At 49.4% G+C, this 41,053-nt stretch carries 40 protein-coding genes (1 of these 40 running past the window's edge); 33 read left to right on the top strand and 7 right to left on the bottom strand.

All coding sequences use genetic code 11. The annotated features are described in order from the left end of the window. The 22 genes from C3F13_02965 to C3F13_02860 form a co-directional block, all read left to right on the top strand. Positions 1-317 (top strand): hypothetical protein (locus C3F13_02965; GenBank protein ID PWB56040.1); only part of this gene is annotated, 317 nt, incomplete at its 5' end. 13 nt (positions 318-330) lie between these two features. Further along, on the top strand, positions 331-897 hold the full coding sequence (locus C3F13_02960; GenBank protein PWB56039.1) for a hypothetical protein: 567 nt from the start codon (positions 331-333) through the stop codon (positions 895-897). Between the two features lie 10 nt (positions 898-907). Then, positions 908-1,186, top strand: a complete 279-nt coding sequence (locus C3F13_02955; GenBank protein ID PWB56038.1) for a hypothetical protein — start codon at positions 908-910, stop codon at positions 1,184-1,186. Between the two features lie 20 nt (positions 1,187-1,206). Beyond that, a complete protein-coding gene (locus C3F13_02950) occupies positions 1,207-1,395 on the top strand; it encodes a hypothetical protein (GenBank protein ID PWB56037.1) in 189 nt (62 codons plus the stop codon). 54 nt (positions 1,396-1,449) lie between these two features. Further along, positions 1,450-1,854 (top strand): hypothetical protein, encoded by a 405-nt coding sequence (locus C3F13_02945; GenBank protein PWB56036.1) that lies wholly within the window; start codon positions 1,450-1,452, stop codon positions 1,852-1,854. Beyond that, positions 1,842-2,279: a hypothetical protein gene (locus tag C3F13_02940; GenBank protein PWB56035.1), complete on the top strand. Its 438-nt coding sequence runs from the start codon at positions 1,842-1,844 to the stop codon at positions 2,277-2,279. The genes C3F13_02945 and C3F13_02940 overlap by 13 nt, the downstream gene beginning before the upstream one ends. Before the next feature lie 163 nt (positions 2,280-2,442). Further along, positions 2,443-2,655: a DNA-binding protein gene (locus C3F13_02935; GenBank protein ID PWB56034.1), complete on the top strand. Its 213-nt coding sequence runs from the start codon at positions 2,443-2,445 to the stop codon at positions 2,653-2,655. Positions 2,656-2,690: 35 nt separating this feature from the next. Beyond that, on the top strand, positions 2,691-3,590 hold the full coding sequence (locus C3F13_02930; GenBank protein ID PWB56033.1) for a hypothetical protein: 900 nt from the start codon (positions 2,691-2,693) through the stop codon (positions 3,588-3,590). Continuing rightward, on the top strand, positions 3,587-3,832 hold the full coding sequence (locus tag C3F13_02925) for a hypothetical protein (GenBank protein PWB56032.1): 246 nt from the start codon (positions 3,587-3,589) through the stop codon (positions 3,830-3,832). Before C3F13_02930 ends, C3F13_02925 begins: the two co-directional genes overlap by 4 nt. Continuing rightward, positions 3,829-5,601, top strand: a complete 1,773-nt coding sequence (locus tag C3F13_02920; protein ID PWB56031.1) for a DUF2326 domain-containing protein — start codon at positions 3,829-3,831, stop codon at positions 5,599-5,601. Before C3F13_02925 ends, C3F13_02920 begins: the two co-directional genes overlap by 4 nt. A gap of 14 nt (positions 5,602-5,615) precedes the next feature. Continuing rightward, entirely contained in the window at positions 5,616-8,789 is a 3,174-nt protein-coding gene (locus tag C3F13_02915) for a helicase (GenBank protein PWB56030.1), read from the top strand. A gap of 17 nt (positions 8,790-8,806) precedes the next feature. Next, positions 8,807-12,829: a restriction endonuclease gene (locus C3F13_02910; GenBank protein PWB56029.1), complete on the top strand. Its 4,023-nt coding sequence runs from the start codon at positions 8,807-8,809 to the stop codon at positions 12,827-12,829. 13 nt (positions 12,830-12,842) lie between these two features. Further along, positions 12,843-13,472, top strand: coding sequence for a hypothetical protein (locus C3F13_02905; GenBank protein ID PWB56028.1), 630 nt, complete (start codon positions 12,843-12,845; stop codon positions 13,470-13,472). Between the two features lie 21 nt (positions 13,473-13,493). Next, a complete protein-coding gene (locus C3F13_02900; GenBank protein PWB56027.1) occupies positions 13,494-13,814 on the top strand; it encodes a hypothetical protein in 321 nt (106 codons plus the stop codon). A 65-nt stretch (positions 13,815-13,879) separates the two neighbouring features. After that, on the top strand, positions 13,880-17,662 hold the full coding sequence (locus C3F13_02895) for a hypothetical protein (GenBank protein ID PWB56026.1): 3,783 nt from the start codon (positions 13,880-13,882) through the stop codon (positions 17,660-17,662). Positions 17,663-17,780: 118 nt separating this feature from the next. Continuing rightward, positions 17,781-21,293 (top strand): helicase, encoded by a 3,513-nt coding sequence (locus C3F13_02890; GenBank protein PWB56025.1) that lies wholly within the window; start codon positions 17,781-17,783, stop codon positions 21,291-21,293. Beyond that, complete coding sequence (locus C3F13_02885) at positions 21,290-23,164, top strand: hypothetical protein (GenBank protein ID PWB56024.1); 1,875 nt, start codon at positions 21,290-21,292, stop codon at positions 23,162-23,164. The genes C3F13_02890 and C3F13_02885 overlap by 4 nt, the downstream gene beginning before the upstream one ends. After that, positions 23,157-23,954, top strand: coding sequence for a hypothetical protein (locus tag C3F13_02880; protein ID PWB56023.1), 798 nt, complete (start codon positions 23,157-23,159; stop codon positions 23,952-23,954). Before C3F13_02885 ends, C3F13_02880 begins: the two co-directional genes overlap by 8 nt. A 212-nt stretch (positions 23,955-24,166) precedes the next feature. Next, positions 24,167-24,634, top strand: a complete 468-nt coding sequence (locus tag C3F13_02875; protein ID PWB56022.1) for a hypothetical protein — start codon at positions 24,167-24,169, stop codon at positions 24,632-24,634. A 345-nt stretch (positions 24,635-24,979) separates the two neighbouring features. Further along, entirely contained in the window at positions 24,980-26,086 is a 1,107-nt protein-coding gene (locus tag C3F13_02870; GenBank protein PWB56021.1) for a hypothetical protein, read from the top strand. A 19-nt stretch (positions 26,087-26,105) separates the two neighbouring features. Further along, positions 26,106-26,390: a hypothetical protein gene (locus C3F13_02865; GenBank protein PWB56020.1), complete on the top strand. Its 285-nt coding sequence runs from the start codon at positions 26,106-26,108 to the stop codon at positions 26,388-26,390. 6 nt (positions 26,391-26,396) lie between these two features. Next, the gene (locus C3F13_02860; protein ID PWB56019.1) at positions 26,397-26,813 is read left to right on the top strand and encodes a single-stranded DNA-binding protein; all 417 of its coding nucleotides are present in this window, start codon (positions 26,397-26,399) and stop codon (positions 26,811-26,813) included. Positions 26,814-26,892: 79 nt separating this feature from the next. On the opposite strand, the gene C3F13_02855 is transcribed toward C3F13_02860, so the two are convergent. The 5 genes from C3F13_02855 to C3F13_02835 all read right to left on the bottom strand — a co-directional run bounded on the left by C3F13_02855 (position 26,893) and on the right by C3F13_02835 (position 32,313). Beyond that, on the bottom strand, positions 26,893-27,312 hold the full coding sequence (locus C3F13_02855; protein ID PWB56018.1) for a hypothetical protein: 420 nt from the start codon (positions 27,310-27,312) through the stop codon (positions 26,893-26,895). A 2-nt stretch (positions 27,313-27,314) separates the two neighbouring features. Further along, the gene (locus C3F13_02850) at positions 27,315-27,926 is read right to left on the bottom strand and encodes a hypothetical protein (protein PWB56017.1); all 612 of its coding nucleotides are present in this window, start codon (positions 27,924-27,926) and stop codon (positions 27,315-27,317) included. Beyond that, positions 27,923-28,711, bottom strand: a complete 789-nt coding sequence (locus C3F13_02845) for a hypothetical protein (protein ID PWB56016.1) — start codon at positions 28,709-28,711, stop codon at positions 27,923-27,925. The genes C3F13_02850 and C3F13_02845 overlap by 4 nt, the downstream gene beginning before the upstream one ends. A 152-nt stretch (positions 28,712-28,863) precedes the next feature. Then, entirely contained in the window at positions 28,864-30,081 is a 1,218-nt protein-coding gene (locus tag C3F13_02840; GenBank protein PWB56015.1) for a hypothetical protein, read from the bottom strand. A 168-nt stretch (positions 30,082-30,249) separates the two neighbouring features. Further along, complete coding sequence (locus C3F13_02835) at positions 30,250-32,313, bottom strand: hypothetical protein (protein PWB56014.1); 2,064 nt, start codon at positions 32,311-32,313, stop codon at positions 30,250-30,252. 413 nt (positions 32,314-32,726) lie between these two features. On the opposite strand from C3F13_02835, the gene C3F13_02830 reads away from it, so the two are divergent. The 5 genes from C3F13_02830 to C3F13_02810 all read left to right on the top strand — a co-directional run bounded on the left by C3F13_02830 (position 32,727) and on the right by C3F13_02810 (position 36,085). Continuing rightward, the gene (locus C3F13_02830; protein PWB56013.1) at positions 32,727-33,260 is read left to right on the top strand and encodes a hypothetical protein; all 534 of its coding nucleotides are present in this window, start codon (positions 32,727-32,729) and stop codon (positions 33,258-33,260) included. Positions 33,261-33,356: 96 nt separating this feature from the next. Next, positions 33,357-34,061: a hypothetical protein gene (locus C3F13_02825; protein ID PWB56012.1), complete on the top strand. Its 705-nt coding sequence runs from the start codon at positions 33,357-33,359 to the stop codon at positions 34,059-34,061. Between the two features lie 9 nt (positions 34,062-34,070). Continuing rightward, a complete protein-coding gene (locus tag C3F13_02820) occupies positions 34,071-34,382 on the top strand; it encodes a hypothetical protein (GenBank protein ID PWB56011.1) in 312 nt (103 codons plus the stop codon). Between the two features lie 208 nt (positions 34,383-34,590). After that, a complete protein-coding gene (locus C3F13_02815) occupies positions 34,591-35,034 on the top strand; it encodes a hypothetical protein (protein ID PWB56010.1) in 444 nt (147 codons plus the stop codon). Continuing rightward, entirely contained in the window at positions 34,946-36,085 is a 1,140-nt protein-coding gene (locus C3F13_02810; protein ID PWB56009.1) for a hypothetical protein, read from the top strand. Before C3F13_02815 ends, C3F13_02810 begins: the two co-directional genes overlap by 89 nt. A 52-nt stretch (positions 36,086-36,137) precedes the next feature. On the opposite strand, the gene C3F13_02805 is transcribed toward C3F13_02810, so the two are convergent. Together C3F13_02805 and C3F13_02800 are read right to left on the bottom strand one after the other, a co-directional pair. Beyond that, a complete protein-coding gene (locus C3F13_02805; protein ID PWB56008.1) occupies positions 36,138-36,650 on the bottom strand; it encodes a hypothetical protein in 513 nt (170 codons plus the stop codon). A gap of 152 nt (positions 36,651-36,802) precedes the next feature. Then, positions 36,803-37,555 carry a Crp/Fnr family transcriptional regulator gene (locus tag C3F13_02800; protein PWB56007.1) on the bottom strand — a complete coding sequence of 251 codons (753 nt, stop codon included), beginning with the start codon at positions 37,553-37,555 and terminating at the stop codon, positions 36,803-36,805. Positions 37,556-37,572: 17 nt separating this feature from the next. On the opposite strand from C3F13_02800, the gene C3F13_02795 reads away from it, so the two are divergent. The 6 genes from C3F13_02795 to C3F13_02770 form a co-directional block, all read left to right on the top strand. Continuing rightward, entirely contained in the window at positions 37,573-37,896 is a 324-nt protein-coding gene (locus C3F13_02795; GenBank protein ID PWB56006.1) for a hypothetical protein, read from the top strand. 59 nt (positions 37,897-37,955) lie between these two features. Beyond that, positions 37,956-38,438, top strand: a complete 483-nt coding sequence (locus tag C3F13_02790) for a hypothetical protein (protein PWB56005.1) — start codon at positions 37,956-37,958, stop codon at positions 38,436-38,438. Positions 38,439-38,559: 121 nt separating this feature from the next. After that, positions 38,560-38,976: a hypothetical protein gene (locus C3F13_02785; protein PWB56004.1), complete on the top strand. Its 417-nt coding sequence runs from the start codon at positions 38,560-38,562 to the stop codon at positions 38,974-38,976. Between the two features lie 108 nt (positions 38,977-39,084). Next, positions 39,085-39,609 carry a hypothetical protein gene (locus C3F13_02780; GenBank protein PWB56003.1) on the top strand — a complete coding sequence of 175 codons (525 nt, stop codon included), beginning with the start codon at positions 39,085-39,087 and terminating at the stop codon, positions 39,607-39,609. Beyond that, entirely contained in the window at positions 39,609-39,872 is a 264-nt protein-coding gene (locus tag C3F13_02775) for a hypothetical protein (protein PWB56002.1), read from the top strand. Before C3F13_02780 ends, C3F13_02775 begins: the two co-directional genes overlap by 1 nt. Further along, a protein-coding gene (locus tag C3F13_02770) for a hypothetical protein (GenBank protein PWB56001.1) crosses the window boundary here: on the top strand, positions 39,869-41,053 show its 5' portion. It continues 1,077 nt past the right edge of the window; only the first 1,185 of its 2,262 coding nucleotides appear in the window; the start codon lies at positions 39,869-39,871; its stop codon lies beyond the right edge, outside the window. The genes C3F13_02775 and C3F13_02770 overlap by 4 nt, the downstream gene beginning before the upstream one ends.

The raw sequence follows: 41,053 nt of genomic DNA, 5'->3' as shown, positions 1-41,053 counted from the left end.
CCCCCACTCCCACCCCATCTCCGACATCTACTCCTACGCCAACTTCCACCCCCACGGCGACATCCACACCCGTCCCTACACAGCCGCCTCCGTCTCCGACCCCCGCTGCTCCTGCTCACCAGGAGACCGGGCCAGCCCAGGCGCCCCCTCCGGCGGTCCAAAGCAAGTCGATCCTCCTCTGGCCGGTCTTTGGCTTTGTGGCGCTCCTGACAGCCCTCGCCTCCGCCAGCCTGTCCGATCCCCGCCCGCGCGCCCTCAAGCACCTTGGCGAGACCATCACATCCATCCAGGATGACCAGACCCAATCCAATTCATGAAAGGAATATCCCCATGTTAGACGTACTCTTTGCTCTCTCTGTCCTGGCCGCCGTGATCTTCTTCGGCGCGCTGATCTCCGTTGGCAACGAACGCCAGCGCAAGGCCATCGACGGCATCCGTGAACAGGCGGCACGCTGGGCCGAACAGGACCTGCGCCTGAAGCGCGCCCGCGCCATGCGTGAGGTGCGTGTGCCCGATGCCCGCACGTGGTTGACCGGCGTGGCCTCCCGCCTGCTCGGCACGTCGCCGCTCGTTCTGGCCCTGAACCCTTGGGAGGAAGCCGGCCTGAAAGCCCTGGTCTGCCCCTGCCAGGATGGCCGCAAACTGGTGGTGACCCCGGTCCCGCCCGGCCATTTCATCCAGTCCTTGAAGGCGCGCAGCCGCAGCCGGCTGGCGAAGGCCGAAGTCGGGCTGCTCGGCGACCGCCCGGGCCGCGTGCCCGTCCACGAGATGAACATCGTCACCTGCGGGCCGTTCTTCGACCTGGAAGCGAAGCTGGCCTGGCAGCAGACCTGCGGCAGCCCGCTCGATGCAGAACGCCTGTACCTGTTCGAGGTCGGGGCGGTCGAAAAACGCTGAGAGTGTACCCATGCCAGGCCCTACCTGCGATTTCTTCAAACGGCGCGGCATCCTGACCCATAACGCACCCACGGCGATCCTGTTGAAGGCACGCAGCATCATCTCCCGCCTGGAGGCCGGCACGCCGTACTGGCAGCTGCACGGCAAGCGCTTGCAGTTCAACCGCCAGGTGATCTCCATCCCGGTCGGCCCCGCGTGGCGCATCCTGGCGCACGATAAGAACGGCCGGGTGGAAGCCCGGCAGGTGCTTTCGCACTCCAGCTACAACCATCGTCTCAATATGTCCTAGTTTGCACCTTGGAGGAAACCATGTCCAAAAAACTGTTCAAAACCCCACCCGTCCCCTTCTTCCGCAAGTCTGAGAAGGGCCAGGGCTCGGCGGAGTTCGGTACCATCCTGGCCGGCCTGATCGTGGCCGTGCTGATCGTGATCGCCATCTTCCGCGACTCTCTGATCTCCCTGTTCCAGCGCATCGCCAGCCTGATGGGCGGTGGTTAGCACTTCGATGCCGGCGGTCTCAAAGGCCGCCGGCAGTTATCGAGGAGACAATCCATGTTCAAACAAAAAGAACGCGGGCAGAGTTCCGTAGAGTTCGCCTTGGTTGTCACAACGGCCATCATCATGTTCCTGGGGATGGTCCAGTTCGGGATGTACCTGTACGGCTTGTCCATCGTGGAGAACGCCTCGCGGCAGGCTGCCCGCATGGGATCGGTCGCCCAGGACTGTCCGCCCTGCGCAGCAGTCTCGGCCGCTCGTTCATCGCTGGCCGGCCAGCCGATCATCCGGGATGCAGCCGTATCCGTTCTTGCTCCTGGCGGTGTGGTGGGTACGACCGTGCGCATCCGCGTGACAGCCCATATTCCCATGATTGTCCCTGGAGGGAGCGGCTTCGGCCTTGGGCCTCTCACGACCGTGTCGGCGGAGTCGACGTTCCGCCAGGAAGGATGGCGGCCATGAAGCGAGAGCGCGGTCAGACAACCGTTTTCTTCGCTCTCATCCTGACCGGCTTGCTGCTTCTGACTGCGGTGGGGATTGAGATCGGGCGGATCGTTTATGCGCGCGGGGAGGTAGGAAAAGCCGCAGACGCAGCTGCGCTCGCGGCTGCTTCCCGGATAAATGTGGCGTTATATCGGGAGACGGGAGAGATCGAGTTCCTGCCGGATGTGTATGGCACGGCGCAGACCTACGCTTCGATGAACTCGGCATTTCTGCGGAGCCGGCATATTGGTGTGGCAGTGACAGGGATCAGCGTTGATGCAGCGACACAGGTGGTGTCGGTCTCCGTGGCTGCGGATTTATCTTCTTTGATCCCTGGAATATTGCCGTTTACGGCGGTCTATCAGATCACAGGAACGGCGGAGGCAAGGATGGATGGAAAATGAAGAAGGAAATCAGGTTAATATATCGATGTAAAAACTTTTGAGGTCAGAATCGAATTTATAGGTGTAAGAACGACGAATTCTCCAGAATCAATTGACAATTTCCAGCAATATCTGCTATATTGAATTAGCCGGGAGGAAAAATTTAAGATTAGCAGAGGTGATAATGCGAAATAGCTTGCCTGAAATAATGACAATCGGAGAAGCGGCGCAATATTTGCGAATATCATTGTCATCACTCTACAAGCTTGCGCAAGATGGAAAAATTCCTTGCCAAAAAGTTGGCAAACATTGGAGATTTAGAAAAGAGGCTGTTGATAGATGGTTAGAAGACATTCCGTTAAAAAACCAGATAAGAACCTCATCCAATAGCAAATAACACTGACCACTCTATGATGTAAAACGGGTAGGGCAATGGAACCAACAGAACAACACTGGTATGACCTCATGTTTGAAAATCGGTTTATGAAACTCAAGGGAACCGAATTCCAGAATTTCTTTGCGGACATTATGGAAGGCAGATACCCGGGCGATTTTCAGAGAGTTCGACCATGGGGAAGATCAGGCGACAGGAAAAATGATGGCTATTTGAGGTCGAGGCGGGAACTTTACCAGGTCTATGCCCCTAATGAAATGTCAGCAAAAGATGCTATTGATAAGATAGACGAGGATTTTAATGGTGCACTTCCCTACTGGCAAGAATATTATGATATTTGGTATTTTGTCCATAATGATCGATCTGGCCTAGGTCCAGAAATCACTCACAAGCTTCTTGATCTGGAGGCAAAACATAAACCACTCGGAGTAAGACCATATGGTTATTCTGAGTTACTTGTCGAGGTAAGGCAACTTTGCTCGGAAAATCTTTTGTTGCTGTTCGGAGCTGTTCCCACAGCAGATGGAATGAGACGCGTCGGCAACAAAGAATTAATAACTGTATTGAGCGTAATTAGTCAACAACCCGAAGTCGCACAGCCTGACTTACGGCAGCCGCCTCAAGATAAAATAGCACTAAATGCTCTCTCAGCCGATGTGGCATCATTTTTATTGTTAGGAATGCGAAAAACGGACCAGGTAAAAAAGTTTTTCAAGCAATATTATGATCCTCAATATGGTGACAAGATTGCTGTCGCCTTTCAATCAGAATATTTAGCTCTGAAATCCTCAGGGCTGGCACCAGATCAGATTTTTGCTGGGTTGATAAAGTTCGCTGGTGGAGCAAGTCGAGGGGACCCAGCCTACGAGTCAGCAGTATTAGCACTAGTAGCTTATCTTTTTGAGGAATGCGAAATTTTTGAGCGAGTAGGACGATGATACTTCCCACTAAGCATCTTCAAGGTGATCGAGCTCTACTTACGGTTGGTGCCGGTATATTGGCAATTATTGATGAGCCTAAAACGATATCACGAATTTGGGCTGAATTCTCACGCCAAAATAAAGCAAATGGTTCAACAGTACCTGTCACATTTGATTGGTTTGTACTTGCCCTTGATCTGTTGTTTTCAATTAATACAATCACTTACGGCCAGGGTTATATATCGAAAGCTAAGATATGATATATAGAATTATTAGCTCACTGCCTTCGTTCAAATTCCTTGAATTTCATGGTGGACTTAATATTTTGCTTGCAGATAAAAGTCCCAAGGCGACAGAGCGCCACACCCGAAATCGGGCGGGGAAAACCAGCCTAATTGAGATTATCCACTTCTTGTCTGGAGCTAACCTCTCGAAAGATTCGATATTTAGGACGGAGGAGCTTTCGCAAGCATCTTTCAGTATGGAGCTAGATCTGTCAAGATCGAAGTTAGTTATTGAAAGAAATGGACAGAACTCAAGTAAAGTTGTCTTGAGGAAAATAGACGGCAGAACAGACAATTGGCCTTTTCATGTTGTGCCAGATATCCTTGGTGAATACCCGTTAACTAATAGGGACTGGCGTCGGGTATTGGGACAACTTATGTTTGGGTTGGTAGACTTAGGGGAAGATACTACTGACACAAAAAAATATCGCCCAAGTTTTAGATCATTGTATAGTTACTTTGTACGAAAACAATCTGACAATGGTTTCACGACGCCATTTCAAAATGCATCTGAACAGGCAACTTATGATACTCAGGTGTCTTTGTCATACCTGCTAGGACTTGATTGGACAATCCCTCAGGAATGGGAATATGTTCGTACAAGAGAAAAAACCCTAAAAGAACTTAAGAAGGCCGCCAAAGAGGGAGCGTTAGGCGAAGCAATTGAAACAACAGCCAAACTTAGGACAGAGTTAATAGTGGCAGAAAGGAAATATTCTGCCTTGAAAGAGCAAATAGGCCAATTTAATGTGTTGCCTGAATACAAAGAACTTGAAACAGAAGCATCAGCCTTGACGCGCCAACTGAACCAGTTAGCCAATGAGAATGCAATAGATCGGGAATTGGAATCAGAATTGAACGCGTCATTGGTCAGTGAAACTCCTCCCTCGCAAGAAAATCTTGAAGCTCTCTACAAGGAAGTCGGGCTTGTTTTGCCTGATGCTGTTCGTAAACGTTATGATGAAGTCAGTACCTTTCATGAAGCTGTCATTAGAAACCGCAGGTTGTATTTGTCTGGGGAATTACAGGGCGTTCAAACGCGGATCCAGACCAGAGAACAGGAGATGAGACGAATTGAGGTAAGGTGGTCTCAAATCATGGGAATCTTGAGATCGCACGGGGCAATGGACCAACTCCTTGAGCTACAAGGAGAACACACTAGGCAAGAATCAATACTGCAAAGCCTGCGACAGAGATATTCTGCGGCAGAGCAACTAGAAGGTCTTAAGTCTGAGTTGGAAATAGAACGTCAGAAATTACATCTACGTCTTCGCCAAAATTACCAAGAACAAGAAGATGTATTGAAACAGGCTATTGTGGCTTTCGAAGATGTGTCAAAAGCCCTTTACGCGGATGCCGGTAGTCTTACTATTGATACATCAACAAATGGCCCAATCTTCGATGTTCAGATTCATGGTTCACGAAGTAAGGGCATTAGCAATATGCAGATTTTCTGCTTCGATATGATGCTCATGCGAATTTGGGCGGAAAAAGAGGAAGGTACTGGATATCTGGTACATGACAGTCATTTATTCGATGGAGTTGATGAACGACAAGTTAGCAAAGCTCTTTACGTTGGTGCCGAGATGGCTGATAGGTATGGTTTCCAATACATAGTTACTCTTAACTCTGATCAAGTCCGAGCCGAATTGTTTAAAGAGAATGGGCTCTCCAAATATTTGTTGCCGGTAAGACTTACTGATGCCACTGATGATGGTGGTCTCTTTGGCATCAGGTTTAGTTAATTGATTGAGGGGGTATGAATCCACAATTATCTCGACAAATCCCGGAAATTGGACAAATCGTTACCGTCCGCCAGCGACGATATGTTGTATCTGATGTACTCCAGAGCGCAATTCCTGTTGAGATTCTTCAAAATGCTGGGGGAACCAATCAACACCTGGTCACACTCAGTTCGATTGAAGATGATGCGCTGGGAGAGACACTCCAGGTCATCTGGGAAATTGAACCCGATGCGAGGATTAATGAGAAGGCCGGCTTACCTGATCCTTCCGGTTTTGACCATCCAAGAAGGTTCGACGCATTTTTGAATGCTGTTCGATGGGGAGCAATCAGTTCTGCCGATATTCGGTCACTTCAAGCTCCTTTTCGTAGCGGAATCACAATCGAAGATTATCAACTTGACCCTCTTGTGCGTGCTGTACAGATGCCTCGTGCAAATTTACTGGTCGCAGATGATGTAGGCCTGGGGAAAACGATAGAGGCCGGCCTCGTTGTTCAGGAATTGCTTCTTCGTAATCGCGCACGGACAGTATTGATTGTCTGCCCTTCCTCGCTTCAAATCCAATGGCGCGATCAGATGCGGGATAAATTCGGGCTGGAGTTCCGAATTGTTGATTCGGAATTGATGCGGACACTCCGGCGAACGCGCGGCCTACACACTAATCCATGGTCCCATTTTCCCCGGCTGATCACATCGATTGACTTTATCAAACGCGACCGACCCATGCGGCTATTCAAGGATCTCCTTCCATCCGAGGATGAGCCTAAATACCCACGAAAGTTCGACATCCTCATCATTGATGAGGCACATAATGTCGCCCCGGTGGGAAGGGGTAAATATGCCACCGATTCGTTGAGAACATTGGCGATTCGAACCATCGCCCCACATTTTGAGCATAAGTTATTCCTTACCGCCACACCTCACAATGGATACAAGGAATCCTTCTCCGCGCTGCTGGAACTGCTGGATAATCAGCGATTTGCCCGCGGGATCGAACCTGACCGACAGCAACTCCAATTGATAATGGTCCGGCGAATGAAAAGCGAGCTGCCTCCTCAGTTTGACGGCACTCCCCGCTTTCATAAACGTCATATCCAGGCAATCGAAGTCGCTTACACCGAAGAGGAAAAGCAAGCCCATGCCTGGCTGCAGGAATATACCGAACTTCGGCAACAAAATCCGAAAGACGCAGTCGAGCGGTACGCCACTGAGTTCATGATGAAAATGTTGAAGAAGCGGCTATTCTCATCGCCTGCTGCTTTTTTGCTCACTCTTGAGAAACACCTTCAGACTATTGAGAAAACCAAGGCTACGACCGAGCAACATAAACCAGTTTTAGGGATCCTCCGGCAACAGCTTGAGGCGGCAGAGGAAGATGACACTCAGGAAGCCACAGAAGAGACAGGAGATGATGCCATCCTGACCGCATCCCGCCTGTTCCGCCCCCTTACGTCAAGAGAAAAAGAACTTCTAGACAATCTACACACTTGGGCAAAGCGTCAGGCTTCACGACCGGATAGCAAAATCCAGGAGCTTTTGAAATGGCTACGAACCACGGTCAAACCAAATGGGGTTTGGTCCAACGAACGGGTGGTGATATTTACCGAGTATCGAGCGACGCTTAATTCTTTACAAGAAATCCTGGCCTCAGAGGGATTCACCGGGGACGACCGGTTGATGACCTTATATGGTGGTATGGCCGATGAAGATCGGGAAGCAATCAAAGCTGCATTTCAGGCACGACCAGAAATCAGCCCGGTGCGTATCCTTCTGGCAACCGATGCTGCTTCTGAAGGCATAGATCTGCAGAACTATTGTCACCGCATCATCCATATGGAAATTCCATGGAATCCGAATCGGCTGGAGCAGCGTAACGGCCGGCTGGATCGGCATGGTCAAACCAAAGATGTAATGGTCCATCATTTTGTAACCAAAGGCTTCCGTGATCACGAGCAGAGTACCTGGGATATGGGCGGGCGTGGATTAGAAGATGATCTGGAATTCCTTTTTCGGGCAGTAAAGAAGGTTGAACAGATCCGCGAAGATCTGGGGAAAGTTGGACCAGTCATCGCTTTGCAGGTCGAAGAAGCCATGCTGGGAAAACGCCGGCGTTTGGATACCACCCAGGCAGAGCGAGACAGCGAACCCGTTCGACGAATGTTGAAATTCGAGCGCGACCTTCGCACCCAGATCGCCAAGCACATGGAACAACTTCAAGAAACCCGCCAAACCATGGATTTTTCACCCGAGAATACAGAAGTGATCGTTGAGACAGCACTGGAACTGGCGGGGCAGCGCCCTTTGATCCCGGGGAAGATTAAGGATCCCCAGGTTCAGAGTACTCAATTGAGTGAGATCACTATCTATGATCTTCCTGCACTGACAGGCAGCTGGGCAGCTTGCGCGGAAGGATTGGCTCATCCCCATACAGGACAAATCCGCCCGATCGTTTTTGATCACAGGTCAGTAGATAGCCGGGACGATGTGGTCCTTGCACACCTCAATCACCGACTTGTGCAAATGTCCTTGCGATTATTACGTGCGGAAGTCTGGTCTCCAGCAAGCAAGAAGGGGTTACATCGCCTGACCGCCCGAATCGTCCCGGACAATGTACTCGTTGATCCAGCAGTCATTGCGTTCGCCCGGTTGGTTGTCATCGGTGGCGATCAAAACCGGCTTCATGAAGAGATCATCACAGCTGGTGGATATTTGAGGGAAGGCAGACTGGTGCGGATGAACGTTGGCCAGGTGACAAGCGCTATAGCTTCTGTGTCTGCCAACGAGCCATCAAAAGCAATGCAGCAACGTCTGCTTGCCCTATATCCAAAGATTGTTCCTCAAATTGTGACCGCACTTGAAGCCCGATCCAATGATAGGGTGGAAGGTATCCAAAAACTGCTGGCAGAAAGAGCCGCTTTTGAGGCAACGAGTATAGAGAGCATTCTCAACGAGTTGGCGGAGTCCATCCGTCAGGAACTGGATGAGCCCGAAGCCGTGCAACTGGAACTGTTCACGAGCGAAGAGAAGGAGCAGTTGAACCGTAACATTGATTCTTTGAAGCGCAGGCTGGCAGCGATACCCGGCGAAATAAAACAAGAAAAGAAAGTTGTTCAGGACAGGTATGCTGATCCGCAGACTCGCATGTTCCCGGTTGCGTTAATGTTCCTCGTACCCCAGAAATTGTCGTAATCAATAAGAGATAACCCATGTCCATCGCCCGACACCACAATGAATGGCTCTCATTAGTTGAAGTATCCGGACCATTTTTAAGCCTGCCAGTGCTGATGCGCGTCTTCCCGCAGGGGCTAGATGCGAGCGATCGTGATGGTCTGGCCGAACTGCGACTGGCTTATGAGGAGTGGCTGGATGATCAAAACAGCCTGCGTCCTTCAACTGCCATCCATACGGTATGGGTGCGATATGTGCTAGGACAGGTTCTAGGTATTGATAAAGCCAATCTGCTGGAAGGTCCGGCGGTACCTGCCAACCTGAAGGCATTCATCGCAGAGCAAGGAGAGACGCTGCATCCTGACCTGGTCGTCGCGGATAACGCCCCATCCTCAAAACCGCGCATGCTTGTCCAGATCCACCCCTTCAACCAGGGGCTGGAAAAAACTACGCACGACCACCGGTGGAAAGCATCCCCTGCCATGCGCATGCTTGAACTGCTGCGTGCCACAGGCGTTTCCCTTGGACTGGTGACGAATGGCGAGCAATGGATGCTGGTGCATGCACCCAAAGGCGAAACCAGCGCGTTCATTTCCTGGTATGCGGCGTTGTGGCTTGAAGAGCCGCTCACGCTGCGAGCATTCACCTCTTTACTAGGTGCTCCAAGGTTCTTTTCAGCAGCCGATGAAGATACCCTGGAAGGCATGCTCAAGGACAGCGTCAATGAGCAGCAGGAAGTCACCGACCAGTTGGGTTACCAGGTGCGGCGGGCGGTCGAGGTGCTGATCCGTGCTGTGGATAAGGCTGACCAAGACAGCGGGCGGAAATTGGTACAGAACATTTCGGACGCCAGGCTATATGAGGCGGCGCTGACCGTGATGATGCGTCTGGTATTCCTCTTTTCAGCTGAGGAACGGGATCTGCTTTTACTGGGCGATCCGATCTACGACCAGAACTATGCGGTATCCACCTTGCGCGCCCAGCTCAGGGAAACGGCCGATCAACTGGGCGAAGAGGTGCTGGAACGCCGCTTCGATGCCTGGTGCCGGTTGCTGGCAACCTTTCGAGCGGTGCATGACGGCATCCACCATGACCGATTAACGCTGCCTGCTTACGGGGGCAGCTTGTTCGATCCGGATCATTATCCATTCCTGGAAGGCCGTTCATCAGCTGCGGATGACAACCATGGCATTGTGCTTCCCATATCGAACCGCACCGTTCTACACCTGCTGGAAGCCTTGCAAGTCCTGCGGGTGAAGGTGCCTGGAGGAGGCCCAGCTGAAGCCCGCCGGCTCTCGTTCCGTTCTCTTGATGTGGAGCAGATCGGTCATGTGTATGAAGGTCTGCTGGATCATATCGCCGTCCGCGCAACGGAGCCTGTTCTGGGCTTGAGCGGGACCCGTGACAAGGAACCGGAGATCCCCCTTTCAGTCCTTCTCGCCGAAGAAGCCAAAGGCGAGAAAAACTTCCTCGCTTATCTAAAGGAGCAAACCGGACGCTCAGAGAATGCGCTGCGAAATTTGCTGCATGAAACACCGGAGGTATTTGCCAGCCAGCGTTTGATGATTGCCTGCAACAATGACCAGGGAATCTATGACCGCGTGGTACGGTATGCAGGCCTGATCCGGGAAGATGATTTTGGTTACCCGGTCGTTTTCCTGCCGGGTGGTGTCTATGTGACTGCCGGCGCGACGCGGCGTGCAACGGGAACCCATTACACCCCGCGCAGTTTGACTGAGCCGATCGTGCAGCACACGCTGGAGCCCCTGGTTTATATTGGACCAGCCGAAGGGCTGCCGCGAGAAGAATGGAAATTGCACTCGGCAGCTGAGATCCTCTCTCTGAAAGTTTGTGACATGGCAATGGGTTCGGCAGGATTCCTGGTACAGGTTGACCGGTATCTCGCCGAACGATTGACCGAAGCCTGGGCAATCGCTTGTGAAGGGGGAATCCAGATCACGCCGGAAGGGAAACCATCGAAAGGCGGACTGGGCGAGAAGATCATTCCTAAAGACGACGACGAACGGATGATCCTGGCGCGCCGGCTGGTGGCAGATCGCTGCATTTACGGGGTGGATAAGAACCCACTGGCGGTGGAGATCGCCAAGTTATCCATCTGGCTGACCACCATGGACAGAGGTCGACCGTTCACCTTTCTCGACCATGCCTTGAAATGTGGGGATTCGCTGGTGGGGGCAAGTGCGGATGATTACCTGCGTTGGGCGCATGGATGGCGTGAGCCAGCTGCAACGCTCTTTGATGCACAGTTGGAATCCGACCTGGAAACGGCTCGTAAAAAGCGGCTTCTGCTTGAACAGTTTGAAGTGGTGGATGTACGCGATATTGAGCACAAAGCGGAATTACTCCTAGAAGCCGACGCCGCCATGGCGCACATCAAGCGCGGCTGTGACCTGTTGATGGGTGCGCGGTTGTTGGGCTTGAGCGACCGCGAGATTGAAGAATTGCAATTGAGTTTGTTGTTCCCCTACATGGCGGGCGAATTAGATGGTGAAGTCAATGCGGGAAAACGCCCAGATGCTGCTCGTACCTTGGCAATTGCTAAAAAAGAAAGGGTTTTTCATTGGGAGTTTGAGTTCCCTGAAGTATTTGAGAGGGGTGGGTTTAGTGCATTTATAGGAAATCCACCATTTTTAGGTGGAACACGTATTAGCACCGAACTTGGGACAAATTATTTGATTGGATTAAAGAGCCTATATCCTACCTTTGGCAATCGAGCTGATTTGTGTTCATTATTCTTTTTGAGTTCATTTGAGAAAATGCGTATCAAAGGTTGTATGGGATTAATAGCAACTAACACAATATCCCAAGGGGACTCAAGGGTTACTGGATTAGATGCTATTGTTAATAAAGGTGGAGATATTTACACGGCAATCTCTTCAATTCCATGGGTTGGAACAGCCAGTGTTTTTGTAAGTGTTATACACATTACAAAGCAACAGTTTAGCGGAAAAAAATATTTGAACAACTCTGAAGTGGAACAGATTTCTCCCAAGCTCGATAGTGACATTTTTGGTGGTGATCCGAAAACATTATCTGAGAATGATAGTAAATGTTTTACGGGTTCAAAATTAGATGGAATCGGTTTCGCTGTTGGTATTGATGAAGCAAAAGAATTAATCAAAAATGACCCCCAAAACCAAGATGTTCTCTTTCCTTACCTGAATGGCGATGATTTGAATTCTAGCCCTGACCAAAGTCCAACTCGTTGGGTAATTTACTTTAGGGATTGGAGTTTGAGTGAAGCCGAACGATATCCATTATGTTTGCAAATAGTTCGTGAGCGTGTATATCCAGAAAGGCAGCACCATAAAGAAAAAAGAACAAAAGAAAACTGGTGGTTATTTCAGAGAACCAGACCTGAACTTTATAGAACGATTTCATCGCTTAAACGTGTTTTAATAATTGCTCAAACAAGCAAAACCGTTGCGTTTTCCTTTGTTCCTGTAGATTGGATCTATAACCAAAAAATAGTTTTGTTTGCATATGATGATGCGAATAAATTTGCTGTGATGCAATCGGCTTTTCATAATGCCTGGGTCTGGAAATACAGTTCCACACTTGGAGAAGGCTTAAGTTATGCACCAACTGATTGTTTTCAAAATTTTCCTTTCCCAAAAAACAACATCATAACTTTGGATGAAATTGGCGAAACCTATCACGAACATCGTCGCAAAATTATGCTAGCGCGTATGGAGGGGCTGACGCCCACGTATAACCGCTTCCACAACCCGAAAGAAAGCGCTGAAGATATTGTCCGCCTACGGGAGTTGCATGTTGAGATGGATCAGGCGGTTGCTAGCGCGTATGGATGGGGCGATCTCGATTTGGGGCACGGCTTCCATGAGACAGCGCAGGGAGTGCGGTTTACGATCAGCGAGGCAGCAAGAAGAGAAGTGTTGGCGAGGCTGCTAAAGTTGAATCATGAGAGGTATGAGGAAGAGATCAAGGCAGGACTGCACGAGGAGAAGAAGGCTAAGGAGAAAGGGAAGAAAGGTGGAAAAAAGGTAGCGGAAGAGAAGGGGCAATATGAACTTTTCTAGGAAGATGTGATTGATGACAAGAGACACTGTTCCAGAAGTTTTCATCATCGAATCTTTGCGGGCTGAAGATGTTGCTCAGAAACGTAAGGAAGGTGATCTGATTGCCCGGATTTTAAGAATGGGTGGAAGAAAGCCAATTTATAAGTATGTGGCCACTCGTAACGAATTTGGCGAGGCATTGCAGATATTTGTGAACAAGAAATATCGATATTTGCATATATCTTCCCATGGAGGAAAAGAACTGTTTGAATTTCAATTTGGTGAAATGGCCATTGGTGAATTCCAGCATTTTGTTCAAGGTAAATTAGGGGAAAAGCGCGTATTTGTGTCGGCCTGCGAGGTTGTGAATCATAAGAACCACGAGTTAGCCAATGCAGTATTAAGGAACTCGGGCTGTTATTCGCTTGTTGGTTCAGCCGATCCTATTGATTTTGATGCAGCTGCCATTTTCTGGTCGAATTTTTATTATCTTGCTTATCACGTACGCGAAGAAAACGAAAGCATGAGCATGAAAAAGGCTCTTATTCGTAACCTATTGAAAAGATTGACCAGCCTATACCATCTAAAATTGAATTACTACTTCAACAATAATAGTGAGATTGAGTTAGAGAGGTTCGTAAATGGCAGAAAAAAGAATTTGTGATTTTTTTTTTCGGAGGCAAGAATGATTGTCACACCATGGACCAATGGATCCCCTCTCCCCTCCGGCGCCGGATACGGCGTCAAAATTAACGTCGATGATCGCAACCGTTATTTCCAAAAGGAATGGCAAACAGTGTTCGTCTACCTCGATGGGCAACCTGACCCGGTAGAGATCAATGTTGCCAAGAAATCCTTCTGGACGAAAACCTGCGGCGAGTTGATCAGTGCTGAGATCGGACGGTGGATGATCAAGAATAGCTTGGCTCCATGGTATGCAAACAACCCGCCGAAATTAATCTTGGAACTGATTGAGAACAACAGGTTTTTACTGAAGAAAAAATAGCTAAAAGCAAAATGGGTTGGAAGCTAAAGTCCAAGTCAATGAATGTGCAGATGGAGTTGTTGTAGATGGCACTTGAAACGCTTATTAAGGCGATTGATTTAGTTGGCTGGGCAGATCGTCTTGATGCCCGCAGTCGTTTGCCACTCTTATTACGGAGATTAATTCACGCGACAATAGATCGAATTCAACGCATTGGCTTCCCGGCGGAAGAAGGCATACAAGTTCCAGGCTATGATGGTTTCCTTATCGTGGAAAATGGTAACGCATTTGTTCCTGATGGTTGTTCTGTTTGGGAAATGGGAGTCGATAGAGACATCAAAGGAAAAGCGGATGGCGATTACGAAAAAAGACGAAATGAACCTCTTGATGTTGACCCTGCAACCACTTCTTTTGTTTTTGTAACCCCGCGCCGCTGGAATAAAAAAGCAGATTGGGTCGAGGAAAAGAAGAAGGATGGCTTTTGGCGCGATGTCCGTGCTTATGATGCAGATGATTTGGAACAATGGATGGAACTAGCCCCTTCTGCTCATATTTGGGCTTCCGCCCTGCTTGGCAAGCACCCTAAAAATGTAGAAGATTTAGATGCGTTTTGGGAAAATTGGTCAAGCGCTACTCAGCCCATATTAAGTCCTAAAGTATTGACATCCGGGCGAGATGATGCAATAAGTGAAGTAGATCGCTGGCTTTCCTCAAACGCAACGATTTTCACGCTTAAGTCTGATACGCGGGAAGAAGCCATCTCATTTCTTGCAGCAACTATTAAGCAAAAACCCAGTGAAGAACGCATTATATGGTTATCAAGGATTATATTGGTCAATGACCTAGAAAGTTTCACTCAGTTAAGTGTTTCCGAAAGAAAACTTATCCTTGTACCGAGATTTAATGCCGGGAACACCATTGAGCGCGCTGTCCAAGGCGGACATTCGGTCCTGGTTCCCTTTGGAAAAGGCGAGAGTTCTCTGCAAACCGCCTTCGAATTACCCAGACAACACATTTTTCAACTAAAAGAAGCCCTGGTGGAATTGGGACTTCCAGAAGAGCGTGCGCTATCCTTGGCTAGGATAGCCAGGCTTAGTCTTATGGCGTTTCGCCGTAAACTTGCCACTCACCCAGAATTGCTTGAGCCAGAATGGTCACGACCAGAAAATGCCAGAGAAATCATTCCCGCCTTGCTTCTAGGACAATGGAGCGATGTGAAGGAAGGCGATCGCTCCGCGATTGAAAAACTTGCAAACCTCCCCTATAAAGATTACATCGCCAAACTTGTAAGGTGGTCAAATGAGTCTGACCCACCAGTGCGGCTGGTTGGTGGTATTTGGATATTAAATTCGAAAGAAGATGCCTGGGGATTGCTTTCAAGGTATATCAGCTATGACGATTTACAAAGATTTGAAGAGTTAACGCTTTGTATCCTCGGCGAAATCAATCCAAGTTTAGATATGCCAATAAACGAAAGGTGGAGTGCCGCTATTCATGGAAAAGCCCTCTCGTTTTCCGATAATCTGCGGGAAGGAATAACGGATACACTTGCAATTGCTGGAGCACGAAGTGCAGTTACGAATTGGGGACACTCAACTTCGCCGCAAGAATATGTGGATAGAGTCGTTTATAAGTTGTTTACTGATGCCGGTGGAAATTGGAAAATATGGTCTTCGCTATCGCCAGTCCTGCGACTGCTTGCAGAGGCTTCTCCAAATCAATTTTTAGATGCTGCCGATAAAGCCGTAAGTGGTTCTAGCCCTACTCTTGCAAACATTTTTGAAGAACCTGAAAGCCCGATGTTTTATGGCGCAACTTACCCAGGTTTACTGTCAGCGCTAGAATTGTTGGCTTGGAGTCCAGAGCATATAGCTCGTTCAGCTCTTATACTGGCAGCGCTAGACAGGCTGGACCCCGGAGGAAGATTGGGAAATCGTCCTTCTAATAGTTTGAAGGATATATTTCTTATTTGGCTTCCTCAAACAAGCGCGTCGCTCGAACAGCGTCTCCGGGTTTTGGATATGTTGCGAAAGAGGGAAGGTGTTGTTGCTTGGAAATTGATGTCCAATTTACTTCCTGAACCTCACGCAGTCTCGATGGGAATGCCGTCTCCGCGCTACCGTGACTGGGTTCCCGATGAACGACCTTCAGTTACATGGGGAGAAATATGGACTGCAACCCATGAAATAGTAAATAGAATGCATGAAGATGTAGGCTACGACGGAAAACAATGGAAGTCTCTAATTGAAAGTATTGGTCATCTGCGCAAGGAAGATGCGGAAAATGTTATTCTTCACATTGAGCATATTGATCAAAAATTCTTAGGGCTTCAAGATCAGGTTGCTATCTGGGCAGCCTTGCGTAGCCTTGTTGCCAAGCACAAACAATTTTCAAAGGCGCAATGGGCATTACCATCTGAAGTTGTAGATAGACTTAATCAAATCTACGAATGGTTAACGCCTGTAGACCTTATAGCCCGTTATGCATGGCTATTTAGTAATCACGTAGAACTAATCGGAGATTTTGACCGAGATTGGAAGTCTCGTGAGGCCGCAATCACAAAAGAAAGAATCGAGGCAGTAAAAGTAGTCTTGGAAACGGGCGGAATTTCGTTATTAATTGAAATGATGGAGAAAGTTGAAAACCCTTATTATTTTGGAGTATCTGCAGGACAATCTGAAGTTGCTGAGCAAAACGAAGATGCTCTTTTGAGTTTGTTGAATAGCGAGCATAATTTCCAAAAGTTGTTTCTGACTGGATTTATCGTGATGCGCGAAAAAATGTTGGGGTGGGACTGGATTATAAAAAAGACCAGTACACCCGTCTTCCGGAGCTGCACTCCCGAGCAACAAGCAGAGTTTTTTATATGTCTGTCGCCTAAAACGCAGACATGGAAATTTGTAGAAACGTTCGGGGAAAGGGTTGGTGAAAGGTATTGGATGACGCTACGCCCAAACCCGTTTGAGATAGACGATCTAAGGATGGCTATCCAGAAACTGCTTGAGAATAAGCGCCCGCATGTTGCTCTGGATATCGTTACTATGCATATTGACAAAATAGGCTCTGTCATTTCTGCAACATCAACCATGGATGCGCTTGAGATGGCAATTAGAACAAAGCCCGAATATGATGGCGAATGGAGAGTGTTTGATCATATTGATGAGCTATTTGAAGCCATTGAACGCACAGGGGAAATTGACGAATCGCGGCTTGCCTATTTGGAATTTGCCCTGATCCGAGTGCTAACCAATCGTGGCGGAAGAGGTCCCAAATTCCTCAACAAAGAACTTTCACTGAACCCCGCATTTTTTATTGAAGTATTATGTCTAGCGTATTGCGCTGAAGGTGAAGATAAGCGGGAGCTTTCAGAAGATGAAAGTGCCAGGGCCATATCGTGCTATGAGTTGCTTCACGGATGGAATTTGATTCCTGGAATGGAGAATAACGGATCAATCAATTCGGTTGCCTTGAATGATTGGGTTCAGAAGGTCAGAGAACTTTCGGCTCAGCATAAAAGAGTGAAGGTGTCTGACCTTGCGATCGGGCAGGTATTTAGCCATTCTCCAAAGGAATCCGATGGAACGTGGCCCGCTATCCCTATTCGTGATTTGATGGAATCTATAAACAGCGATGAAATAAATCGCGGTTTCATGATGGGCGTTAGCAACAATCGGGGCGTAACCTCAAGAGGCTTGTTGGATGGGGGTACCCAAGAAAGGGAGCTAGCAGATCAGTACAAACAGTACGCCGATGCAATTCGTACCAATTGGCCACGAACTGCTGCTGTTTTAGATAAACTTACCGGAGAGTATTTATCTTATGCTCGCCACGAGGATGTTCGCGCACAACTAGAAGAAGATTCTTGGTGACACAAGATTTCATAGGAAGAGCAAAAGTATACAATTATTTCTGTTTACGCAAATGAAAATGCCAATTTTATCCTTCGGCCATGTTATGGCCAATGAAAAGAATTCATGAGTAGCTAATATGCCAGAATCCTTACAACCTCCCAGCGCTAATCAAATCCGCCAAGAATTGGAGGATCTCATCCTGCATGATCTGCTTGGTCCGGCCGGCGGAGACGAGGAAATTGTCGATGAAGCCTATGTGCGAGATCGATACATCCTCGGGTTATTGGCCCCTCGAGGCCAAAGCGTAATTCCAGAGGAGGAAGAGGATCTGGCGGTAACCGACGACGATGGTGAAGAGGGTGTGGTAGAACAACCCACGATTCGAAACTCTACTCTGCTTCCTTCCTCCATGGGGTTAACCTTCACCTTGGATGCATCGGCTACAGCCATCCAAATCCACGCTTCATGGGGTCGATATGAAAAATATTCAAGCGAAGAATTAGGATTGGAGCTTGAGAAGCCACGGATGGTGTGGAAACGCATCCCGGTAACTGCATCATCAAAGCCAATTGCGCTGAAACCTGGACGCATGCCACGCTGGGTGCCTAATCCTAACTTCAGCGATGTTTATGTGGATGGTTTGCTTCGTCAGCGCAATGGGGAGTGGGTAATTACACTGTTCCTGGTCAATGCACAGGAAGAGCCCAAGAAATTGCGTGATACTGCCTGGTTATTCCAACCCGAGTTGCGTGTCAGCGCGCCGGACAGCTCAGCCATCTTCCGCCGTCGACGGAACCAGCATAATGCTCATGCCGACGAAGAAGAAGTTGCAATGGGCATGCTTTACCGGGAACAGGTGGAATTTGCTGTTGGCCATGGGGTGGCAGTTCATGCCGAATTAGCGCCCGGATCATTTGATCAGGCCATATCGCTAAAAACCGTTGTAGCTCCTTTATTTGAACTGCCCCGCGTGACACCTCCAACAAGCATGGAGATCCCTGGGTTACGGGGACTGGTCTTGGATATGAAAGGTTTATCTGGATTAGGCGACAATGAGCTTGAGAAGGCTTTAGCTCCTCTTGTTTCCGCCTATTCGGATTGGATAAAAGACCTAGAAGCTCAGTTGAAACAAGGTTCGAGAGGCATCGGGCCCTATGCTGACATTGCGCAGCAAACTATTGATATCTGTTGGCAGAATCTCAAGCGCATCCAAGCAGGAATTGATTTATTGGCCTCGAATCATCAGGCAGCTGAAGCATTTCGATTTGCCAATCGTGCCATGGCTTTGCAGCGTATACATACCCTGCATTCCGAGTCCGTCCGCCGTGAAGAAAATAAAACCATCGAAGAATTGGATGTGGAGACAAACCGGACATGGTATCCATTCCAATTAGCATTTATCTTGTTGAACCTTCCAGGTCTTGCAGACCCGCTTTCTCCAGAACGTAGTCACCCTACTCAGGCCATTGCTGATGTGCTTTGGTTCCCAACTGGTGGTGGTAAAACTGAAGCATATCTTGGTCTGACAGCTTTCACTCTTGCCATGCGTCGTTTGCAAGGAATGGTTGGCGGTTATGATGGTAGCGCCGGAGTGGCTGTTCTAATGCGATACACTCTCAGGCTGCTGACCTTGCAACAGTTTCAACGTGCTGCAGCCCTGATCTGCGCTTGCGAAAGCATCAGAAGGGAAGAACCAACTGTATGGGGGAGTGAACCGTTCCGGATTGGATTATGGGTGGGGGAACGCAGCACTCCTAACTGGAATTCTGCCAGTGATGAAATCGTCAAAGAATATCGAAAGACTGGTTACTTCCGCTCCACAGTAACCGGAGGTCAGGGCTCGCCTCACCAATTAACCAACTGCCCCTGGTGCGGTACACCGATCAACCCTGGCAGCGATATCGTTGTCGAAACTTATAAACATGGGCAATGCCGAACGATTGTGTATTGTCCATCCAACACATGCTTATTCAATCAGAAGAATGCAAAGCGTGAAGGATTGCCAATCCTGGTGGTGGACGAAGAAGTCTACCGTCGGTTACCTTCGTTACTGATCGCTACTGTAGATAAGTTCGCCCAGATGCCCTGGAAGGGCGAAGCGCAAATGCTGTTTGGGCGCGTCAATGGATATTGTTCACGCCACGGATATCGATCACCCGATATTGAAGACAAGAATTCCCACCCGGCGGATAAAACATTTGGACTTCCGGCAGCTTCTACAGAAGAAAAATGTTGTCTTCGCCCTCCCGACTTGATTATTCAGGATGAATTACACCTGATCAATGGGCCACTTGGAACGCTGGTTGGATTATATGAAACCGCTGTAGATAATTTGTGCAGCTGGAATATAGATGGGCATGTTGTCCGTCCGAAGGTGATCGCATCCTCTGCAACTATTCGTAAAGCACCGGCCCAAATAAATAATCTCTACCTTCGCCAGACCAATATTTTTCCTCCCAATGGTTTGCTGATTTCGGATAATTTCTTCTCCCGGCAACGTACGCCTGATGAGAGTAACCCGGGGAGAATGTATTTAGGAATTTGCGCTCCTGGCTCACGATTAAAAGTTGTGATGATCCGTTCATATGTAGCCGCGTTGTCTGCTGCCCAAATGTTGTACGAGAAGTATGGTGGCCTGGTCGATCCATATATGACTCTTGTTGGTTATTTCAATGCTATGCGTGACCTGGGCGGCCTCCGAAGGGTTCTCGATGATGCCATTCGTACCCGTCTGCGGAACATGGGAAGACGCGGGTTGGCCAACCGCAACTTGGATACCTATAGCATTAGCGAGCTGACCTCGCGTATCGGTGCGACCGATATTCCTGAGATTCTTGATCGACTGGGGACGACCTTTGACCCGATCCGGGATGAGGAGCGCAAGAAAAAACGTAAGGCCGGCGAAAAAGTTGCCCCGTCAAAATATCCCATAGACACCTTATTGGCTACGAATATGATCTCTGTTGGGGTAGATGTGCCACGCTTGGGATTGATGGTTGTAGCTGGACAACCCAAATACACTAGCGAATACATCCAGGCAACTTCACGCATCGGCAGACGTTACCCCGGCTTGGTCATAACAGTTTACAACTGGGCGCGGCCCAGAGACTTGAGTCATTATGAGCGTTTTGAGCATTATCATGCAACGCTCTATCAGCAAGTCGAAGCACTCTCCGTCACCCCTTTTTCTCCTCGCGCGATTGACCGTGGAATTTCTGCTTTGTTAGTCTCGTTCCTTCGCCTCTATGGGTTTGACTTCAATGGTAATGAGAGTGCAGCATTATTGGACCGTGAACACCCTACCGTAAAGCTGGCAGTTGATGAAATCAGTCGCAGAGCCGGCCTGGTAACTGGAAATCCAAAAGTCGAACAAGAGGTCCGAGCCGAATTGAACAGTCGGCTCGATCATTGGCTTGCTCGTGCCGCCAAACTTGCTGGCAGTGGTGCTAAGCTGGGTTATAAAGGCGTAGAAGACGGGCGAACATTGGGTTTACTCGAAACCCCCAACAAACAAGTTCGTGATTTATTTACCTGCTTGACATCACTGCGAGATGTTGAACCATCCGTAAATCTTATTTTGAACAACTATGAGATTGAGACTCCTGAGATGACTTCAGGAGCTGACCAAGGACAAAAGGCAGCACAATGACCAAGCCCAATAATATTAAAGTCGGTGAGCTCAATCCATCTCAATTGCTTTATACCTATGGCGTTGGAGCGATTGTTGACTTGCCTCACTTGTCCGCCATTGTTTCTGGTTTGGATGATTGGCCGGTAGAGCCAGAGTTTGTCCGTGAAATCCAAGAGGAGCGTCTCCTCAATGCTATTCGAAGCGATTTGGGTGATCAAGTCCAGCGGTTATTTTCTCTTCCAACCGTTCCGGACCAAGGCGGAAGACCGAATCCTTTTGATAAAGAGGCGCATATCGGCGTTCCCGTGAGTACATTTCCCGAATGGATGGTATGCCCTTCGTGTCAGATCCTGGCTCCTACCCATTCCGATTTGTTTGAACTCAAAGTTGATTATTACCATCCTGACCGAACTCACTATGAGCATGTAAATTGCCAAAGAGCGAATAAGCCCACTGTTCTTCCTGCCCGTTTCCTTGTGTGCTGTGAAAACGGCCATCTTGATGACTTCCCCTGGGTGGAATATGTTCACGATTTTGATGAGACAAAATATGATCATAAAAGCCTGACCTTATCAGAATACGGTCCATCAGGGGAGGCCAGGGATCTTTATGTTGAGTGTAATATCTGCGGAAAGAAACGACAGCTGGCGGAGGCCTTTGGCAGGGAGAACCGTGAAAAGATGCCTATTTGTAAAGGGAGAAGGCCTCACCTCCATGATTATGACCCTGATGGATGCGAGCTTCATGTGCGGGCTATCCTGCTTGGGGCCAGCAATATCTGGTTCCCATTTGTTTTGAACACTATATCTATTCCTACAACAGCAGATAAATTGGATAATCTAGTCGCTGAAAACTGGGGTGAGCTACAGCGGGTGGAAAAGGCAGACGAATTGGCTTATTTGGAGAAATGGGGAAAACTGAAAGCATTTTCAGAATATTCCTTATCTGAAATATGGGATGCATTACAAAAGAGACTGATCATCTCGGCGCCAAACGAAACGCCTGAAGAACGACCAAACCTCTTGCTTCCGGAATGGACCGCGTTCACAACTCCGAGTTTACAGAATCAAACGCCAGACTTTCGGCTAAAACCAGTTGACCCACCACATCTCTATCGGGGGATTTTCTCTCAGGTTGTTCTCGTCGAACGATTACGAGAAGTTCGAGCCTTAGCAGGATTCACGCGAATCGATTCTCCTGGTGAGATGGCGGAAAGTGACGAGGAAGAAATCCAAGTCATCTCTCCAATTTCAAGAAAGAGGCCTTCCTGGATCCCTGCTATTGAAGTTCGTGGGGAAGGTATATTCATTCAATTCAAGGAAGATGAAATTCTCAAATGGCTTGCAAAACCCGTCATAAAGTCCTGGGAAGAAATGTTCTTCCAGGCTCATGTAGAATGGCGACGAAACCGAATGATTAATAATCCAGAAGCAAATTATCCTGGATTGCGATATGTCCTCCTTCACTCTTTCAGTCATGCACTCATGCGCCAGTTCGCCATGGAGTGCGGATATACCCAAGCAAGCATTCGCGAGAGAATATATTCAAACAATCCTGGGCAACCAGGTATTCCGATGGCAGGGATACTCCTTTATACGTCCGCACCAGACTCGGAAGGTACGCTAGGAGGTCTAGTAAGCTTGGGAGAACCTCAAAATCTTGAAAGACATATTGCTGTTGCTTTAGAGGCATGCAGCCTTTGTGCATCCGATCCAACGTGTGCAGAACATATGCCGGGTTATGGTGCATCCACTGTTCATGCGGCAGCCTGTCATTCTTGCCTTTTCTCTCCTGAGACATCCTGCGAAAAGGGGAATCGTTATCTGGATCGTTCGGTTCTAGTCACAACCGTCAATCACGAAGATCACCTTTTTTTTACTCATGAATAAGCCACTTTTAGCCACGTTGATATCCAATTTTGTCAGGACTACACCTTCTGAAACTGTTCAGGAAGTGATAATTGAGATCCAAAAGTGGCAAGATCCCAGTACCATTCAACGAACGAAATTGTTATCGTTGATTCATGGTCCTCAAACAAAAGCGAAGCTTGTGGAATTGCTTGATTGCTGGATTAGCACAAACCCCCAAATGAATTCACAATGCTTTGCGTTTTGTATCAACTCATCTCTGCATACATATCAAACATCTTGTATTTCCCCTGTTGAACTTATTTGGACTGGACCCGAAGATGTTCCAACAAGTTTTCGTAGAACAGATCAAGCCCTCTTAGAATTAATTTCTGAAGCGAAAGAGCAATTGTTAGTTGTCAGCTTCGCTGTATACAAGGCCCAACTAATTATTGATGCTATTGAAAGAGCTATCCTTCATAACGTTAAAGTAACGATATGCTTGGAGGATTCAACCGAGGCCCAAGGGAAAATATCTGTTGCTGGCTCCAAGGCTTTCTCAAGTAGTATGTTTCGATTGGCCAATTTCTATGTCTGGCCATTGGAAAAGCGCCTTCATACTCAAGATGGGAAATTTGGTTCTTTACATGCGAAAATAGCGGTGGCAGACCGAAAGAAAGTATTTATTTCCAGCGCTAACCTAACCGATTTCGCGATGGGGTTGAACATGGAAATGGGCGTGTTGATTGATGATGGGGGAATTGGTGAGCAAATTACTAGATTATTCGATGCCATGATTCTAAATTCAACGCTAAAGAAATATCAGGTGTAATGATATGGCTGCTTGTGCTGTGGTGAAAACAATACTGGTTGAAAAAACCTTGACATTTTAGAACGTTAGTGCTATCTTTAACTGGCCGGTCATCCGGCCACAATTGAATAACCCCCTTCGTTAGCCAGACACGCCACATTCGTTCGCAGCATTTCCTGCCGGACAAAGTGGCGTTTTGCGTTTAATTCCCATTTCACAGAAGGAGAAGAACCATGATCAACCAGGTTAATTTCGAAGGATATCTCGCCCGTTCCTGGGAACACCGGGATTTGCGCTACATGCGCCTGGCCAACCACCGTCTCGGAGAGGATGGCAAGACCTCTTCGGACTACGTGACGGTCCAGATCGATCCGTCCCTGGACTTTGACCCCCGTCACATCAAGATCGGCCGGCTCCTGAGTGTCTCCGGCCGCATCATCGGGCGCGACATCGTCGAGCCGCTTAAGATGGTGGTTGCCAAGTCTCACGACGGTGTCGAGTTGCCCGGTGAGCTGAGCACCCTGGTCATCCGCCGGCCCACGGCCCAAATTCTGGCAACCGGCGTAAAGCTGCTCTCCGGAATCAAGAGCCCCAAGGCGAAGCCTGACCAGAAGGGTAAGCCGGCCAAGAAGAAACCCGAACTTCCGGCAGTACCCATCCAGGCCGGCGTCGATCTGGCCGATCTGACAGCCGACCGCTAACCAACCCCCGGCCTCCAGGCCGTTCCTCCTAAGCCCCGCATTCAGCGGGAAACCTGCACGCGAGAAGCATTTGAGCCCAAGCATGGGCTGCTTCTCGTGTGCTTTTTTGTACCTTGAAAAACCGGCACTCCTGTGAAAGCAGGGCTGCTCCATACCTGTTACAGAACTCCTTTTTGGGGGGATCTCCTCCGTCCCCCGAATTGAAACACCGGCAGGCGACATGTCTGCCGGCATGCAATCATCCCCGTTCATTTGTTAATCACGCTCATGTTGAGCGCTGATACACGTACATCCCAAATCGGGAATATCCGTCAGCAGCAATTCCACCATAGGAGAAGGAGGAAAATGCAAAGATTTGACATCCCTTTCGAGCATCAGAAAAGGCAGCAGTCTGCCGAAGAGGCAGTGGCCCAAGGATTATGGGAATTCCTTCCGGCAGCAGGTGGCTGGCAAGTCAGAACACCACGTGACACCTACGTGATCCGCCTCTTCGAAGACGGCTCGAAAACTTGCACCTGCCTGGATCACCGGCGATACGGAGCATTTGGGCTGGACTGCAAGCATATCTGCGGGCTTCCGCTCTGGAATCCCCAGGAAGCCACTGCGCCCGCTTCAACTCAACCCACAGAAAAAGGAGTAAATCGTATGACCACAGAAAACCTTGTTCGTGAATGCGGCTGGGTGAAGCTCTTTCACCCCTCGAGCGCCCAGGTGACCATCCCGCTTTCCTTGGAGAAACCCATCCTCGTGGCCGAAGCCCAGGCCTTGATGGCCTCGGTAACCAGCCTGCTGCAGGCGGGTTTCTCGGTCGAGATGCCCTGTCTGGAGGACGGGGAGCACGAGGAAGAGATCGGCTTCGTTGTCCGCCGCGCCAAAGTCAACTCGGACGAATCCGAAACGCCGGTGGTTGACCTGTACCCCGTCAACGCCAATTTTCGCCGGGTGGCCAAATACCTGAACGAAGAGACTGACGTCCGTGAGTTTGAAGCGGCTTGCAGTCTGAGCCTCCAGACCATGCCATTGTACGAGGGCGACAACACCATCGAACGCGGGAAGAACCCTAAGCTGGACAAGTACGTGGTTGCACTGAAGCGGCCCGTCAAGATCGTCTGGAAGTTCAACCCGCGCTACGAGGGCGAAAACGATAAGAAAAACCCCAAGCGTATGTTTGTGCGCTGGGTCAACGGCGCCCCCGCTCCGGATGGCAATGTTGTCCTTTCGCCGTCTATGTGGCTGTCTTTGGAAGATGCCATGGCCGTTCCCTGCCCGATGGGGTCGAAGAGCCATCCCGAATACAAGGGCATGACCCTCGACCAGGTGGCCAAGACCGAAGATGGGCGCAAGGTGCTCGAATACCTCGCCGGCGATACCTACCGTCCGAACGGCGATAAAAACGGCCAGAAGGCTAAGGCAGCTGCCACGATCCTCCTGGCTTCGCTTCAACCCGCCTGACCTGGAAAGATGATGCCCTATGAACGAAGTCAAAAGCAACCGCCAGATCTGGGGCAAGGACTTCCCGATCAACGGCGAATGGGATGCTGGCGCCACTCCGCCCCTGCTGACCACCATTCCGGGGGGCCGCTGGACGATCCGACGGGAGTCGGAGCACTTCATCGTTGTTTTCCACCGCTTTACGGAAGGGGAGGAAATCCTTCTTGAAACGTTTCCTCCTACAGAGCAAGGCGAAGTGGATGCCAAGACCTTTGCGATCACCGCACGTGATCACCTTCAAATTCACCCACAGATAAAGGAGTAATGAGTTATGTCTCACCAAAAGTGCGAAATCATCGGCCGCCTGGGAACTGATCCGGAGATGCGCTATTCACCCTCCGGCCAGCCAGTCACCAATTTCCCGGTCGCCACTAACCGCAAGTACAAGAATGCGGCCGGCCAGACCGTGAAAGAAACGACCTGGTTCAAGGTGAGCGCCTGGGGCAAGATGGCGGAGGCGTGCAACAGTTACCTCCACAAGGGCAGCCTGGTGTACGTTGAAGGCCGCCTAATCGCCGACCCTTCCACAGGCAGCCCCCGCATCTGGGACCGCCAGGACGGCACGCCGGCTGCATCCTTCGAACTCCACGCAGACACGGTGGACTTCCTGGACTCTAAGAACGGCGACGCGAACGGGCACGCCGAACAGTTGGCTCCCGCGTCCAGTGAGAACGAGATCCCGTTCTAGGAAGGAAGTCTCTCCTATGTAAAAACCAGTGCCGCCCCTCTCGGAGCGGCACTGGTGTGGCATCTTTCCTGAAAACTTCTTACTTCCGCACTTTCGATGAATATGTCGCAAGGACGCTTGCGATCATATTTTGCTTGAGTTGCGACAGACCTGCTTGAAACACGATATTTCCATGGTATTCATTCCCATCTACTGGACATCTCTCGTACGAAATCATGTTCTTGGTCGCTTCGTTATCTATGATACGTTGAATTTCAACTAATGGTAGTCGAACTATTCCGAAAGGAAAACTCTTCTTCCCAGATTCTTGCGTATTCAAAGTAAATTCTATAACCGAATCAGTATCTTCCCAATTAATAGATGTTTCGTAGCCTTTATCTTCGCGAGTGTGTTGAGTACGCGTGTCAGGGAGGTAACCCTTCAGGGTAATAGTGTTATCGTACTCAGTGTAGTGATCCTTATCTCTTAAGCCACGAAGACAGTGATCCGGAAAATCCATAATTACTTCCCAAAAATCAGAACCAAAAGCGATCGAATAATATTTTGTTTGCTCAAGCCGTTGAAATTTCCCAAATATCTTACTTCTCCTGCAGTTGAATCAGATATTAGGTAATATCCGGATTCACCTGGTTTTGGATCAAAATTAAATCCAATCCGAAAATGCCCTAAAATCCATTCAAGGGCAATGGAACCATTTTCAAGCTGGAACGCCTTAATTTCAGGTATATTTTGAATATCAAAATATTGGATGTTTAAATTAATTGCTTCGAGGATTGAATTCACTTCCTTTACAAGCTCAGTGTTTTCAATAGATGATAGTAGGCGACTAACATCAACTGAGATATTATCTCTGACTGTATTATTCCAAGACGACACAAATTTCCTGATCTGCAAAGGAACCAAGAATTGAGAAAAAGCTAATGATTCTTTAAACGGGTATTGTGTAGCTGATCCCGTTATATTTCTTCTATATAATTCAGCCCAGGATTCGTTTTCTTTTACAAAATTTACTGTACCTGTTGATAGATTGTTATCGAAATAGTCGGCTAACTCATATAGACCGGGAATCCTATAGGAGATTTGTCTTGTGGTTTCTTGATCTTTTGGAATCATATCTTTTCTGGTTCCATGGCAGCATGCAACTTAGGAGTAATGCACCATTGGATAAGGCGGGATGCTTGCGAATTGAAAAAGTTTAGTTTTTCCATAGACTTATCAACCTCAACTTTATTAAGGGAGAAAAAGTCACTGTCAATAATAAAATTGTCTTCCTTGTTGCTTTGATCATGAAATATTCCGGAAGAGATTCTTACAATACTTTCATCATCCAATTCAATTTCAGAAATGTGATTGGTATTATGGATGGCTTCCCGCAGTCCCGGTGCAGTTAATAGCCCTAACATATAGGGTTGAAGTAGCTCAGTCCATGGAGATTCTTGTAGTCCTAGAAACGACCTTCTAATCATGTCACGATAACGAAGTCCGATTCGTGTAAAAAAGGGCGGTCGATATATGTCAATAAAGGGTTGATATGCAATTCTCAAATGGGCAAAGAACTCTTCCCACCTCGAATAATCTATTGTTGACAATGATAAAAAGCTATTTGTAAGGTTAACTTTCCACTTTTCATCACTGGACAGGAATTCATAGTTCTTATTTTTAATGGTGGTCGGTGGAAGATTTACAATATCTGGTAATTTCATGGTTGGATCATCAGTAACTTTGACCTGGATTTCCACATTTTGGTTAAATAATGGGTAATCTCCCCTTATTGCCTCCTGGAATTTAGTTGGTAATTCAGACTCAATAGATAATATTGGAGGAAAGCGCAGTTGGCATATAACTTCAATTAGAGGATTTTTGTGGTACACAACCCTTTCTGTCTCTGGAAATTGCATAATATCACCTTGCCTTCCTAAGGAAATAATAGCTCACAAAAATAAGAAATCCATTGGAACACTTACAAAATGCAACTGACAGTATATAGGATAACAAAAAATAGTACAAGCACAATTAGTATTATGCTTCAGGCCATGGAAAATCACCACAGCTAATACCCGAAATATTTACCCGATATCCTATGGAATAGTCCTCGTTTGTTTTGTTCAAGATAGATGGCCAGGAAATTTGACCAGTAGATTTCACAAATCTTTTTCAAGTTTTCATTGCCATCTATATCATTCTTCGTGGGTAAAAACATATTCTTCGGTTGTAAGTAGGCGATTTCGAATACTCGAATAATATCTGACACTTGGTTTTCAGACAAATCCTCGTCAGATGCCCCTTGCCGACTGTATTGTGCAATATATCGCATGATCGCATCCAATGCACTTACCAAGACTGCCTCGAGAGAAATCAGGCCTTCATATCGCTTGAGTAATTCCCGGTTGTAACTCAAAACGAAACTAATCCTGAGAGCTGCTTGTTTTTGAATCCCCATATCAACCTTTACAGAATGCGAGGGATCATCCTCGAGCTGGCTGAGTAGGGATTGCATCATCTTGACGCTATCTTCCAGGCTGGTTCCTTTTACATTAGAAGGATATTGAGGGTGAAATTCAACATCCTGGTAGAAAGTCCTTAGGTCCAGGAACAAATCAAGAAGTCTATGAAGCAAACGTTTTTGGTCGAACGGTTCTTTTTCAATATGGGGGGACAACACTTCTTCGGCAATGTAAAATAACTCCACGAAGCTATGACTTAAATATTCAGGAACACCTTCGATGGCCTGCAACCCTAATTGATTTGCGGGAGTTTGAACTGCAGAGAAGAAGGCCCTTACGTACTTACCCGGAACAGTTGAGTTGTGCCAATAAAGAAATCTTGACATGAAAGCAGTTCTACCAATTAAAATCCCATAATTTATTTTCCCGAGTTCGCTACGTTTGGGGAGATCAAGAATCTGATACCAGTTTCCGGCTACTCTCCTGGCAACATTCCAATATGATACGCCATCCGTCCAAACAGCATATTCTGCCCCTAACCTCTCAGCATAGCCCTTCACTTGGCTCGCTGAATCATCTTTTCGGTTTTTTCTTTTGCATTCAATAACAGCTATATTGTTATTATCGACTTTGATGACAATATCAGCCTTTTTGGGCTTTGACCCGATCCTGACACTTACTTCAGTTCGTAATTCTATGATCCTGTATCCATATCGCGAGAGAAGTTCATATAAAGCCCATTGCCTTACTTCTTCTTCAGGATTCTCTTTTTGAGGATTGAAAATATAGGCGTTGATGGGGACTGTGTAAAAATCCTTTTCCATATCTATTTCCTTATACGATTGACCGAATTTCGACTCTACTTATTCAAGACAATCGTTATTCTTGATAGATCAAATATAAAGACCAATCAACGAAATTCCCAAGATAATAATTCTCTTCGCTGGGTTTCTCACTAATTTCCATGAGATCTATCATTTTCTCTTTCTTGATTACACAGGGCGGTCAATCCAATAGAGGAAAGGTAAGGCTTTGTTTATCTTTTGAGCAACATCTTGGTCAAGTATTTTTGAGCATTTACAGCTTTGATAAGGTTCACCACATTGTGTACATTCGGATTCTTCGATGAGATAGCCTAAGGTGGGTTGAATGCCTACAGCCAATAAATCATTAGCCAGCTTATGCCCTTCTTGATCAAATACTAATTCAAATCTAAGGGCCTTGTTGTCTCCAGAATATTTAAACTTGCACTCTTCTGCTTCTATTCTTTTCCTGCTGATCAGTAATATTCCAGAGGACTGAAGAATGGAGAATATCTTTGGTTTATCTAAATTGTGTCGGTAAGATATTCGAAGGTGGTCTGCCAAATTCTCAGACCAAGTCAGTAAATCGGTATTTGAGACTGGTGGAATCGCTAAAGGGTTATCAAGCCAGTTCGCTAATACATTAATCTGCCCAAGAGTTGAAATCCGTACTTCACGGTTTTGGTCTATAGGGTAAGCAAGGGTGTAACCTATAACACATTGATCGCTCTTGCTGCATAAAGCATTCACCAACTTCTTGATCGCTCCCAATGTTTGAATAACAGAATTCTTGGCATCATCTTCTGGATGATAAATGACGGGTAAATTGATGTAAAAATCCTTGTGACTTACGAATCGCACACCTTCTGGGATTAGTAAATCACCGCCAGCTTTCAATAAGGCTTTTCTAAGTTCGAGCGTAAATGTTTCCACGTAAGGATATGTTTCATCTCCGACCGAAATTACATCAAATGGTTTGACAATGCGAACGTGTGTATTTGCATCTGCTGTTCTCTCATGCAACGATAACGCCAATCGTAACCCCACGTCTTTGGTCAGTGAAAAGGGAACAAACGAATCCTTAAGCGTGCCTTCTTTTTTGTTTGACCATATGGATTTATCCAGTGGTTCTGCCCCCAAATATTCGCCAACAAGGAAATTATCCCTGAAGTAATCGGAAATAAGTTGTTTCCATGTAGATATTGTTATGTCCCCATCGACTCTCCAAAGCTTTGTGTATTCCGTGTTCCGTGGCGCATGAGCAAGATCCTGGCGTTGGCGTTCAAGCATAGCATTTCGCGAATACATTCGAATGGCCCCGTCAAAATGATCTATTCTCCTGTTCTCCTTATCAACCATAGAATGAACATATCGGCATCCAAATTTCTCGCTACCGTCATCTGAATCAGGAACATGGCAAACTTCTTCAGCTTCAAATACATGATACCTATTCATCACTCCCCATCGAAATTCGGTGGATGCAATTCCTTGCATTACTTTTTGATCATCATCAGCTTCATGGTGTGTAACTCCGACAGGTATGGATGTTAGATCATCGCTGAATTTTGGTCCCCACCAGTAAGCAAATTCTTCCCTCTCTCCTTGGTACGTGCTTGCAAGTCCAACCATATCGTGATCTAAGGCAATTCTTGTTGATTGTGAAGTTAAACTTTGCAGTGTTTTTAGTAGTGGATAATCAATCGTATTCAATCGAAAAAGAGCGCGACGGAAATACGGGTGGGCAAAGACCGCCAAGTCACCTATTTGATAAACACCGGAGCCTATAGGACTTAATTTTTCGATGGGAATGAGGCCATCATCATCCGCGATTTCAAAGAGTTTTGGGAAAGTTCTTCTAGCCAAACCCGGTTCTACGAATGCCAGGCAATCAGAAAATATCTGCTTTTCTTGTCCTTGAAGGTTCCCCTGTAACATATATCGCAATTGCTCAATCTCTGAGGCGAATTCATCTAGGTGGCTTCTCATGAAATGGCTAAATAATCGCCTTAGGAGGTCAAAATCCTCATCTGTATCGCCAATTTCACCAATATTCGTCAGACGGGTCAATCCTGGTTCAAAGTATAGGGCAAATGATCTCGACCATCCAATTAGCCGACTTGCATCATGTGATACGAGCATTGGTAATCCGCTTATGCAAGTGCCGTACAAGGCTTGATATAAAGCACCAACGGTGAATTGGCAGCCTTTCAAATTTACAGAGTCCGAGTTGATGGTATTGAGGATTTGTTTCATTCGCAGCCCCCCTAGGAGGGTAATTCACAATAACTTCTATTCGTTTCCATTTTGATTGGAAATATATCACATACAAGGGCGGACATTATGTTTAGCTTGACTAAGTGCTTACCTGCATTAATGACAAAAAATAATTGCACATCGAGCATATCAATGTTGAGTAAGTCCGGATAATTTTAGTTCTCTATTTTTCGCCCCACTTCTCCAACAATTAGTACCGCTCTTGTGGGCGGCACGCCAGGCATATCGAATCCCATTCATGTGCCTGGCGTGCTTCTCACTCTCCTTGTGATTCACATCCGCGTTGTGCGGGTGATCAGAATCCGTCAGACCAGCCACAGGCTGGTTCGATCCGTCAGCAGCAATTTCACCTTTTGGAGGACTTATGCAAAGCAAACGGAAGGAGGTGCAAGATGGTGCTCACCACACTGAAACAGATCAAGGAAACTGACCTGCGGCACCTGTGCCAGCAGGCCACAGTCTCCGTGTCTGGCTATTACTACCTTGTCAACATGGGACCGGATACCCACCCGCAGTATCACAGCGTCGGAAAGGATCGGCGCTGCACCTGTGGGCTGGGCGCAGAATGCCCGGCGGTTACAGCCGTCATGGAATATCTGCGGGGTGGGGGCGAACGCGCTCCCGAGGTACCGTCCGGGTTCTTTCCGGTCGCCCCACAAGCCTGCCCGATCTGCGGCGCGGAGACATACTACGCCCCCGACCTGACGAGCCGCCGGCGAGGTGCCGGCTGGGCCTGTGTCAAAGGCAGCGAGGCGCACTACTGGCTCGCCCACGTGGAAAGCCTGCGCAAGGCGCTGGCAAGCAACCCCTGGGTCTTCCCGCCAGTGGTCGCAGAGGACGGCCAGGTGCTCTATCCCGGTCTGAAACGCGACGAGATCATCACCGAGTCGCAGCCCTGGCCGGATGGGTACAACCCGGACCAATAACAGAAAGTTCGATCATTCCCCACGGGGACGGATGTCCGCTCCCCCTGGGGAGACATGTCGTCCGTCCCCACCAAATCACAGAAAAGGATGGACGCAATGGAAACCCTTCTTACCACCCCTCCCACTTACAGACCCACCAAATTGAAGACCCTGCCCCTTCGAGACCAGCCTGCATACCGGGTTACATCGAATGCCACTGCCTGCAGCCTGGCCGAACTCCTGGCTGCGGTGGTCGGCGGGGCGCAGCAGATCGAAGTCGCTGAAGGCATCCTTGCCCGCTTTGGCGGGGATGTACAGCGTCTCTTCAAGGCGCATGTCGCGGAGCTCGCTTCCGTGCGCGGCGTTGGTCAACAGACCGCGGTGCGCATCAAGGCTGCCCTTGCCCTCGGCCTGCGGCTGACCGAACCAGCCGGAGAACGGCCAGCAGTCAACTCGCCGTCTGATGCTGCGGCCCTCGTGCAGTACGAGATGTCACTCCTGGAGCAGGAGTACCTGCGTGTCATGCTTCTCGACACGCGCAACCGCGTCATCGAGATCGTCGAGGTGTACCACGGCTCGGTCAACTCCTCCCAGGTGCACGTGGGTGAGCTGTTCAAGCCGGCTCTCCAGCGATTGGCCCCGGCCATGATCGTCCTCCACAACCATCCGAGTTCGGACCCGACACCCTCACCAGATGATGTTGCGGTTACCCGTGCGATCGTGGCGGCCGGAAAACTCCTGGACATCGATGTGCTGGACCATATCGTGATAGGTGGAAGCCGCTTCGTGTCTCTCAAAGAACGCGGCCTGGGATTTTCGTGAGGTACTGCCATGGCCAGCTATGACTTCAATTACGCAATTGAGTCCCTTCGCCAGGCGGTTGACTTCGCGGAGATCGAGCACGATTTCGTTCCGTTACGAAAGCTTGTGAACGAGGTCGAGCAATCCGGCCAAGATCTGATGGCCATTGACGGTAGGCTGAACCTCTCTGCCGGCCGGGATGTCTTGATGGCAACCCTGCAGTCGGTCGCAGCCGGATCGGTTTCCCCAGATGAGGCGCTTCTGGGCATCCGCCGCTGGCTCAACAGCAGCCAAGCGCAGGCGGTCGAAACAGAACTCGCACAGCAATACCAATTTGCATAGGTCAAAGGGGGCGGATTGCTCCGCCCCCTCCTCCCCTGTCTTTCAGAACGGCACACGCAAGCGGTCGAGTTTCTGGATCCCTTGCGTGTGCTGCTCTGTTTTACGAGCAGTCACCGTTTGCTGGCATTCGCCAGTCTGCACGGAAGAAGCATTTTCCCAAAAGGTCGTCTACAGAAATCAAAAGGAGGAACCATGCACAGAAAAATTCATGTCAAGGGTCTGCCGGCCATTGGCCCTGCGCCCATGCCCGGATCAGGAGGCGGCCATGCCCTACTACCTGGGTAAACGTCCACAAGGGGATTGGGTACTGTTCTCATCCCCCAGGATGCCGACACGTGAGACGCACGGCCATCTCTATACGTGCGCACAGGGTCCCTTCCGGACCCGCCTGGCTGCCCGCTGGTTCAACCGCTACGGCTGGGGCAATCCCCATGTTCACACGGTTGCAGCCGCCGAACGCCTGGCGCGGGAGGCAGCACGGGAGAACCTGATCGTGGAGCAATGGCTCTTGGAGGAGACCCTCACTGCACAAGAACGTGAGGAGATGTACGCCTTCGAAGCCCATGAACAGGGTGTTGACCGGCTGGTGGAACACGACCGGCGAGGTCAATCCATCCTCATTCAGGCGGAAGCGGAACTCATTCCCGCCTGACCGACAGAAAAAGGAGACAGAAACCATGAAAACAAAGAAATGGTCGGAGATGAACGATGAAGAACGCCAGGCAGCTGTTGCCCTCCGACAAGAGAAGTTGGACCAGGCCCGACAGAAGTTGGAAGACGGTGTAAGCCAGCTGGTCGGGAGCGGTCGGTGGACCGAGTACTTGAAGTTTCTCTCTCATTTCCACCGGTACTCGTTCAACAACCTGATATTGATCCTGCTCCAGTTCCCGCAGGCCACCTTGTGCGCATCTTACCGGACCTGGAACCAGTTGGGGCGGCATGTCTGCAAAGGGGAAAGGGGAATCGAGATCCTGGTCCCGATCCTCGCTCGGGTACCGGTATGTTCCTCCCCTGAAAAGGGAAAGGAGGAAAACAGAACGAGGGAAGCTAGAGAACCTGACGGCGATGGGGATTGCGGCCGTGACGCATCCGGCTACAAGGTGGTGGGCTTCAAGATTGGGCACACCTTCGATGTCAGCCAGACGGACGGCGCTCCCATCCCCGAGCCGATCAACATGAACCTTGCAGGGGATGATCAGGGAGTGTACGCTGCGCTGGCATCCTTCGCAAAGGAAATCCTCCACATCGAGGTCGAGCTGATCGAGTCGGACAATCCGAACTGGGGCGGCGCCTGCAGCTATGACGAGGAAGGTCATGCGAAGAGGATCGTTGTGGCCGGCAACCGGTCACCGCTCTTCCGTGCCCAGACCCTGGCGCATGAACTGGGTCATGCCATCCTGCACTCTGACAAAGAATACCGGGCGCACAACCCGCGCTCGCGCATCGAGTGTGAGGCCGAATCGGTTGCCTTCTGCATCCTCCACCACTTCGGGCTGGATGTGGGGGAGGTCGCCTTTGGCTACTTGGCTCATTGGGGGGATGGGGAGAACGCCCTGGCGGAACTGATGGAATGTGGGGAACGCATCCGGGATGCAGCTCACCAAGTCATTGCATGGATTGATGAGCAGTACCAGGGTGCCGTTATACCGACCAGTATGGGAAGGTTAGTACACGCTGATGAAGCGGAGCTCCCAATTGTTTGATCGAAATAAAAAAGAGATCGCCCCAAAATTCCTGGGACGATCTCTTTTTTATTTAGTCAACGTGGATGTGTGCTTTTGCTTCGCCGGCGGCGTTTTCCATGGCATCGAACATTTCCCTGGCTTCTTCGGCGGTCAGGCCGGCATCCAGAAGTGGAAGGTAGACCTCCTCCTCCTTGGCAAAATGAACTTTCACCAGCGTGTGCAGCCCGTAGAGGATGCGCTTCAGTTCATTCGCCTTCCCGGCCCCGATCTCGCCCTCCTGAAGGGTTCCACGCAGCTCTGCCAGTTCCTGGGTCAAACGCTCCACTTCCACGTGGTCGCGGCTCATGGTGGCGGTCGCATGGGGGCTGCCCATCACCTTTTGCACGGCCGGGTAGAGGGCGGCCTCCTCGGCACGGGCATGTGGCAGCAGGTGGGTGGTAAGGAATGAATAGGCTTCATCGATCTTTTCAAGGCTGGCCTGGGTGAGGTTCCCGTGCACGGCCAATCCAGCCTGCCTCAGGCTCTCGATGTGCGGGTAAAGCTCCTTATGCTCGTCTCGTAACGGTTGGGTCAGGGTGGTCATTTTTTCATCTCCTTTACAGATAGGGACCGATCTTATGTCACCACTATACCGCCGTGGGAAGATTCATTCCATGATGTAGATCAATTAATTGTCAGGAAAATATAGGAGCGCAGGGTCTACCTGCGCTCCCACGAATGGGTAGATAATTTTTTTTATGCCTTCCCGGCCAAAGCTTCCAGCCCTGCCCGGTCGATCACAGCCACCCATTTCCGGCCTGACCGGATCAGCCCATCCTTCTGGAACCGGCTCATCACCCGGCTGGCGCTCTCCGTGGTCGCTCCACTCATCCCGGCCAGGTCCTCCCGGGAGAGAGGCACCTGCAGCAGGAGTTCATTCCCCTTTCGTTCTCCGAACTTATCTGCCAGCATCAGCAGGATGCTGGCAATGCGTGCTTCGATGCTCAAGGCGCTCAGTTGGTGGACACGCTCGTTGGCCGTTCTGAGTCTGCCGGCCATGATATCGATCAGTTTCAAGGCGACAGCCGGGTAGCGCTGGAGAACATGCTGGAAAGTCTCCCGACCGATGACCAGGATGCAGCAGTTGGTATGGGCTTGTGCCGTCTCTGGGTAGACATCATTGCCCAGCCCGGAAAGCGCCCCAAAGAATTCCCCCGGGGTGAGCAGGTCGAGAAGGATCTCCTTGCCTTCCAGGGAATGCTGCAGCAGCTTGACCCTTCCGTCCGCAATGATGAAGAGCTGTTCAGCCGCATCACCGGAAAGACAGATGACTTCATCGGTATCGAAATCTTTCTCATGGAACAGCGAATTGATCCATTCATGATCGGAGGCGGTCAGGTCTCGGAAGAATGGCACTTGACCGAGGATCTTCAAGCGCAGCGAAATGGAGCACAAGTGCGCCTCGGTTGTCTTGATCTCCAGTGGGGAGCGTTTTCTGGGAGCCATCATGATGATTATACCTGCCCATGGGATGGCAACTGAAGGAATGCTGCCTCGTCGACCGGAGTGCGGTTCACCGATGGATTATGATAATATTCGAACCAACGAAGACTGAAGCCTACAGGACAAAGAATATGCCAAGGAAGAGTCCGGTTTTTACAGTAGAAGAAATATCGGGGAATCAATATGGCAGCTTGGAAGATGCGCAAAAAGCAGCGTTGAAAGCCACTGCCGCTGATCTTGCTCAGATAATTAGGTTACGCATTGAATCGGGCGATTTAATTATCGTGAATGGAAAAGTAGTTCCTAATCCTGAAAAAAAGAAGAAGCAACACGATCGTACCGAATAGGAGAGTACTGCACGATAATGCTTTGTAGCAAGTTTTCTCTAGCTATGGAAGGATAAGAGATGAGCGTTTTTGAATACACTCTATCACAGACCATTTGCGGCCATATCATGGACATCGTCGAACGGGATGGGAAAGTTTGCCTACTTTCGGGCGATTCAGACAGGGTCTGGGTTGTTCCACTGATTTGCCCGGTTTGTGGCCAGACTTGGCATTTTGTTAGCGATGATATGGGAAAGACCCTTGTGCAATTGCGCAGGAAACTGAAGCGGTTTGAACTTGTGGCAATCTCCTACATTGGCCAGACAACGGTGGAGCAGGTAGAACAGTTAATGGCAATGGCGTATGCCGATACTTCTGTTTTATTTCAGGATCTGGTTGATGAAGTTCCTACTCATGTTGAATTCCAAAAAGAATTTCCTGGAGTGAGTTTGATCCTGCAAAGACGCCACAGGAAACAAGACGATGAAGATATCATGCTCGTCGTTCATCCGATGGCAGTCTTTGAAGCAGTAGAGATAATAGGATGGCAGGATACTGATTAGGGGGTACGTTCCAGTCATGCTGTGCGATTCGCGCCGCATCTACAACTGATAAATCAGTCTCGCAAAAGTCATTTTGATACCTTGACTTTAGAACTATTGTTCTATATAATCTTGTGGCATTATGAATGCTGTTAAGCGCCTCCTCTCTCGTCTTGGTTTCAAGCGTAATAGTGGTCGTATGTATGCGCTTGATGATCAGGCGTACTCAGTGCTCGAAAGTCTGGCGGTGAGGGAGCAGCGATCAGCAGAGGATGTTCATGCAGCCATTCTTGCAGATGCGGTTGAGAAACGGAATACCCAGGATGCATTAGTAGCGTGCTGGGAATCGCTTTCCCCCCGTGAAAAGGATGTCACCGCCCTCACCTGCTTGTGGTATACGAACCGCCAAATCGCTGCAATACTTCACGTTTCTCCGGATACGGTGAAGGGGTATGTACGGCAGGTTCTTGTGAAATTCCGTGTCCATAGCAAGGATGAATTAAAAATGGTGCTTCGGGACTGGGATTTCTCCCAGTGGGGTTCCAAAGCCCAATATTAGTGGCTGGCATCTTCTTCCACCCCCACAGGTAGCACCTCCATAGGACCGGTTCCACGACACACCCCAGAGAGGGTGTTTTTTGTTTTAAGAAGATGCTACCTTTTGGGCATGATTACTTCTATCGAGCCCAAAGTTGGCAGCTGGCTTCTTCTTGTCGGCCCACGCAGCATCAACACGACCATGCTTACCGCTATTGCCCGGTTGGGAGAGCATGGAGCGTTACGGGTATTGGACGGCGGCAACCGTTTCAATGCTTATACCGTAGCGCGGGCTGCAAGAGGCCGGCCGGAAGTCTTGAACCGTATCACGGTTTCGCGTGCCTTCACCTGCTACCAGGTACTCTCCCTCCTTGAGAGCACGCCGGCGATCCAGGTGCCTTTTGTTGTCCTGGATATGCTCAGCACCTTTTATGATGAAGCTGTTCAACTTGGGGAGCGGAAGCGCATCTTGCGTGCCTGCATCGAACATTTGAGACGCTTGGAACGCCTGGCGGGAGGCGCGGTGAGTATTCACCCGCCGGCTGTCCCCAGCCCTGCTGCCCAGGAACTGTGGGAACTCCTGCGGGCATCCGCTGCTGATACTTATTTCGTAGAGTCGATTGCTCCCGCGCCGGAACCGCTAAGGTTGTTCTAATGGGCCGAACCCTTCCTTCCACCACGCAAGTTTTCATGCAGGAAGAGGCGTCGTTTGCCCGCTTCCGGCGTGCGCTGCGGCGCAGCGATCAACTCGCATTGGACGATCTGTTCACGGCCGCCCGCCAGCATTTGGCGGCGGCGCAGTATGCCTCTCACGCGCTGCCTTTCGAAGTGTTTCTTCTTTCCATGTTGCTCGAAGAGCACAAGGAAGTCATGCGGCTCCGGGAGCAGATAGGCGAAGTGCTTTCAAGGCAGCCATGAACGATACGATGACCGGCTGGCTGTTTGACGTTTACCCGAACGAAACCAACCTGACCTTGTGGGTGATCGGGGAGGATGGGCAGCGTCACCGCTTCTTTCAGGATTTCTCCGTTGTGGTCTATGCCACTGGCTCTTTTCCGCGTCTCCGGCAGCTCTGGAAATGGCTCGAAGTGCAGCCCATTCCTGTATCCCTCTCCCGGCAGGAGCGGAAGGATGTATTCCGCGGCATGGTGTCCGTCCTGTCCGTGGAGGTGTCGCAGCCGGCCTGGCTGGATGAATTGTTCCGTTCCATGGTCCAGGAATTTCCTGACCTGACCTACTACGACGGCGATATATCCATCGCCTTACGTTATGCCGCTGCATTCGATGTCTTTCCCCTCGCCCGTTGCAAAGTTGAAATTGCGGGAGAGAAAGTGACCAGGATTGCGGCGCTTGATACCCCTTGGGATCTGGAGCCTGAGCCAGCGCCGCTCCGCATCCTTTCCATCGAGCCGGACTGTGATCCAGCCCGCGCTACGCCGAAGTCGATCACCATAGCCTTTGGGCGGAATAAATACACCCTGCCGATCAATCAGGAGAAAGAGACCTCCTTGTTCTGGACAGTGCGCGCTGACATCAAGCGCTTTGACCCCGACCTGATCCTGACCTCCTGGGGTGACACCTGGCTGATGCCGTACATGGTCAAGATAGCCCAGGAAAATGGCTTCGACTTGCCCCTGAACCGAGATGAAGACCTGGCTGTGGTGGAGCGGAAGGAGCACACCTACTTCTCTTATGGCCAGATCGTCTATCGTGGCCAGCAGGTGCACTTGCGTGGCCGCTGGCATATCGACCGTGAGAATGCCATGCTCTGGAAGGATTACGGCATGACCGGCGTTCTCGAGATGGCGCGTGTCACCCGGCAGCCGGCGCAGGAAGCTGCCCGACTATCTCCGGGGACGGGGATCTCGTCCATGCAGTTCGTCACCGCCCTACAGAACAAGATCCTCATTCCGTGGCACAAGCACCAGGCCGAGACTCCCAAGACGGCCATGGCCCTGCTCCAGTCCGACATGGGGGGGATGATCTACCAGCCGACCGTCGGCCTGCACCGGGATGTGGGCGGGATCGATTTCGTTTCGATGTATCCCGGCATGATGGTGAAGTACAACATCTCTCCGGAAGTGCCGCGGGCGGGCAAG

The organism is Anaerolineales bacterium (assembly GCA_003105035.1).
Lineage (GTDB): Bacteria > Chloroflexota > Anaerolineae > Anaerolineales > UBA4823 > FEB-25.
This window is presented reverse-complemented; position numbering and strand designations above follow the sequence as displayed.

Excerpts from the sequence above, each read along its gene's own strand:
- C3F13_02960 (PWB56039.1), top strand. The coding sequence starts at position 331 with ATGTTAGACGTACTCTTTGCTCTCTCTGTCCTGGCCGCCGTGATCTTC.
- C3F13_02955 (PWB56038.1), top strand. The coding sequence starts at position 908 with ATGCCAGGCCCTACCTGCGATTTCTTCAAACGGCGCGGCATCCTGACC.
- C3F13_02950 (PWB56037.1), top strand. The coding sequence starts at position 1,207 with ATGTCCAAAAAACTGTTCAAAACCCCACCCGTCCCCTTCTTCCGCAAG.
- C3F13_02945 (PWB56036.1), top strand. The coding sequence starts at position 1,450 with ATGTTCAAACAAAAAGAACGCGGGCAGAGTTCCGTAGAGTTCGCCTTG.
- C3F13_02940 (PWB56035.1), top strand. The coding sequence starts at position 1,842 with ATGGCGGCCATGAAGCGAGAGCGCGGTCAGACAACCGTTTTCTTCGCT.
- C3F13_02935 (PWB56034.1), top strand. The coding sequence starts at position 2,443 with ATGCGAAATAGCTTGCCTGAAATAATGACAATCGGAGAAGCGGCGCAA.
- C3F13_02930 (PWB56033.1), top strand. The coding sequence starts at position 2,691 with ATGGAACCAACAGAACAACACTGGTATGACCTCATGTTTGAAAATCGG.
- C3F13_02925 (PWB56032.1), top strand. The coding sequence starts at position 3,587 with ATGATACTTCCCACTAAGCATCTTCAAGGTGATCGAGCTCTACTTACG.
- C3F13_02920 (PWB56031.1), top strand. The coding sequence starts at position 3,829 with ATGATATATAGAATTATTAGCTCACTGCCTTCGTTCAAATTCCTTGAA.
- C3F13_02915 (PWB56030.1), top strand. The coding sequence starts at position 5,616 with ATGAATCCACAATTATCTCGACAAATCCCGGAAATTGGACAAATCGTT.
- C3F13_02910 (PWB56029.1), top strand. The coding sequence starts at position 8,807 with ATGTCCATCGCCCGACACCACAATGAATGGCTCTCATTAGTTGAAGTA.
- C3F13_02905 (PWB56028.1), top strand. The coding sequence starts at position 12,843 with ATGACAAGAGACACTGTTCCAGAAGTTTTCATCATCGAATCTTTGCGG.
- C3F13_02900 (PWB56027.1), top strand. The coding sequence starts at position 13,494 with ATGATTGTCACACCATGGACCAATGGATCCCCTCTCCCCTCCGGCGCC.
- C3F13_02895 (PWB56026.1), top strand. The coding sequence starts at position 13,880 with ATGGCACTTGAAACGCTTATTAAGGCGATTGATTTAGTTGGCTGGGCA.
- C3F13_02890 (PWB56025.1), top strand. The coding sequence starts at position 17,781 with ATGCCAGAATCCTTACAACCTCCCAGCGCTAATCAAATCCGCCAAGAA.
- C3F13_02885 (PWB56024.1), top strand. The coding sequence starts at position 21,290 with ATGACCAAGCCCAATAATATTAAAGTCGGTGAGCTCAATCCATCTCAA.
- C3F13_02880 (PWB56023.1), top strand. The coding sequence starts at position 23,157 with ATGAATAAGCCACTTTTAGCCACGTTGATATCCAATTTTGTCAGGACT.
- C3F13_02875 (PWB56022.1), top strand. The coding sequence starts at position 24,167 with ATGATCAACCAGGTTAATTTCGAAGGATATCTCGCCCGTTCCTGGGAA.
- C3F13_02870 (PWB56021.1), top strand. The coding sequence starts at position 24,980 with ATGCAAAGATTTGACATCCCTTTCGAGCATCAGAAAAGGCAGCAGTCT.
- C3F13_02865 (PWB56020.1), top strand. The coding sequence starts at position 26,106 with ATGAACGAAGTCAAAAGCAACCGCCAGATCTGGGGCAAGGACTTCCCG.
- C3F13_02860 (PWB56019.1), top strand. The coding sequence starts at position 26,397 with ATGTCTCACCAAAAGTGCGAAATCATCGGCCGCCTGGGAACTGATCCG.
- C3F13_02855 (PWB56018.1), bottom strand. The coding sequence starts at position 27,312 with ATGGATTTTCCGGATCACTGTCTTCGTGGCTTAAGAGATAAGGATCAC.
- C3F13_02850 (PWB56017.1), bottom strand. The coding sequence starts at position 27,926 with ATGATTCCAAAAGATCAAGAAACCACAAGACAAATCTCCTATAGGATT.
- C3F13_02845 (PWB56016.1), bottom strand. The coding sequence starts at position 28,711 with ATGCAATTTCCAGAGACAGAAAGGGTTGTGTACCACAAAAATCCTCTA.
- C3F13_02840 (PWB56015.1), bottom strand. The coding sequence starts at position 30,081 with ATGGAAAAGGATTTTTACACAGTCCCCATCAACGCCTATATTTTCAAT.
- C3F13_02835 (PWB56014.1), bottom strand. The coding sequence starts at position 32,313 with ATGAAACAAATCCTCAATACCATCAACTCGGACTCTGTAAATTTGAAA.
- C3F13_02830 (PWB56013.1), top strand. The coding sequence starts at position 32,727 with ATGGTGCTCACCACACTGAAACAGATCAAGGAAACTGACCTGCGGCAC.
- C3F13_02825 (PWB56012.1), top strand. The coding sequence starts at position 33,357 with ATGGAAACCCTTCTTACCACCCCTCCCACTTACAGACCCACCAAATTG.
- C3F13_02820 (PWB56011.1), top strand. The coding sequence starts at position 34,071 with ATGGCCAGCTATGACTTCAATTACGCAATTGAGTCCCTTCGCCAGGCG.
- C3F13_02815 (PWB56010.1), top strand. The coding sequence starts at position 34,591 with ATGTCAAGGGTCTGCCGGCCATTGGCCCTGCGCCCATGCCCGGATCAG.
- C3F13_02810 (PWB56009.1), top strand. The coding sequence starts at position 34,946 with ATGAACAGGGTGTTGACCGGCTGGTGGAACACGACCGGCGAGGTCAAT.
- C3F13_02805 (PWB56008.1), bottom strand. The coding sequence starts at position 36,650 with ATGACCACCCTGACCCAACCGTTACGAGACGAGCATAAGGAGCTTTAC.
- C3F13_02800 (PWB56007.1), bottom strand. The coding sequence starts at position 37,555 with ATGATGGCTCCCAGAAAACGCTCCCCACTGGAGATCAAGACAACCGAG.
- C3F13_02795 (PWB56006.1), top strand. The coding sequence starts at position 37,573 with ATGGGATGGCAACTGAAGGAATGCTGCCTCGTCGACCGGAGTGCGGTT.
- C3F13_02790 (PWB56005.1), top strand. The coding sequence starts at position 37,956 with ATGAGCGTTTTTGAATACACTCTATCACAGACCATTTGCGGCCATATC.
- C3F13_02785 (PWB56004.1), top strand. The coding sequence starts at position 38,560 with ATGAATGCTGTTAAGCGCCTCCTCTCTCGTCTTGGTTTCAAGCGTAAT.
- C3F13_02780 (PWB56003.1), top strand. The coding sequence starts at position 39,085 with ATGATTACTTCTATCGAGCCCAAAGTTGGCAGCTGGCTTCTTCTTGTC.
- C3F13_02775 (PWB56002.1), top strand. The coding sequence starts at position 39,609 with ATGGGCCGAACCCTTCCTTCCACCACGCAAGTTTTCATGCAGGAAGAG.